Here is a 57,159-nt window from a genome sequence, read left to right as displayed (position 1 = left end):
CTGCGGTAGCGCCGCATGGCGCGGAAGTCGTGTTCGTCGGTGAGCAGTCCGATGGTGCCGGCGATTTCCCGGCGCAGGACGCGTCGCGTGGTCTGGTCGGTGTGCGCCATGTTTCCCCCTGTGCGCAGTCGATCAATGCTCACTCACAGTAACCGGCGGCACTGACAACGGCGTCGGGGTAGGCGCGCGGGCCGGCCGCCGTCGGGGGGGCGGCCGGCCCGTAGAGGGCCTGGTCAGGTGCGTTTGCGGGCCAGGTCCTCGTAGAAGTGGAGGAGGTCGAGGTTGTCGATGGAGCCGGGGTTGACGGCCTTCTCCAGCGGGGTGCCCTGGAGGAGTCGCTTGACCGGGACCTCGATGCGTTTGCCGGTCAGGGTGTGCGGGATGCCGGGTACTTCGATGACCTCGTCGGGGACGTGGCGCGGGGAGAGCTGTTCGCGGATGGTCCCCTTGATGCTGGACAGGAGGGCGTCGTCGAGGACGGCTCCGGGGGCCAGGTGCACGAACAGGGGCATCCAGTAGCCGCCGTCCGGCTGCTCGACGCCGATGACGAGGGATTCCCTGATCTCCGGCAACCGCTCGACGGCCTCGTAGATGTCGGCCGAGCCCATGCGGACGCCCTGCCGGTTGAGGGTGGAGTCGGAGCGGCCGTGGATGACGACGGAGCCGCGGGAGGTGACGGTGATCCAGTCGCCGTGCCGCCAGACGCCGGGGTAGGTGTCGAAGTAGCTGTCGTGGTAGCGGCTGCCGTCGGGGTCGTTCCAGAAACGGATCGGCATCGAGGGCATGGGGTTGGTGACGACGAGTTCGCCGACCTCGTCGGTCAGTGGGGTGCCGCTGGGGTCCCAGGACTGGAGGTCGGTGCCGAGGCCGGGGGCCTGGAGTTCGCCGATGTACACCGGGAGGGTGGGGACGGCGCCCGCGAAGCAGGAGCACACGTCGGTGCCGCCGCTGACGGAGGCGATCCACAGGTCCGCCCCGCTCTCCGCGAACTCGTCGTGCAGCCAGCGGAAGCCGTCGGGCGGGAGCGGGGAGCCCGTGGTGGCCACGCACTGGACCTGGGACAGGTCGTGGTCGCGGGCGGGGTGCACGCCGGCCTTGCGGCAGGCCATGACGTAGGCGGCCGAGGTGCCGAAGAGGGTGGCCCCGGTGCGTTCGGCGATGCGCCACTGGGCTCCGGTGTCCGGGTAGCCGGGGCTGCCGTCGTAGAGGACGATCGTGGTGCCGGTGAGCAGGCCGGAGACAAGGAAGTTCCACATCATCCAGCCGGTGGACGTGTACCAGAAGAAGCGGTCCTCGGGGCCGAGGTCGCAGTGCAGCCCGAGCTGTTTGAGGTGTTCGACCAGGATGCCGCCCTGGGACTGGACGATGGCCTTGGGCAGGCCGGTGGTGCCGGAGGAGTAGAGCACCCACAGGGGGTGGTCGAAGGGCACCTGCTCGAAGACGGGGTCCGTGTCGGCGGACGTCAGCGTCGCCCATTCCAGCGCGCCCTCGGGGGTCTCGGTGCCGAGGAGGGGGATGTGGACGACGGCGCGCAGGGTGGGCAGTTCGCGGCGGAGTTCGGCGACGGTGTCGCGGCGGTCGTGTTCCTTGCCGCCGTAGCGGTAGCCGTCGACGGTGAACAGGACGACGGGTTCCACCTGCTGGAAGCGGTCGAGGACGCTGCGGGCGCCGAAGTCGGGGGCGCAGGACGTCCAGACACCGCCCACGGCGGCGGTGGCGAGGAAGGCGACCACGGCCTGGGGGATGTTCGGGAGGTAGCCGCTGACGCGGTCGCCGGGGCGGACGCCGAGGGCGCGTAGTTCGGCGGCGAGGGAGCCGACCTGGCGGCGCAGCTCGGCCCAGGTGACGGGGCTCGGTTCGTGGGTCTCGTCGACGTACAGGAGGGCCGGTTCGTCCGCGCGGGTGGCCGCCGCGCGCAGGGCGTGTTCGGCGTAGTTCAGGGTGCCGCCGGGGAACCACTGGGCGCCGGGCATGGTGCGGTCGCCCAGCACGCGCGCGTAAGGGGTCGAGAAACGTACGTCGAACCATTCCGTGACGGCTTGCCAGAAGGTGGTCGGCTCGTCGACGGACCAGCGGTGCAGTGCGGCGTATCCGCCCTCGGCGGGGGCGCCGTGGTGCTCGGCTGCCCAGGTCTGGAACCTGGTGATCCGGGCCTGGGCGATGCGCTGGGGATCTGGCTGCCAGAGCGGCTGGGGGTTCTCGGTCGACATGGGGCGGCTCCCGGACTGTGCGCGTCGTGTGCGTCCTCCGCGCACGGGCTGGGGTGTGCGCGTGACGCGGCTGACACGGACGATGCCACGTGATCGACTTCTACACCAGGGCGCGCCCCACATAGTCGCTGTCGTGAAGATGTGGTCCCGTCACGGGTGAACGGCAGTTGAACGACGCCCGCGCGGGAGGTGGTCGGTGGCAGGGTGAGCAGCATGGACGGTCGTGACCTGGTGCGTTCGATGAAGGCGGTCGGTTCTGCGGGGGCGGCGCAGGGGTTGCGTACCGTACGGGCGGCGTGGCGCAGGCGGCAGGCCGACGCCGCGGGGCTGCCGCCGCGGGGTGCGGAGCGTGCGCGGGTGCCGGGTCCGATGCAGGAGGTGGAGCCGGGGCCCGGGGGCGGTGTCGTCCGGTTCAGCCGTTCGGAGCTGCGCGTCCTCGTCGCTGTGAACGGGGCCGTGTTCTGGGGCTGGGACGGAGCCGGGCCGGAGCCGTCGTACGCGTTGGCGGGCCGCTGTCCGGAGCCGGATCCGCGGGCGGTGCTGGAGCCGGACAAGGACGGCGGCTGGCGGGTGGTGGCCGAGCGGGCGACGGTGGCCGTCTCCCGGCACGGCGCGATCGAGGTCCGTACGCCCGGGGGCGTGGTGCTGCGCCGTGAGCTGCCGCCCCGCTGGTGGGAGCCGGTCGGCGGCGGTCCGGCGCGGTGGACGCAGCGGTCGGAGGTCGCGGCGGACGCCCGGTTCTTCGGGCTCGGCGGGCGGGCCGCGGGTCCTCGGCTGCGCGAGGGCACGTACCGGCTGTGGAACACCGGTCCCGGCCTGCCGTTCGCTCCGGGTGAGGACCCGTTGTCCGTCACGATGCCGGTGCAGCTGGTGGTGGCCGACGCGGGGACGCATCTGGTGTTCCACGACAGTTCGTGGGACGGCACGGTGGTGTTGCGGGAGGGCGAGGAGGGCGCGGGGTCCGGTCATGACCGGCCCGGGCGGAGTGTGCTGCGGATGGACGGCGGTCCGCTGCGGTGCTGGGTGACGGTGGGCACCCCCGCGCGCGTGCTGCTCGCCTGGGCCTCGCTGACCGGGGCGCCCGCGCTGCCGCCCGCGTGGGCGCTCGGTCACCATCACGCGCGGTCGGGTCCAGGCGACGAACAGGAGGTGCGGCGGATCGTCGCCGGCCATCAGGAGCGTGGTCTGCCGCTCGACGCCGTTCACCTGGACGTCGACCATCTCGACGGCCGGCAGGTGTTCAGCGTGGACGAGGAGCGGTTCCCGAAGCTGCCCGTCCTTGCCGAGGAGCTGCGGCGCGACGGCGTCCGGCTGGTGTCGGTCGTGGGTCCTGCCGTCCCGGCCGCGCCCGGCAACGCCGTGTACGACGGCGGGACGAGCGAGGACGTGTTCGTGCGGGACGCCTCCGGGCGGGTCGTCCGGGGTGTGGGGTGGCCCGGGGACGTGGTCTTTCCGGACTTCACACGCGCGCGTGTGCGTGAGTGGTGGGGCGGGCTCTACGAGGAGCGGCTCGGGCAGGGGTTCGCGGGATTCTGGCACGACCTGGACGAACCCACCTCGTTCGCCGCGTTCGGGGAGGCGACGCTGCCGCGTTCGGCCCGGCACTACTTGGAGGGGCGGGGCGGTGACCACAGGGAGGCGCACAACGTGTACGCCTTGGGTATGGCCCGCGCCGGTTACGAGGGGGTGCGGACGCTCGCGCCCGAGGAGCGGCCGTTCGTCTTCTCGCGCTCCGGGTGGGCCGGGATGCAGCGCTACGGCGGCGCGTGGTCCGGGAACGTGGCCACGGGGTGGCCGGGGCTGCGGGCGTCGTTGTCGCTGGTGATGGGGCTCGGGTTGTGCGGGGTGCCGTATGCGGGGCCGGATGTGGGCGGGGCCGGCGGGAGTCCGTCTTCGGAGCTGTATCTGCGGTGGTTGCAACTGGCTGCCCACCTTCCGCTGTTCCGCACGCGCGGGGCGCCGTGGGAGTTCGGTGCCGAGGTGCTGGAACACGCGCGCGTGGCGCTCGTCGAGCGGCGGCGGCTGCTGCCGTACTTCGTGACGCTGGCGCATCTGGCCCGGCGCACGGGTGCGCCGTATGTGCGGCCGCTGTGGTGGTCGACGCCGGAGGAGCGGGCGTTGCGGGACTGCGAGGACGCCTTCCTGCTGGGCGACTGTCTGCTGGTGGCTCCGGTGCTGGATCCGGGGGCGGACCGGCGGGCGGTGCAACTGCCGCGCGGACGCTGGTACGACGTGGTGACGGAGCGGGCGTACGAGGGACCGGCGCAGGTTCTCGTCGATGCCCCTCTGGCGCGGATTCCGGTGTTCGCGCGCGCGGGAGCCGTGCTTCCGGTGCGCGGGGAGGACGGCGGGCCGGTGCTGGAGGTGTGGGCGCCCGCGCGGGGGCGGACCGGCGGTGGTCTGGTCGTGCCGGACGCGGGCGACGGCTGGGCGGAACCGGAGATCGAGCGGTACGTCTCGCGTTGGGAGGGGGGTCGGGTGGTCGTGGAGCGGGAGGGCGAGGACGGCGTGGGCGAGCCGTCCCGCCCGGTCCGTGTCCGTGGGCTCGTGGAGCGCTCGGCTCAGATGTAGCGGCCCTCGAACCAGGCCCGCACGGCTCGGGTGTGAAGGGGGAAGGCGAGTTCCTCGGCCCTGCGCAGCGGGTGCCATCCCTCGGTCTCGTGCGTGGCGGCGGACAGCGGGAGGCCTTCGGCCGACCGCTCGGGGAGCAGCCCGAAGAGCAGGAGGTGGCCGTCGGGCGAGCTCATGGCGTCGACGAGGCGTACGTCGCGGCTCGCCGCGTCGATGCCCGTCTCCTCCTTGAGTTCCCGGACGACGGCCTGCCGCCAGTCCTCCCGGTCGTCGACGTAGCCGCCGGGCAGTGCGACGCCGCCGCGCGCGGGGGCCACGGTGCGGGTGATGACCACCAGGGCGGTGCCCTGCGTGTCGTACACGGGCTGGAGGGCGACCGCGACCGGCAGCGGGTTGCGGTAGGCCACGGTGCCGCACGCGGGGCAGGTGCGGGGCCAGCCGGAGACGCCCTCTCCGTAGAGCGTTCCGCAGCTCGAACAGTGGGAGCCGGGCCCGGAGTCGGGAGCGGAGGTTTCAGTATCGAACACGCGGCGGACTGTATCCGATTCTGGAGGGGGCGGCTCCGGCCGGCGGCTCAGCGGCGGCCGGCGAGCGACTTCGCGGAGACCGGGAAGTCGAAGTAGGTGTCCGGGTAGGGCTCGGGCTTGTAGGTGAAGTGCCACCACTCCTCGGGGAGGTTCACGAGGCCGACGTCCTCAAGGGTGTTCTTGAGCAGCAGCCGGTTGGCGCGCTGGGCGCCCTGGATACGGGGGTCGAGGGTGTGTGAGCGGGTGTCGAAGCAGTCGTAGCCGGTGCCCATGTCGACGGAGTTGTCGGGGAAGCGCTCGTCCTGGGGCGCGAAGCAGGGCACCAGGGGCTGCCCGGGGCGGTGGGGCCGGGTCGGCTTCGCCGGGAGCTTCACGAGGGTGAGGTCCACGGTCGAGCCGCGGCTGTGGCCGGACTTCTCGGCGATGTAGCCGTCCGCGAAGAGGCGCGTCTTGTCGACCTCCGGGTAGAACTCGGCCTTCATCCTCTGGTCGTCGAGGTCCTCGGCCCAGCGGACGAAGTGGTCGACGGCGCGCTGCGGCCGGTAGCAGTCGTACACCTTGAGGGAGTAGCCCTGGCGCAGCAGCCGGGTCTGGGCCCGGTGGAGGGCTTCGGCGGCGGGGCGGGTCAGGATGCACAGGGGCTGCCGGTATCCGTCGACGCGCTCGCCGACGAAGTTGTGCGCGGTGGTGTAGCGCATGTCCTGGATGATCGTGGGGGCGACGCTTCTCAGAGCCACGAAGTCCGCCGGGGCCTTCGGCTCCGGTTCGGCCTGGGCGGTGGCGGGGGCGGCCGTTACGGCGAGCAGGGCGGCGAAGGTGGTGGCCAGGCCGCGGAGCGTGGTGGAGAGTCGTGTCATGTTCCCTGCATCTATCAGGAGTGGGCTCCGCGGGGGAAGTGGGCGGGTCGGCGACTCGGCGTCCGTACGCTCCGGGAGCGCGTCGGAATCCTGCGTGAACGTCGCGTGAACTGGGCCCGGGCGGGTGCCCGTGGCGCCATTCTGCTCCCGTGCGCTCCTGGACGGACACTCTCCGCTTCGCCTTCCAACCGGTGGTCAATCTGCTGACCGGCGGGGTCGCGGCGCTGGAGATACTCGCCCGCCCGGAGACCGGCGACATCCTGGCCGAGGCGCGCCGCGACCCCGAACTCGACGGCCGGCTGGTGGTGGCGGCGTTCCGCGCGGCGGTGCGCAAGGAGACGCTGCTGCCGTTGCACGTCAACGTGTTCGCGGGCACGCTCGCCGACCTCGGTGGCCTGCAAGGACTGCACGACGCGGTGCGGGAGGCGGGGCGGATGCCGTGGGAGGTGACGGTCGACGTCTGTCCGCCGTACACGCATGTGCCGCGGCAGGCCCTGCTGGAGGCGGTGAGCGCGTTGCGGGGCCAGGGGTTCCGGGTCTGTGCGGACGGGGTCGGTGACGGGGACGCGCCGCTGCGGCTGCTGACGGATCTGGCGCCGGAGCTGGTGAAGCTCGACGCGTCGTTGCTGGCCCGGCCGGCGGCCGTACGGGCGATGCGGGTGCTGTGCGACGAGTTGGGCGCGCTGCTGTCCGTCGAGGGCGTCGAGACGGAGTCGCAGTGCGCTGCCGCGCGGGCGGCCGGGGCGCAGTTGGCGCAGGGGGAGTTGTTCGCGCCGCCCGCGCGGCTGCCGTCGGCGGACGTGTACGTTCCGCCCGGCTCCCCCGTCGTCGTGCCGGCACCGCGTTCGGGGCCCTCGGTACGGCAGTTCGTACGGCCGGCCGCGTTGCTGCCCGCGACCGCCTCGGCGGGGCAGGTGCGGGCGCTGCTGACCGGGGCGCCGGACGTGTCCGGGGTGCTGCTCGTGGACCGGAACGGCGTCCCTGTGCGGTCGGTGCACCGCTCCCGCTTCCTGCTGTCGATGTCGGGGCGCTACGGGCACGCCCTGTACGCCGACCGGCCCGCCGCGAAGCTCGGCGACCCGCCGCGGACGGTGGGTGTCGACGCGACGGCCTGGGAGGTGCTGGACGTGGTCGCCGTCGGCGGCCGGGGCCGCACGTCGGACGACGTGGCCGTGGTCGACGTGTCCGGGCGGTGTGTCGGCGTCGTGCGGCTCGCGGACCTCGTGCGGGCGCTGGCCGAGAACCGGGTGGAGGAGGCGGCCGGGCTCAATCCGCTGACCCGGCTGCCCGGTTCGGACGCGATCACGGGAGAGGTGGACCGGCGGATCGCGGACGGGCGGGCGTTCGCGCTGAGCTGGCTCGATGTGGACCACTTCAAGCAGGTCAACGACGGGGCCGGGTTCGCGGCGGGCGACGAGCTGATCCGGGCGGTCGGGCGGGCGCTGGCACAGACGGCGGCGGGGTCCGCGCGCGTGGGGCACATCGGCGGTGACGACTTCCTGGTGCTCACCGACCCGGAAGGGCTGGATCCGCTGGCCGCCTCCGTGCTGGACGTGCCGTGGTCGGCCGGCGGGCGGCCCGTGACGCTGTCGTTGGCGACGGTCCTGTGCCCACCGGGCAGTGTGCCGGACCACCGGCAGGCGGCGGCCTGGCTGGCTCCGCTGAAGAAGGCCGCGAAGGGGCTGCGCGGGGCGAGTTGGGTGCTGGGCCGGGCGGGCGCGCCGGGGCACGAGGTCCGACGCGGCTCGGACCGGGCGACGGCGACGGCGGGGTGACGCGGGCGGCTTCGGCAACGACGCGGGGGCGCCCTCGGCGGCACGGACGCGGGGGCGCCCTCGGCGGCACGGACGCGGGGGCGCCCTCGGCGGCGCCGATGCGGGGGCGCCCTCGGCGGCACGGACGCGGGGGCGCCCTCGGCGGCGCCGATGCGGGGGCGCCCTCGGCGGCACGGACGCGTGGGCGCCGGGAGGGGCGGCGCCCTGGGTGGTGAGGGGCGGCGTCGACGAGTCCGAGGTGCAGGGGGCTTGTTCGCCGGCACGCGCGCGTGCGGAGGCTGTTCGTCGGCACGCGCGCGTGCATGCGGTGTTCACCGGCACGCGTGGCACCGACCGCTAAGGCGCCACGAGCGCCCGGGGTGCGGGACGCTGTCCGCCCGCACCCGCGCGCACGCGTAATTCACCGACACGCGTGCGCACCGATCGCTGCGGCGCTACGAGCGCCCGTCGGCAACCACCATCCAGGGACGCCCGCGCGCACCCGTGCCGTGCGTGTTGTCCGGCAGGGTCCCGAAACGTTGCGGTCGGCCACCTTGACGCTCCCTGGGTGCCGGTGAACACTTCCGGTGTCAGTCGACATCGCCATACATCTCGGCGTATTCCGGCACTGCGTCGCGCGGGCACTCCTGTGCTTCGAGGCCCACTCCCCCACGGGCGGTTCGGCTGCTACGGCACGCTCGTCACTCACGCCCCGCGGCGGAGGCCGCCGGGGGAGACGTACCCCGCACAGGAGGACCGGGGCCGATCGCCCCGGGCCAGGGCCTAGGAGCCGCCATGAGCAACGGAGACATCTTCGTCGGCGAGATCATCGGTACCGCGATCCTCATCCTCTTCGGCGCGGGTGTCTGCGCCGCCGTGACTCTGAGGTACAGCAAGGCGCGGGCGTCGGGGTGGGTGGTGATCGCGTTCGGCTGGGGGTTCGGTGTGCTGGCGGGCGCCTACACCGCCGCCCCGCTCTCCGGCGGGCATCTCAATCCCGCCGTCACCCTCGGGATCGCCGTCGACACCGGCGAGTGGGGCAAGGTCTGGGTCTACGTGCTGGGGCAGTTCGTCGGCGCGATGATCGGTGCCGTTCTGTGCTACCTCACGTACTTCGCCCAGTTCCAGGCCAACGTCCGCAAGACCGGCACCACCGAGGGCACGGCGGACGAGCCGGTTCCGACGCTCGGCATCTTCTCCACCGTCCCGGAGATCCGGCACCCGGTCGCCAACCTGGTCACCGAGATCATCGCGACCGTCGGGCTCGTCCTGCCGATCCTCGCCTTCGGACTGACCGAGGGCCTCGGCGAGTCGGGGACGCTGGTGCTGATCGTGTCGCTGCTCGTCGTCGGGATCGGCCTCTCCCTCGGGGGGCCGACCGGCTACGCCATCAACCCCACCCGTGACCTCGGCCCGCGCATCGTGCACACCTTCCTGCCGATCCCGAACAAGGGCACCTCCGACTGGGGTTACGCCTGGATCCCGGTGGCCGGCCCGCTGATCGGCGGGGCGCTCGCCGGGCTCGTCTACAACCTGGCCTTCTGAACGGCCCACCAGAGCCGTCGCCTCCGCGTCGTCTCCGCAGTCCTCTGAATCCAGCCCAAGGGGTAGCCATGACGGACCACTCCACGAAGTACGTCGCCGCGATCGACCAGGGCACCACCTCGAGCCGCTGCATCATCTTCGACCAGGACGGCGCGATCGTCGCCGTCGACCAGCGCGAGCACCGCCAGATCTTCCCCAAGCCCGGCTGGGTGGAGCACGACGCCACCGAGATCTGGTCCAAGGTCCAGGCCGTGGTCGCCGGGGCGCTCGCGGGCGCCGGGCTGCGCGCCGACCGGCTCAGCGCGCTGGGCATCACCAACCAGCGCGAGACGACGGTCCTGTGGGACCGCGCGACCGGCAAGCCGGTGCACAACGCCATCGTGTGGCAGGACACCCGTACCTCCGCGCTGTGCCGCCAGTTGGGCGGCACGGACGGGCAGGACCGTTTCCGCGAACAGACCGGCCTGCCACTGGCCAGCTACTTCTCCGGGCCCAAGGCGGCCTGGCTGCTCGACAACGTGCCCGGTCTGCGGGCCCGTGCCGAGCGCGGTGAGATCGCCTTCGGCACCATCGACTCCTGGCTGATCTGGAACCTGACCGGCGGCACCGACGGCGGGCGGCACGTCACCGACGTGACCAACGCCGGGCGCACCATGCTGATGGATCTCCGGTCCCTTCAGTGGGACCCCTCCATTCTCTCGGCGATGAACATCCCCGAGGCCGTACTGCCCGAGATCAGGTCCTCCGCCGAGGTGTACGGCACCGCGGTCGGCCACTTGGCCGGCGTTCCCGTGGCGTCCGCCCTGGGCGACCAGCAGGCAGCCGTGTTCGGGCAGGCCTGCTACGACGTCGGCACGGCGAAGAACACGTACGGCACGGGCAGCTTCCTGCTGCTCAACACCGGTGACCGGCCCGTACCGTCGAAGAGCGGGCTGCTGACCACCATGGGGTACAAGATCGGTGACGAGGCGCCCGTCTACTGCCTGGAAGGGTCGATCGCCATCACCGGGGCCCTGGTCCAGTGGTTCCGCGACCAGCTCGGCATCATCCGCAGCGCCGACGAGATCGAACCGCTGGCGGCGAGCGTCGCGGACAACGGGGGCGCGTACATCGTGCCCGCCTTCTCCGGACTGTTCGCGCCGTACTGGCGCTCGGACGCGCGCGGGGTCGTCACCGGGCTCACCCGGTACGTCACGAAGGCGCATCTGGCGCGCGCGGTGCTGGAGGCGACGAGCTGGCAGACGCGCGAGGTCGTGGACGCCATGTACCAGGACTCGGGGGTGCGCATCACGACGCTGAAGGTCGACGGCGGCATGACGAAGAACAATCTGCTGATGCAGCACCAGGCGGACGTGCTGGGTGTGCCGGTGATCCGGCCCCGGGTGTCCGAGACGACCTGTCTGGGTGCCGCGTACGCGGCCGGACTGGCCACCGGTGTGTGGAACGGCCTCGACGAACTCAAGACGCACTGGCAGCGGGACGTCGAGTGGGCGCCCGCCATGGAGGCGTCGGTGCGGGACCGCGAGTACCGCAACTGGCGCAGGGCCGTGGAGAAGAGCTTCGGCTGGATGGAGGACGGCGACGGGGACGCCTAGGCGCCGGGCAGGCTCGGGGGGCACGCGCGCGTGGGTGTCGTCGCCGTGCCCCGAGCCGTCAGGTGGTGACGACCCTGCGGCGGTCCGCCGCCTGGGCCATGGCGTGCTGGACCACGCCGATGAGGACCTCCTTGACCGACTCCCGGTCACGCGCGTCGCACATCACCAGGGGTACGTCGGCGTCGAGATCGAGGGCCTGGCGGACGGTCTCGGCCGGATAGCGGGCCGATCCCTCGAAGCGGTTGACGCCGACGACGAACGGGATGGAGCGGCGTTCGAAGTAGTCGACGGCGGCGAAGCAGTCCTCCAGGCGGCGGGTGTCGGCCAGGACGACGGCGCCGAGCGCGCCCTCGGAGAGCTCGTCCCACATGAACCAGAACCGCTCCTGGCCGGGCGTGCCGAAGAGGTAGAGGACCAGGTCCTCACGCAGGGTGATCCGTCCGAAGTCCATGGCGACGGTGGTGGTGTGCTTGCCCTCCACACCGCTGACGTCGTCCACGGGCCGCCCGGCCTCGGTGAGCAGTTCCTCGGTGCGCAGCGGTCTGATCTCGCTGACCGCGCCGACGAGCGTGGTCTTGCCGACGCCGAAGCCGCCGGCCACCAGGATCTTGAGCGTGACGGGCTCGACCGGCGGCTTGCCGCGCTGAGAACGCCCGAAGATCATCGATCTCTTCTCCTTAACGCACCACTTGCAGTGCCGCTTGCCGTGCCGCTTGACGTGCCGCTTGACGTGCCGCTTGACGTGCCGGTCGTAGTACCCGGAGGCCGCTTCACAGTGCCCTCAGTCCACTGATCACATCGCGCAGAATGTCCTCGTCCGGCAGTTCGGCCGGGGGCACGGGCCGGTTCACGTGGACGAGTTCGATGTCCACGAGGTCTCCGACCAGGACCCGTACGACCCCGATGGGCAGGTCGAGTTCGGCGGCGAGTTCGGCGACCGACTGCGGGGTGTCCCGGCACAGCCCGACGATGTCCACGTGCTCCGGGGAGAGCGTGACGTCCGCCTCCGGGTCGTCCGCGTGGGGTTCCGTGACGACCACCGCGATGAGGTCGAGGCGGTGCTGGGCCGCGCTGCTGGTGCGGCCACGCGTCATGGCGTACGGACGGACGACGGGTCCGGCCTCGTCGTCGAACCAGTGGTTTCTTCCCTGACCGTCTGCGCTCATGTCATCCCACTTACCCGCCCGAGGGCAGATCGGTGCGCGGAGCGGTGCCCAGGTGCACGCCGACCCGCTTGACGAGGAGGGTCATCTCGTAGGCGACCTGGCCGACGTCGGAGTCGGCGTCCGACAGGACGGCCAGGCAGCTGCCGTCGCCGGCGGCCGTGACGAACAGGAAGGCGTCGTCGAGTTCGACGACCGTCTGCCGGACGCTGCCCGCCTCGAAGTGACGGCCCACGCCCTTGGCGAGGCTGTGGAAACCGGACGCCACGGCGGCCAGGTGTTCGCTGTCCTCCCGGGTCAGGTCCTTGGAGGCCCCGGTCGCCAGACCGTCGCCGGACAGGACGACGGCTTTGCGGATGCTCGCGACACGGTCCACCAGGTCGTCGAGGAGCCAGTTGAGCTCCCCGGACCTGGTCGAGGTGTGGCCGGTCGCCTTCGGTGCGGTCATCGACCGTCCCCCTTATTCGTTCCTTGTGGTGCTTGTGGTGCTGTGCCGCCGGGGACGTCGTCCCCCTCGGCGTTCTCCTCGCGGCCGCGCTGCCAGCCGCGCTGGAGCGAGGCCATACGGCTGCGTACTTCCTCGGCGTCACGGTCGGCGGGATCGGAGCGGTCCTCGGCGGGCGGTTCGGGGCTCTGCCTGAGCTGGGGGGCCAGGTTGGCCTGCCGTACGCGCCGGGGCAGCGCGCCCGTGCCGGGCCCGGCGGCGTCCGGGGTACTCCCCGGGGCCCCCGGGACGCCGGGTGTGCGGCCGGCGCGGCGCGCGCGGTCCTCGCCGTCGTCGGACGTGAAGCCCCCGCGCTCGGGAGACGCGCCGCGACGGCGGGCCGGGAGCGACGGCAGTCCCTCGTCAGGGGCATCGCCACGGCCGTCGGCGCCGTCGTCGATTCGTTCCGGGCGACGGCGGCGGGTGGGCAGGGCGGGCGGCTCGGCCGGTCGTGAGCGCGGGTCGGTCCTGCCTTCCGCGCGCTCGGCTCCTGCCGGGGGCGCCTCGTCCGAGGTGTCCCGGGCGGCCCGTTCCGGTACCGGACGCCCGTGCGAGCTGACCAGCTTGGGGGTCCGGCGACGGGGCAGCGCGACCGGCGCGTTCACCTCGTCCTCCTCCTCGCGCTGGAGCGCATCGCCCGTGTGGCCGAGGTCCTGACGTCGCCGTTCGCCGCGGCGGGCCTCCTGGTCGTCGTCAGCCGCCACGAGGGAGCGGCGCGGGCGGAACAGGCCACCCCGTTCGCTGTCCTCGTCGCCGAGCCCGCCCGGCAGGTCGTCCAGGGCGTCCAGGTCGACCGGCGCCTCGAGTTCGACCGGCCCGTCCAGCAGCGTGGCCGGGCGGCCCGGCAGCCGTGCGGGCACGTGGGCAAGGGCGGAACGGCGGCTCTCCTCCCGCTCCTTCTCCTTGACGTGCTGGGGACGGTCCAGGCGGAAGCCGACGCCGTTGGTGTCCGGGGCGTCGTCCGTGAGCAGCGCGTCGGGGACGAAGACGACCGCGGTGGTGCCGCCGTACGGGGAAGGCTGGAGGGACACCCGGACGTTCTGCCGCTGAGCGAGCCGGCTGACGACGAACAGGCCGAGCCGGTCGGTGTCGGACAGCTCGAACTCCGGTGTCTCGGCGAGCCGCAGGTTGGCGTCGAGGAGGGCGTCGGCCGCCATGCCGAGGCCGCGGTCGTGGATCTCCAGGGTGAAACCGTTGGCGACGCGCTCGCCCATGACCTGCACGGCGGTGTGCGGCGGCGAGAACACCGTGGCGTTCTCCAGGAGTTCGGCCACGAGGTGGGTGAGGTCGGCGACGGCCGGTCCGGTGACGGCGATGCGGGGCAGCCGGCGGACCTCGATGCGCTCGTAGTCCTCGACCTCGGCGACGGCGGCCCGGACCACGTCCATGAGCTGGACGGGCTTGCGCCACTGCCTGGACGGGGCGGCGCCGGAGAGGATGACCAGGCCCTCCGCGTGCCGGCGCATGCGGGTGGTCAGATGGTCGAGGCGGAAGAGGTCGGCCAGTTCCTCGGTGTCCTCGGTGCGGCGCTCCATGGTGTCGAGCAGGGTGAGCTGCTTGTGCAGCAGCACCTGGCTGCGGCGGGCGAGGTTGACGAACACCTCGGAGACGCCGGCCCGGAGTTCGGCCTGCTTGACGGCGGCTTCCACGGCGGCACGCTGGAGGGTGTTCAGCGCCTGGCCGACCTCGCCCATCTCGTTCTTGTCGTACTCCAGGCGCGGCACCTCGGTCTCCACGTCCACCTGTTCGCCCGCCGAGAGGCGGCGCATCACGCTGGGCAGGCGGACACCGGACGCCTCGTGGGCGTCCAGGCGCAGTTGCCTGAGATCGCGGATGAGGGAGCGGCCGACGCGTACGGACAGGAAGAGCGAGAACAGCAGGGCGATCAGGCCGAGGGCGCCGGCGACGACCACCTTGGCGATGGTGTTCATGGCGACCGGGTCGACCCGGTCCTGGTAGCGGTCGGCGGCGTGGTCGTCCAGCGCGCCGAGTTCGTCGAGCACGCCGCCGGCGGCGGTGTCCCAGCTCTTGGCGGTGACGCCGCGGGGCGGGCCGGCCGCACCGGCGACGGCCGCCTCCTCGGCGACGCGCAGGGGCGCGGAGGCGGCGTTCTTCCAGAAGCGCTGGTACCGCCCGCGTTCGGCGGCGGGCAGCAGCGGGAGGTTGATGTCGTACATCATGGTGCGCTGGGCCACGAGGTCGGAGACGTCGCGTATCTCGCCGCGGGTGAGCCGGCCGGTGACCAGGGCGGAGCCGAGGAGGGCGTCCTCGCGGGAGAGCAGCTCGCGGGCGCGGGAGACGTTGACGAGGGCGCGGTACTGCTTGTCCAGGCTCACGTCGTCGACGACGTGGAGGTTGGCGAGCAGTTCGTGACAGGGGTCGACCAGGCGGTTGTAGAGGCCGAGCGCCTGCGCGCGGTCGACGGTGCCGTCCTCGACGCTGCGGCGCAGCGAGCCGATGCCGTCGAAGGCGTCCAGGACGGCGGTGAGCCGCTCCTCCTCGGCCTGGCCCAGCGCGTCGCGTACATCGGCGTTCGCGGCGTTGCCGCGGATCTCGGCAATGGCCTCGTCGGTGGCGGTGCGGCTGCGCTCGAGGGCGGAGAGCCCGTCGGAGGCGCGCGGGTCGGCGAGGTGGACGAGGGTCTGGCGGCGTTCCTGCTGGAGGACACGGACGGTGTCCTCGACCGGGTAGCCGATCTCCTCGACGACCGTCGAGACGCTGAACAGCCGGCCCGCCTCGCGTCCCGTCAGGACCGTGGCGAAGGCCCAGATCGCGGTCAGCGACACCAGCGGCACGAGGAGCAGCGCCACGATCTTCCGGCGGATCGACTTCCCGCGAAAGCGCATGGCCTCCCCCAGCTCGACCCCCACTGGCAGGGGGTACACATGTACGTCAACAAACGGCGCGAGCCTACTACCGACGGACAGGTAACTCGAAGACCCGTCCGGAGGCCGAACCTTCGCACCGGGGTCCGGCGATGGCCAGTTGTCCGGTCATTGGGGGAGATTCCCTCCCGGGATCCGGCGGCGGCCGGGACGGAGCACCCTTCCGGTCTGGCGGGCGGATTGGCCGAAATTTTTCGACTGTGCCGGATTCCCGGGAATCTTGAGGGCTGGTCGTTCGTCATTCACTACGGGAAATGGAGGCGGAATCGGCCACAGGAGCCGCATCCCGCCCCCGGGCGGCGTAAAGCAGCGCAAGCCGGGCAGCCAGAGGGGAGCCGTGTCTTCCGGCACGGACGAGCTGTCTGCTGGCGGTGGGGAGTGACATGTTGATGGGCACGGCGGAGCGGCGCAGGGCGCCCGAGGACGGCGGTGCGGCCGAATCGACGGCCCGTTCGGTTGCCGAGGCGCCGGATCGCGACATTCCGGCGGCCGGGCCGGACACGCCGGCACGTAAGCGTCCGGAGCGGTCGGAGGGGCGGGAGGCGCGGGAAACGCCGGAAGCGCGGGAGCAGTCGGCCTACCGGCCGTTGTGGACGGAGGAGCCCGCGCGGCGACGCCGTCTGCCGGATCCGGTGCGTACGGCGGCCGTGCGCGCGGTGCTCGTCGTCGCCGTGACGCTGATAATGGCGATGGTGGCCTTCCTGTGCACGATGGCGGGGTCCTGGCTGGCGTTCCCCATGGTGATCGGCAGCGTGGCGGGCACGGTTGTGGCCACGTGGGGCGTGCTGGACGTCTGGGTGACGCGGCAGGTCTGGAATCAGCGGCACGGCGTGGTGTCGATGCCGAGCAGCACCGCGCGGGCCATGCGCCGCGAGCGCCGGCGGGCCAGGCGGCGGGCCCGGTCCGCGGAGCGGGTCCAGGAGCGGATACGCCGGCGGGGCGGCGCGGGGCAGTTGTCGCACCCCTGAGCGGCCGGGTGAAGGGCCGGGCTCCGACAGTGGCCACCCTTCACAGCGCCGCCGACCGAACTCGGCCACCCGTCGGCTGCTCCCGCTCGGCGCGGACCAGTTCGCGTCGGGCCCGCATGAAGGGGCGTGGGCGGTCCACGGAGAGCACCGCGGTCGTACGGCCGTCTCGTTCGTACAGGGCGAGGAAGCCGTCGTCGGCCGGGGCGCCGTCGGCGACCACGCCCTCGACGATGCGGACGGTGTCTCCCTCCCGGCGCCGGCCGGCGAACTGGAGGCGGGCTCCGTACTGGTCGGACCAGAAGTACGGCACCGCCGTCGCGCATTCCACGGTGCGTCCGGCGAGCAGGTTGGCCACGGCCACCCGGGGCTGCTCCGTGGCGGAGGTCCAGTGTTCCGCGCGCGTGCCCCCGACACGGGCCACGTCGCCGACGGCGACCACCCGCGGCAGCGACGTCACACAGCCGTCGTCGCAGAGGACGCCGTCGTTCAGCACCAGCGCCGAACCCGCCAGCCAGGCGGTGTTGGGTGTGGCGCCGATGCCGACGATCACGATGTCGGCGGGCAGATTCCGGCCGTCGGAGAGTGCCACCGAGGTCACCGCGACCGTGCCGCGCAGTGCGGCCACGGACGCGCCGGTGACGAGTTCGACACCCCCGCGGCGGTGCAGCGTGGCACACACGGCGGCCATCTCGGCGCCGAGTTGGGGCACCAGCGGGAGCGGGGCGGCCTCGACGACGGTGACGGTGTGACCGAGGACGGCACACGAGGAGGCGGTCTCCGCGCCGATGAAGCCGCCGCCGATCACGACGACCCTGCGCGGGCCGCGGGTGAGTTCCGCACGCAGGGCGCGGGCGTCGTCCAGGGTACGCAGGGTGTGGACGCCGGCGAGGCCGTCCCCCGGAAGACGCCGGGCCGAGGCACCGGTGGCGACGACGACGCCGTCGGTGGACACAGTGCGGCCGTCATCGAGCAGCACGGTTCGGCCGCGGGCGTCCAGGCCGCGGGCACGGACCCCGAGCAGCCACTCGGCGTCCAGCTCGGCGGTCTCCTCGGCGTCGGTGAGCGCGAGTTGGTCCTCGTCGGCCCGCCCGGTGAGGAAGTCTTTGGAGAGGGGCGGCCGGTCGTAGGGGCGGTGGGGTTCGTCGCCGACGATCACCAGCCGGCCGTCGAACCCCTGGGCGCGCAGTTCCCGGGCGGCATGGAGGCCGGCCAGCGAGGCGCCGACGACGGTCACGGTCCTCATGCGGCGCTCCCCTCCTCCGCGGCAAGATCGACGTGCACGACACCCTCGTGGATGGTGACCCGGTGGGTCCGGACGGGCCTGCGGGCCGGGAGGCAGGTCGGCCGGCCGGTGCGGAGATCGAAGGACGCGGCGTGCAGCGGGCATTCGATCAGGCAGCCCTCCAGCCAGCCCTCGGAGAGGGAGGCGTCCTGGTGGCTGCACGTGTCGTCGATGGCGTAGAGATCACCGTCGTCGGTGTGGAAGACGGCGATCGGCGGACTCGTCCCGACCCGGGCGGACTCGCCCTTGGGGAGGTCTTCGAGGCGGCAGACGGGAATCATGGGCTCCCCTCTCGGTCCGGAACCCGTGTACCGACGGGTGCGGGGACGCGTACCCTTCCGGGATCCGGACGCTTCGGTAACATGATGTTTCACATGGCGCACTGGAGAGCGCTATGCGCAACAGAATCCGGGGCGGGCGCCCGTGGCGTCAAGGGCTTCCCGCAGATGCGGTCCGGACGGGGCCGCCAGGTGGTGAGAGTTGAGCCATGACCCGCACACAGAAGCAGCCCGACCATGGTGAGGACCGCGTGGAGAACAAGCAGGTGGGCAGAGGGGCGGCGAGCAGCGTGCAGTCGGTGGACCGCGCCGTGAGCGTGCTGGAGATCCTCGCCCGGCACGGCGAGGCGGGCGTCACGGAGATCGCCGACGAGCTGGACGTGCACAAGTCCACCGCCTTCCGGCTGCTCGGCGTGCTGGAGAACCGCGGCCTGGTGGCCCAGGAGAAGGAGCGGGGCAAGTACTACCTGGGTGCCGGCGTACTGCGCCTCGCGGGGGCGGCGGCAGTGCGCCTGGACATCTCGCAGGAGGGCGTGCCCGTCTGCCGCGAACTCGCCGACGAACTCGGCGAGACGTCGAACATCGCCGTGCTGGACGACGACGCGGCGGTCAACGTCATGCAGGCCCGCGGCACCGCCTCCGTGACGGCACAGAACTGGCTCGGTCGGCGCACCCCGCTGCACGCCACCGCCAGCGGCAAGGTGCTCCTCGCCCACCTGCCGACCACGCTGCGCGAGGGCCTGCTGGCCCGCCCGCTGCACCGGTTCACCGAGCACACGGTCACCGGCGCGGCGGTGCTGCGCGGCGAGTTGGACACCGTGACCGAGCAGGGTTACGCGATCACGCAGGAGGAGCTGGAGATCGGGCTCGCGGCCGTGGCGGCGCCCGTCCGTTCCCACGACGGCAAGGTGATCGCCTCGATCAGCGTCTCGGGTCCGGTGTACCGGCTGACGCCGGAGCGGCTGCCCGACCTGGCGAAGCGCACGCTGGCGGCGGGCGTCGAGCTGTCCCGCCGTATGGGCTACGGCTGCTGACCCGGACCGGACGCGCGACGGCGCGGGACCGGAGGAATCCGACTGGATTCCTCCGGTCCCGCGCCGTCGCGCGTCGGGCGGATTTCGGCCCCCGCGCCTCCCCTCGCTCCTTTTGCCAAGGGTTGGCCCGTACCTCTTGACGGCCGCTCGGCGGCGTTCTCACTATGTTCCTCATAGCGCAACCCATCGTGCAATGCGCAACAGCAGAGGAGCTTGTCGTGCCACACGAGGTCCGTGCCGTAGTCGCTGTGAAGAAGGGCGCACCGGTCGAGGTGCAGACGATCGCCGTCCCGGACCCGGGGCCGGGCGAGGTGCTCGTCGCGGTACAGGCCTGCGGGGTCTGCCACACGGATCTGCACTACCGCGAGGGCGCGATCACGGACGACTTCCCTTTCGTGCTCGGCCATGAGGCGGCCGGCACCATCGAGGCGGTCGGCGAGGGAGTCACCGATCTTCAGCAGAGCGACTACGTGGTGCTGGCCTGGCGGGCGCCCTGTGGCGGCTGCCGTTCCTGCCGACGCGGCCGCCCCTGGTACTGCTTCGACTCCCGCAACGCCGCACAGCCGATGACACTGCTGGACGGCACCCCGCTGACCAGCGCGCTCGGTATCGGCGCCTTCGCCGAGAAGACGCTGGTCGCGGCGGGCCAGGCGGTGAAGGTCGATCCGGCCGCGCGCCCCGAGGCGGCCGGCCTGATCGGCTGCGGCGTGATGGCCGGTTACGGCGCCGCCGTCAACACCGGGAATGTGGGCCGTGGCGACTCGGTCGCCGTCATCGGCTGCGGCGGCGTCGGCAACGCGGCGATCGCGGGCGCCGCCCTCAACGGCGCCATGAAGATCATCGCGGTCGACGTGGACGGCCGGAAACTGGACCGGGCGGAGCGGTTCGGCGCCACGCACACCGTCGACTCCCGTGGCACGGACCCCGTCGAGGCGGTCCGCGCCCTCACCGACGGCCACGGCGTGGACATCGCGATCGACGCGGTGGGGCACCCGGAGACCTTCCGCCAGGCCTTCTACATGCGCGACCACGCGGGCGTGCTGGTCCAGGTCGGCGTGCCCACGCCGGAGACGGCGGTCGAACTGCCGCTCATCGACGTGTTCTCGCGCGGCGGCGCGATCAAGTCCTCCTGGTACGGCGACTGCCTGCCGAGCCGCGACTTCCCGTTCCTCATCGACCAGTACCTGTACGGGCTGCTGGACCTGGGCGCCTTCGTCTCGGAGACGACCTCGCTGGACCGGGTGGAGGAGGCGTTCGCCAAGATGCACCGCGGCGAGGTACTGCGCTCGGTGGTGGTCCTGTGAGCGCCCCCGGCAGCCGCCCCTCCCCCCGCGTGGTCGTCATCGGCGCCGGCATCGTCGGCTGCTCGCTCGCCGACGAACTGACCGCCCGCGGCTGGAACGACGTCACCGTCCTCGAACAGGGCCCGCTGCCCGCCCCCGGCGGCTCGACCTCGCACGCGCCCGGCCTCGTCTTCCGGACCAGCCCGTCCAAGACGCTCACGGCGTTCGCCCAGTACACCGTCGAGAAGTTCACCTCCCTCGAATCGGACGGCCTGCCCTGCTTCCAGCCGGTCGGCGGCCTGGAGCTGGCCACCACCCCGGAACGCCTCGCCGACCTGCACCGCAGGGCCGGTTACGCCGCGGCATGGGGTGTGCGCGGCGAGATCGTCGACGCCGCCCGGTGCCAGGAACTCTGGCCGCTTCTCGACGCCTCGGTGGTGCTCGGCGGCTTCCACACCCCCGGGGACGGCCTGGCCCGCGCCCTGCACGCGTCCCGCGCCCAGTTGGACCGCGCCACCGCACGGGGCGCCCGCTTCCTGGACCGGCACACGGTCACCGACATCGAGCGGCGGGACGGCAGGGTCACGGGGGTCGTCACGGACCGAGGCGTCTTCCCCGCCGACCACGTGGTCTCCGCGGCCGGATTCTGGGGCCCGGTCGTCGGCCGCATGGCCGGTGTCGACGTCCCCCTGCAACCGCTCGCCCACCAGTACGCGCGGACCGGACCACTCCCGGATCTGAGCGGCGCCACCGCGGAGGCCTCGAAGCCGATCCTCCGCTTCCAGGACCGCGACCTGTACTTCCGGGAGCACACCGACCGCCTGGGCATCGGCTCCTACGCCCACCGTCCGCTGCCCGTGGACCCGTTCGCCGTCCCCGCCTACGACGAGGCCCGCGACCGGAACATGGAGATGCCCTCGTCCTACCCCTTCACCCCGGACGACTGGGCGCCGAGCTGGGAGGACTGCCGTCGGCTGATGCCCGCCCTGCGCGAGGCGGAGATCGAGTCGGGCTTCAACGGGGTCTTCTCCTTCACCCCGGACGGCATGCCCGTCCTCGGCGAGTCCCGCGCGCTGCGGGGCTTCTGGCTGGCGGAGGCCGTCTGGGTCACCCACTCGGCCGGGGTCGCCAAGGCCGTCGCCGAGTGGATGGTCAACGGGCGGCCGACGCTCGACGTGCACGAGTGCGACCTCACGCGTTTCGAGGAGGCGCAGCGTTCACCGGCGTACATCCGTGAGCGCGGCTCTCAGCAGTTCGTCGAGGTGTACGACGTCCTCCACCCCCTTCAGCCGATGGAGCGCCCCCGCCCGCTCAGGGTCAGCCCCTTCCACTCACGGCAGGAGCGGCTCGGCGCGTACTTCCTGGAGGGCGGCGGCTGGGAACGCCCGCACTGGTACGAGGCCAACGCCGAACTCGTCGAAGGCATCACGCTTCCCGACCGCGACGCCTGGTCGGCCCGCCACTGGTCCCCGATCGCGGCCGCCGAGGCGCGGGCGACGCGCGAGAAGGTCGCCCTGTACGACATGACCCCGCTGCGCCGCCTGGAGGTCACCGGCCCCGCAGCCCTCGACTTCCTCGACCGCATGACCACCAACAACCTCCGCAAGAAGCCGGGCGCGGTCACCTACACGCTCCTCCTCGACGACACCGGAGGCATCCGCTCCGACCTCACCGTCGCCCGCCTCGCCCCCGACCGCTTCCAGGTCGGCGCCAACTCCCCCGCGGACCTCGACCACCTCCTGCGCCACGCGCCCGACGGAGTGCACGTCCGGGACATCACCTCCGGCACCTGCTGCGTCGGCGTCTGGGGCCCGCTCGCCCGCGACCTCGTCCAGCCGCTGACCCCGGACGACTTCTCGCACGAGGCGTTCGGCTACTTCCGCGCCAGGGAGACGTACGTCGGCCATGTCCCGGTCACGGCCCTGCGCCTGAGCTACGTCGGTGAACTCGGCTGGGAGCTGTACACCACCGCCGACCTGGGGCTGAGGCTCTGGGACACGCTCTGGGAGGCGGGCCGGGAACTCGGCGTGGTCGCGGCCGGGCGTTCCGCCTTCAACTCCCTGCGCCTGGAGAAGGGTTACCGGGCCTGGGGCACCGACATGACCGACGAGCACGGCCCGTACGAGGCGGGCGTCGGCTTCGCGGTCCGCATGGACAAGGCGGACTTCGTCGGCAGGGCCGCGCTGGAACGCGCGGGCGAACCGGCCCGGCGCCTCACACCCCTCCTCCTCGACGACCCGGCCGCCGTGGTCCTCGGCAAGGAACCGGTCCACGTGGACGGCACACCCGCCGGTTACGTGACCAGCGCCGCGTACGGCTACACGCTCGGCCGCTGCGTCGCGTACGCCTGGCTCCCGGCCGGTCTGACCGCCGGCACCGGCGTGCACGTGGAGTACTTCGGCGAGAAGGTGCCCGCCACGGTCGCCGACGAGCCGCTGTTCGACCCGAAGATGACCCGCATCCGCCGCTAGGACGGCCCCAGGAGGCTCCCGATGTCCCCCACCTACGACGTGATCGTCATCGGCCTCGGCGGCATGGGCAGCGCCGCCGCGCACCACCTCTCCGCGCGGGGCGCCCGTGTGCTGGGCCTGGAGAAGTTCGGCCCGGTGCACAACCGGGGCTCCAGCCACGGCGGTTCCCGGGTCACCCGGCAGTCGTACTTCGAGGATCCGGCGTACGTCCCCCTCCTCCTGCGCGCCTACGAGCTGTACGAGGACCTGGAGCGGGCCACCGGCCGGGACATCGCCGTGCTGTGCGGCGGGGTGATGGTGGGCCGGCCCGACTCGTGGACCGTCTCGGGCTCGCTGCGCTCGGCACGCGAGTGGGACCTGCCGCACGAGATGCTGGACGCCCGGGAGATCCGCCGCCGTTTCCCGACACTCTCCCCGGCGGACGACGAGGTCGCGCTGTACGAGGCCAAGGCCGGTCTCCTGCGCCCCGAGAACACCGTCGCCGCCCACCTCCAGCTAGCCACCCGGCAGGGCGCCGACCTGCACTTCGACGAGCCGATGACGCGCTGGGAACCGTACCGGGACGGCGTCCGGGTGCACACCGCAGAGAACACCTACACCGCCTCCCGGCTGGTGCTCTGCCCGGGCGCCTGGGCACCGCGACTGCTGGCGGACCTGGGCGTGCCTTTCACGGTCGAGCGGCAGGTCATGTACTGGTTCCAGCCGAAGCACGGCATCCGCCCCTTCCTCCCCGCCAACCAGCCGATCTACGTCTGGGAGGACGCGGCCGGCGTCCAGGTGTACGGCTTCCCGGCCATCGACGGCCCCGACATGGGTGCCAAGGTCGCCTTCTTCCGCAAGGGGCGGGCCACCACCCCGGAGACCATCGACCGGACGGTGTACGACCACGAGGTCGAGGCGATGGCCGACCACATGTCCGGCCGCATCCCGGATCTGCCCGGGACCTTCCTCAAGGCCGCGACCTGCATGTACACCACCACAGCGGACGAACACTTCGTCATCGCCCGGCACCCCGCGCACCCCGACTCGGTCACTGTGGCCTGCGGTTTCTCCGGGCACGGTTTCAAGTTCGTGCCCGTCGTCGGCGAGATCCTCGCCGACCTGGCCCTGACCGGCAGCACCGCCCACCCCATCGGTCTCTTCGACCCCGCCCGTCTCGCCGCCGCCGCGCCCGTCTCAGGAGCACTCACGTGACGACGACTCCCCTGTCCCCCTCGTCCCCCAGCCTCATCGCGACCCTGCCGGGCCACTACTACACCGACCCGGGGGTCTTCCGTCAGGAGCAGCGGCACGTCTTCGAGGCGATGTGGTTCTGCGCCGTCCGCGGCGCCGACCTGGACCGGCCCGGCGCCTTCCGCACCGTTCAGATCGGCCGGGAGAGCGTCCTCGTCACCCGTACCCGCGCGGGCGAGCTGCGGGCCTTCCTCAACATCTGCCGGCATCGCGGGGCCCGGCTGTGCACGCAGGAGTCCGGGCAGGTGCGCCGCGGCCTCCAGTGTCCGTACCACGCGTGGACGTACGACCTCGACGGCAGGCTGGTCGCCGCGCCCAACCTGACGAAGATGCCGGACGTCGACCGTTCCGCGTACGGCCTGGTCGCGGTCGCCCTGCGCGAGTGGCTCGGCTACGCCTGGGTGTGCCTGGCCGACACGCCGCCCTCCTTCGAGGAGACCGTGATGGGGGCGGCCGTCGAACGGCTCGGCGACGCGGCCGCGATCGAGCGGTACGGGACGGAGCGGCTGGCGCTGGGCCGGCGAATGACCTATGACGTGCGCGCCAACTGGAAGCTGATCGTCGAGAACTTCATGGAGTGCTACCACTGCGCGACCATCCACCCCGAACTCACGGACGTGCTGCCGGAGTTCGCCGACGGCTACGCCGCCCAGTACTACGTGGGCCACGGCGCCGAGTTCGGCGAGGAGGTGAAGGGCTTCACGGTCGACGGCAGCGAGGGCTTCGGCAGGCTGCCCGAAGTGGCGAACGACCAGGACCGCCGCTACTACGCCGTCACCGTCAAGCCGACGGTCTTCGTCAACCTCGTACCGGACCATGTGATCCTGCACCGCATGTTCCCGCTCGCCGAGGACCGCACGGTCGTCGAGTGCGACTGGCTGTACGCCCCCGAGGTCGTGGCGTCCGGGGCCGATGTGTCGAAGTCGGTCGAGCTGTTCCACCGGGTGAACACGCAGGACTTCGAGGCCTGCGAGCGCACCCAGCCGGCGATGGCGTCGCGCGCCTACCGCTCGGGCGGCGTGCTGGTACCGACCGAGCACCACATCGGGATCTTCCACGAGTGGCTGCTGGAGCGGCTCGGCGGCCGGGACGACCGGGACCTGTCCCCCTAGGCGGGTGTCTGCGCGGGGCGCTTGTACATGCGCGTCGCCGTGATCTCGCTGTGCACCGCCTCTCCTTCGCCCTCACCGGCCGGGACCGGCTGGGGCAGTCCCGGCCGCAGGTGTTCCTCCACGCTGATGTACTTGAGGCCGGCCCTGAGATCGGCGTCATTGCGCAGCCGGATGACCAGCGGGAACTCGGCGAGCGCGGTCGTGTCGAACAGGCCGGTGGTGTACAGCAGCTGGACGCCGAGCGCGTGGGACACGGCCCGCTGGAGCTCCAGCAGATAGGTGGCGTTCGCGCGCCCGATGGGGTTGTCGAGGAACAGGGTGCCGGCGTGGCGGTGCCGGTCGCGGCCCCGGTCGTTGCTGCGGAGCGCGGCCATCGTGCAGTACAGGGCGATGGCCGCGGTGAGCAGCTGGCCGCCGGAGAAGACGTCGCCCATCTGGCCGACGGGGACGCGCTCGGCGCGCAGTACGGCGTCGGGCTTGAGGATCTCGACGGCGACGCCCTTGGGCGTCAGGGCGGCGGCGACGCCGCGAAGCAGCAGGGACATGCCGTCGCGGCGCAGGTCGGAGTTCTTCTTGACGGCCGCCCGGGTGGCCTCGTCGACGACCTCGCCGAGCCGCTCGGTGAGCGTGGCCTGGTCGGGTTCCTCGAAGCGGATGCGCAGGAACTCCTGCCCGGACCACTCGCCGAGTCCCTCCGGGAGCCGGGAGAGCCGCTGGGCGGAGCGGAGCGTGGCGAGGGCCGACTCGACGAGGCCGCGCAGGCGGTCCACGATCGAGTCGCGGTTGCGCTCCAGCTGGGCCAGTTCGTCGGTCAGAACGCGCAGGCGGGGCGCGAAGGCGTCCGCCCACTTGCCCGCGTGCTCGGGCAGCGCGGAGGCGGGCAGCTCGCGGATCTGCTGGCGGGCGGGGGTGCGGACCTGCTCGTAGCGGGTGGAGTTGGCGTGCCGGACGAGGATGTCGCTCGCCTCGCGCACGGCGGCCTCGGCGGCGGACAGGTCGGCGGCGCAGCCGCGCAGGGAGCGGCGGGCCTCGGCGGCGGACTGGCGGGCCTCCTCCAGACCGCCCGGGTAGGGCTCGGGCTCCTCCTGCTCGTCCTCGGGGGCGTGCTCGCGCAGCAGGTCGCGGAGCATGGCGGCGATCTCGTCGAAGCCGCCGGCCGCGTCCTCGGCGGCGCGGTGCGTGTCGAGCAGTTCGGCGTGGGCCTCGCGGGCCTGGGTCAGTGCCTCGGTGCGCGAGGCGAGTTCGGCGGTCGCCGTGCGCAGCAGGGTCTGGGCGTGTTCGGCGTCGCGCGGGATGAGTTCCTCGGGGAGTTCGGTGTGGGCGTCGCCGTCCTCGGGGGCGAGCCGTTCGGCCTCGCCGCGCAGCCGGCCGAGCTGTTCGCTCGCGCTCGACATGCGGGTCTCCAGGAGCTGCACCAGTTCCTCGGCGCGGGCGGTGGCGGCCTGCCGGGACGGCCCGTCGGAGCCGTCGGGGGACTCCAGCAGCTGCCCGGCCCGAGTGCGGACCTTGTTGCTGAGCCGGTCCAGGTCGGCGCGGGCCGCGCTCTCGTCGCTCTCCGCGCGGGCCTGCTCGGCGCGCAGGTCGGCGCCGACGCCGACCTTCTCGTAGAGCTGGGAGGCGGCGCGGTAGGCCTCGCGGAGGGCGGGCAGGGACGCCTTCGGCGCGTCCGTGCCGTCGTCCGGCGCGTCCTGCGATGCCTCCCCCGGTACGTCGTCGGGGGCACCGGCGATCTCGGAGCGCTCGGCGCGCAGCGTGCGGGCGGTGCGGCGGGCGTCGTCGGCGGCCCGCTGAGCGGCGCGGCGGTCCTCGTCGGCGGCGCGGGCGCGCTCCAGGCAGGCCTGGGCGCGGGCCTCGGCCTCGGCGCCCTCGTCGGCCAGTTCGCGGAGCCTGACCTGCCAGCCGGCGCGCTCGCGTAGCCGGAAGGCGAGTCCGGCGAGGGCGTCGGCGGCGCGGCGGGCCTTCTGCGCGGCCTCCTGCCGCTCGTCCCGCATCCGTACGGCTTCGGCGGCGCTCTCGTCGGCCTCGGCCCGCGCGGTTCGCGCCTCGGTCAGCTCGGCCTCGGTCTCCTCGGCGAAGGCACGCGCCTCCTCGGCGGTCCGTGCCAGCTCGGCGAGGCGTCCGGCGGGGCAGCCGGTGCGCCAGGAGGCGAGCCGGGCCGCCAGCTCCCGGTCCTTGCCGAGCCGGGCGGCGAGGGAGCGGATCTCCTCGTCCCGCTCCGTCGCCCGTGCGCGCAGCGCGTGCCGCTCCTCGTCGGCGGCGTGCTCGTCGTGCATGGCGGGGTTCGGCGGTACGAGGAATACATCGCCGGTGTCGGTGTCGGAGTCCGGCGCCGGGGTGGGCGCGAGCAGGGCGGCGGCCGTGCCGACGGCGACGGCGGAGCGCGGCAGCAGGGCCGCGTCGCCGAGGACGTCCCGGGCGCGGGTGTGCGAGTCGGGGTCGGTGATGATCACGCCGTCGACCAGTTCGGGACGGGCGGCCAGCACGCGCGCGTGGTCGGCGGGGTCGACGGCCTGCGCGAGGTAGCGCCAGCCGGGCAGGGCGGGGATGCCGTGCTCGCCGAGGAACTCCACGGTGGCCAGTACGTCCGGGCCGGGCGGCAGCAGCCCGCCGTCGCCGAGGGCGCCGAGGATGCGGGAGTCGTCGGCGGCGGCGGTGCGCAGCTCGAACAGCTGGCGTTCGGCGGAGGAGACGGTGCCGTCGAGCAGCTCGCGCAGCTCGTCGGCGAAGCGGTCGAGCTCCTCGGGCGTCAGCGCTCCTTCCGTGGCCCTGGGGGCGGTGGTCCGATCGTCACCGTCCGCGTCCTGGCGGGGCTGGGGGATGCCCGGGCGGGTCTCGCCGGCCAGGCCGAGCAGTTCGGCGAGCCGTTCCTCGGCAGTCAGGGCCTCGGCCGTGCGGTGCTCGGCCGCGTGGGCGCGCTCGGCCGCGGTGGCCGCGTCCGCCGCGCGGGCCGCCGTCAGTTCGGCGCGGCTCTCCGCGGCGGCGGCCTCGCGCGCGTGCTCCGTGGTCCGGCGGGCCGCCTCACGGGCGGTGTCCCAGGCCGCGACGGTCGTCTTCTCGGCGTCGCTGGCCGCGAGGGCGGCGCGGGCGGGGTCGGCGTCGGGCGTGCTGTCGTCGAGCCAGCCGGCGCGGACCGCCTCGGCGGTCTCCTGCTCGACCTCGGTGAGGCGCTGGCGCAGGTGCCCGGCCTCGCTGCGGGCGCGCTGCGCCTCGGTGGCGGCGGTGGTGGAGTCCCGGTGGGCGGCGTCGCTGACCTCCTGGAGGGAGGCGGACCGCTCCTCCTCCTCGTTGGCGTGGTGCTCGGCCTTCCCGGCCGCCGCGTGCAGGGCGCGGACGAGTTCGACGGCGGCCTTGGCGCGGGCGGCGAGCGCGGGGGCCGCGTCCCGCTCGGCCTCCTGGATGGCGGCGGACACGCGGGCGACGCGGTCGGCGGCGGCGCGGTGGCGCAGCACGGCCTCGGCGGCCTGCCAGGCGGAGTGCAGGGTGCGCGCGTCGGCGAGTTCACGCTTCTGCGCGGCGGCCGACTTCTCCGCTCCGGTCAGGGCCAGTGAGGCGTGCCGGTAGGCGAGTTCGGCGGCGATGAGGGAGCTGCGGTCCCGGGCCGACTCGGCGTGCGTGACGGCGTAGGCGGCGGCGGTGACCCGCTGGGCGAGGTCGCCGGCCCGGACCCGCTCCCGGGTGCCGCGGGCGGAGAGCCGGCGGGCCAGGGTCCTGGTCCGGCGTTCGGCGGCGGTGTGGATGTCCCGCGCGCGGGTGCGGGCGTCGGCGGCCTCGACGATCCGGCCGAGGAGGTCGACGGACCCGGCGGTGAAGTCGCGTTCGGCGATCAGCTCGGCGCGCCGGCCGAGCTTGTTGCCGAACCCGCTGACCAGGTCGGCGAGTCCGTCGGTGTCGCGGGTGTCGGTGACGGCGCGCAGCAGCAGGTCGGTGAAGTCGGAGTCCTTCTTGACCGCGAAGAGGCCGGCTGCCTCGCCCTCGTCGGCGTTCATCTCGCGCTGGTAGCGGAAGAGTTCGGGGTCGAGACCGAGGTCGCCGAGGTGCTCGATCCAGCGGTCGTGGATCTCCTCCCAGTGCACCTCCAGGTGCGGGTAGGCCTTGCCGGCCTCGGTGATCGCGTCCCGGAAGCCCTTCATGGTGCGGCGTCGGCCCTGCGCGCCGGAGACGCCCTCGACGGGCGGGCGTACCGCGGTGGCCTCGGCGACGGGCAGGTTGTCCAGGGTCATTCCGGGACCCGGGCGGAAGGAGTACCAGGCCTCGGCGAACTTCCGCGGGTCGCCCGAGACCTGGCGACCGCGCCACTCGCTGGCCTTGCCGACGACGACGCACTCGCCGGTCTGCACGTGCTGCCACTCCAGCGCCACGTGTCCGCAGTCGTCGGCGAGCAGGAACTTGCGCAGCACGCCGGAGCTGGCGCCGCCCAGGGTGTTGCGGTGGCCCGGAAGCATCACCGAGAAGATCAGCTTGAGCAGGACGGACTTGCCGCCGCCGTTCTCCAGGAAGAGCACGCCGGCCGGCGCGGGCCGGCGTGGCGGGCCGACGGGCTCCTCCTCGAAGAACTCCGCCTGCGCGGGCGCGGGATCGGGCACGGGCTCGCCCACACCGCGCAGGTCAAGCACGGTGTCGGCGTAGCGCGCACCGGCGGGTCCGATGGAGTAGAGGCGGACCCGGGACAGCTCGTACATGGCGGACTCTCGTAAGTCTTCGTGAAAGTGGGGGTGCGGGGGGCGTGAGCGGTGTCAGGAGGAGTGGAACGGCAGGCCGGCGTCGGCGACCAGTTCCAGGTCCTCCGTCTCGTCGGCGGGCAGCAGGGTCGCCGTGCCGTCGGTCACCGGGACGACGCCCAGGTCCAGCAGCTCGGCCATGGCGGCGCTGCCCGCCATGTCGCGCACCTGGAGCTGGTAGCGGGCCGTCGTGCGGTAGGTGCCGCCGTTGTCGTCGCCGGTGCGCTGGAGGAAGCCGGACTCGGTGAGGAAGGCGGCGGCCTTGCCGACGATGCCGGTGGTGGAGCCGGGGAGTCTGCGCGCGTCCTTGGTGGCGCCGGTCGCACTGCGTCTGACCCAGATCCGCCAGGCCGACTCCAGGCCCGGGGCGTCGGTGGCCGGGTCGGTGTTCTCGCCCTGTTCCTCGGCCCGCTCCTCCAGTCGTCGGCAGGCCTGGCGGACGAAGGCGTCCACTCCGTTGACGGTGACGCGGCCGATGTAGCCGTCGTCGGCGAGGTCCTCGGGGCGCGGGTAGGCCATGGCGGCTACGGCGAGGTGGGCCAGTCCGTGCAGGAAGCGGTCGCCGGCGTCGGTGGCGGCACGGCGCGCGTAGTCGCCCATGCGGACGGCGAACACCGAGTCCTCGGCGGCGGTCACGGCCATCCCCGCGCGCGGGGACACTTCAAGGACGATCAGCCCGAGGCCGGCCGCCACGGCGTCGGCGAGGCGGGCGAAGGGCGGGTCCTCGCGGTAGCGGCGCAGCAGGTCGGCGTACTCCTGGTCGCGCGCGGGCAGCAGCTTGGGCTGGAGGCCGAAGGCGACGAGCCGCGCCGCGTCGGCGGCGTCGGCGGGCGTGACGGCCGCGGTGGCCGGTGCGGCACCCGCCTCCGGTTCGCTCCGGTCGACGTGCTCGGTCACGGTCGGTACTCCTTGCTGTGCTGGTGCTGGTGCTGGTGCTCGGGGGTGAGGTCGTGGGAGCCGGTCATGCCGCCTCCGTGCGGTCCGCTGCCATCCCGGCCGCGTCCAGCAGTGCCGTGCCGACGATGAGGTCGGCGCCGCCGAACTCGGGGTCGTCCAGTTCGGTGCCGTCGTCCACGGCGAACAGGAGCTTCGGTTCGCCCTGGCGGTATGCCGTGCCGACGGGCGGGCTGGCCGCGTGGACGGCGAGCAGCGCGACGAGGTACGGCAGCTCGGGGTCCTGGGCGCGGGCGTCGGCCAGCAGCCCGGACAGCCGGCGCGGGACGTCGTGCGGCAGGTCGAGCAGCTCCATGGCCGCCGCGAGCTGCTCCTCGCTGAAGCGGCTGTCGTCCGGGGTGGCGATCAGGTCGGGTTCCGGCATCTCGGCGCCCAGGTGCTCCCGCTCCACGGGCGGGGTCAGGAGTATGTCGACGAGGTCGCCGACCCGGACGGAGACGGGCGTGCGCATCCCGGTGCCGCGGGCGAAGAAGGCGTCGGTGACGCGGAGCGCCCGCTCCAGGGGCAACGGCAGGACGGGGGCGACGAGATGGCCGTACAGGTCCAGGCCCGAGGTGGTCAGGGGAGTGGCGAAGGCCTGCCGGTCCTGTTCGGCGCGGAAGAGCGGGCCTGCCTCCAGGAGGCGGGACTGGAGCTGGGTGTGGCGGCGGATGCAGTCCTTGACGATGTCGACGAGCTCGGCCGCGCGGCGCTTGTGCTCGGGGTCCTCGGACTCGTCGCGCGCCTTGCGGATGTTGGTGAGGATCGCGTTCTCGTGGCGGTACCGGTCGGCGACGTGGTCGAGGGCCTCGGCGATCATGTCGGGGACGGCGCTCAGCCAGTCCACCGCGCGGACGTTGCGCCGGGTGGCGTCGAGGGCCCTGCGGAGGGTCTCCGAGTACTGCACGGTCCGGTACCGGGCCTGCTCGGCGGCGAGCTGGGCGTCGGCGAGCCGGCCGCGGCTGATCAGCACCTCCAGCTTGACCTCGGCGGCGATCTGGGCGCTGGTGACGTCGGTGTCCAGGGCGCCGACGAGGACGTTGACCGCCTCGTCGGTGGTGCGGAGGTAGACGGTGCCGCCGGGGCCCGGGACCTCCTCCAGGAGCTTGAAGTCGTAGTCGCGGCGCACATAGGTGCCGTCCGGCCCGAAGGTGCCGTACACCGCGCGGAAGCCGCGGTCGACGCTGCCGACGTTGATCAGGTTCTCCAGGACCCAGCGGGCCACCCGCTCGTGCTCGGCGGCGGGCCGCGCCGGGGCCTGGGCGGCGACGCGTGGGATCAGCCGGGCGACTATCTGGTCGTGGTCGGCGCCCGTGTCGAAGTCCATGTTCAGCGTGACGAGGTCGATGGCGGAGAGGGCGACCTCCGCCATGCCGTACACCGAGTACTCGCCCGCGAGGTTGGCCTTGCGTGCGTCGAGGTCGTGCAGCGGCGCCGTGCAGGCGAGCGCGCGCAGCCGCCGCGCCAGCCCCTCGTCGGCGGCCGGGCCCGGGGCGGGGCGCGGCCCCGCGCTGAGCTGGGGCGGAACGCTGTCCGTCGATGCAGGCGAAGTCACGGTGCACAGACTAGGTCCTCGGTCTGACAACGACCCAAACGACGCAGATGGGCCCCGACGCGACAGGCTTCGCAGGCGGCCCGCCCCGGCTCGCGGTCCCGCCCCCGGTGGTCTACCCCTCGTCGCCGACCCGCCGCAGGTAGACCTCCACGACACGCTTCAGCGAGTTCTCGAGGTAGATCGCGAGCAGCCGCTCGGCCGTCTCCCGCTCGCCGGTCTCCAGGGCCGCGAGGATCTCCGCGTTCCGTGCGATGTACGGCTCGTGCAGGCGCCTCGGGTCGTCCACGACGTGGAAGGCGAGGCGCAGTTCGGCGAAGACGCTGCGCATCAGCTCGTCGGTGCGTTCGCTGCCGGCGAGGGCCACCAGTTCCCGGTGGAAGTGGATGTTGGCCGTACCCACAGCTTTCCAGTCACCTTCGCGGGCCGCCCGGCGCCCGTCCTCGACGGCCCCGGCGAGTCCCTCCAGGCCGTACGGCGGCTCCCCGAGGCCCCGGACGACGGCGCATTCGACGAGGGCGCGGGTGCGGTAGATGTCCTCGACGTCCTCGACGGTCAGGACCCGGACGAAGACGCCGCGGTTCAGCTCGTGGACGAGCAGGCGTTCGTGGGTGAGCAGCCGGAACGACTCGCGCAGCGTGTTCCGGGAGACGCCGAGCGCGCCGCCGATGCTGTCCTCCGACAGGCGGGTCCCGGGCGGGAAGTAACCCTCGGCGATCCGGCTCCTGAGAATGTCCGAGACCCGCTCGGCGGTGCTGGTCCGCCCGAGGAGGGCGCGGTCGTCGGCCAGTCCCGTCAACTGCTCTGCCATGCCCGGAATTCAATCGCAGATGCCAGAACGAAACAACATGGGTATTGAGGGATCGTTGAACGATCCTCTACGGTGCCATGAAGTGAAGACACGGCGCCCGCTCCCCCCACCCGCGCCGCCGCACCGACCGGCTCACTCTCGACAAGCACCCTCCGTCCTCCCACTGCGAGGTGCCCATGAGCACAACCCCTCCACCGCAGGCCCTGTCCGCCGAGACCCGTCCCACCGACGCGGGTGAACAGACCTCGGACAACGGCCCGTTCGGCTGGCTGCGCGCCCTCGGCCCGCGGGGCCGCCGCGCCTTCGGCGGCGCGTTCGGCGGCTACGCGCTCGACTCGTACGACTACTTCACGCTGCCGCTGACCATGGTCGCGCTGGCCGCGTACTTCGGCCTGGACAGCGGTCAGACCGGCCTGCTCACGACGGTCACGCTGGTCGTCTCGGCGATCGGCGGCGCCCTCGCGGGCGTCCTGGCGGACCGCGTCGGCCGGGTCAAGGCCCTGCTGCTCACCGTGATCACCTACGCCGTCTTCACGGTGGCCTGCGGTTTCGCGCCCAACTACGAGACGCTGCTGGTCTTCCGCGCCCTCCAGGGCCTGGGCTTCGGCGGCGAGTGGGCGGTCGGCGCGATCCTGGTCGCCGAGTACGCGAGCGCCAAGCACCGGGGCCGTACCCTCGGCGCGATCCAGAGCTCCTGGGCCGTGGGCTGGGCGCTCGCCGTGGTCGTGTACACGCTGGTGTTCTCGCTGGTCGGCGATGATCTGGCGTGGCGCGTGATGTTCTGGACCGGCGCGCTGCCCGCGCTGCTCGTGGTCTGGGTGCGGCGCAGTGTCCACGACGCGCCCAAGGCCGCCGAGGCCCGCGGAAAGGGCGCGGGGAAGGGCTCGTTCGCGGCGATCTTCAAGCCGGGTACGGCCGACTCGCCGGGCCTGCTGCGCGTCACGCTCTGGGCGAGCCTGCTCTCCACCGGCGTCCAGGGCGGCTACTACACCCTCGCCACCTGGGTGCCGACGTATCTGAAGGACGAGCGCGACCTGTCAGTCGTCGGCACCGGCGGCTACCTGACCTTCCTCATCTCGGGCGCCTTCATCGGCTATCTCACCGGCGGCTACCTCACCGACCGGCTGGGCCGCAAGCGCAACATCTGGCTCTTCGCGCTGCTGTCGGCGCTGTGCATCCTGGCGTACGCGAACATCCCCAGCGGCGCCAACACCCTGCTCCTGGTGCTCGGTTTCCCGCTCGGCTTCTGCATGTCGGCGATCTTCAGCGGCTTCGGTTCGTACCTGAGCGAGCTGTACCCGACGGCCGTACGCGGCGCCGGCCAGGGCTTCACCTACAACACCGGGCGCGCCGTGGGCGCCGTCTTCCCGACCACGGTCGGCTTCCTGGCCGACAGCTGGGGCGTGGGCGGCGCGCTGGTCTTCGGCGCCATCGGCTACGGCATCGCGGCGCTGGCTCTGCTGGGGCTGCCCGAGACGCGCGGAAGGGAACTGGCATGAAGCACTCGCACCACGTGTCCGGGGACCGGCCGGTCGCCCTCGTCGACGAGCACGCGCGCGCGTGGAGCCCGAAAACGGCCCGCTCCCGCTTCCGGGAAGGGCTCACCGGCCCCACGGCCGGAGTCGCGGCCGGCCACACCCAGGCCAACCTGATCTCGGTGCCCGCCGACTGGGCGTACGACATGCTGCTGTTCTGCACCCGCAACCCGAAGCCCTGTCCGGTGCTCGACGTCACGGACGCCGGGTCCTGGACCACCGCGCTCGCCGACGGCGCCGACCTGCGCACCGATCTGCCGCGCTACCGGGTGTGGCGGGACGGCGAGCTGGTGGACGAGCCGACGGACGTACGCGCGCACTGGCGGGACGACCTGGTGTCGTTCCTGATCGGTTGCAGCTTCACCTTCGAGTGGGCGCTGACCGCGGCCGGCGTCCCGATCCGCCATGTCGAGCAGGGGCGCAACGTCCCGATGTACGTCACCACGCGGCAGTGCCGGTCGGCCGGGCGGCTGCGCGGGCCGATGGTGGTGTCCATGCGCCCGGTGCCGCCCGCTCACCTGTCGGCGGCGATCCGCGAGACCAGCCTGCTCCCTGCCGTGCACGGCAGCCCGGTGCACTGCGGGGACCCGTCGGCGCTCGGCATCGACGACCTGGGCCGGCCGGACTTCGGCGACCCGGTGGACGCCGGGCCGGACGACATCCCGGTGTTCTGGGCGTGCGGGGTGACCCCGCAGGCGGCGGTCATGGCCTCGCGTCCGCCCTTCGCCCTCACCCACGCGCCGGGGCAGATGTTCCTCACCGACGCACGGGACGATCAGTACCGCGTGGCCTGATCCGGGGATGTCCCGACACAGGCCGGAAACCGGAGACACTGGAGACATGACCTCGATCGACCTCAACGCCGACCTCGGCGAGGGTTTCGGCCGCTGGCGGCTCACCGACGACGCGGGCCTGCTCTCGGTCGTCACCAGCGCCAACGTGGCCTGCGGCTTCCACGCCGGGGATCCGGTCACCATGCGGCGGGTGTGCGAGCTGGCGGCCGAGCGGGGCGTGACGATCGGCGCCCAGGTCTCCTACCGGGACCTGGCCGGTTTCGGGCGGCGCGCGATGGACGTGCCGCCCGCCGAGCTGGCGGCCGAGGTCGCCTACCAGGTCGGCGCCCTGGAGGTGTTCGCACGCGCGGCCGGCACCCGCGTGGCGTACGTCAAGCCGCACGGTGCGCTGTACAACCGGGTGGTGCGGGACGCGGAGCAGGCCGCGGCGGTCGTCGACGGCGTGCTCCTCGCGGGCGGCGCGCTGCCCGTGCTCGGGCTGCCCGGCTCACGCGTGCTGGAGCTGGCCGGCCGGGCCGGGCTGCCGGTCGTCACGGAGGCGTTCGCCGACCGCGCGTACACCGACGAGGGCACGCTCGTGCCGCGCGGGCAGGAGGGCGCCGTGGTCACCGATCCGGACGCCGTCGTGGAGCGCTCGGTGGGCCTGGCCGTCTCCGGCACGGTCACCGCCCGCTCCGGGGCACGTGTCGAGGTCCGGGCCCGCTCCCTGTGCGTGCACGGCGACACGCCCGGCGCGGTGGAACTGGCCCGCCGGGTCCGGCAGCGGCTGGAGGCCTCGGGCGTCCGCGTGGAGGCCTTCGCGTGAACGTCCTGCCGGTCGGCGACGACGCCCTGCTCGTCGAGGTCTCCTCGGGCGAGGAGGCGGAGGCGCTGCACGCGGAGCTGCTGCGGCGCCGCGCGGAGGGCACTCTCGCGGCCCGGGAGATCGTCCCCGCGGCCCGCACCGTCCTCCTCGACGGCCTCACCGACCCGGCCCGGCTGGCGTCCGAACTGGCCGCCGCCGAAGTCCCGTCCGCTCCCCCGCGCGCGGGGCACGTGGTCGAGATCCCGGTCCGCTACGACGGTCCGGACCTGGCCGACGTCGCCGCGCACTGGGGTGTGGCGGAGGAGGAGGTGGGCCGCATCCACGCGGGTACCGAGTTCCACGTCGCCTTCTGCGGGTTCGCGCCCGGGTTCGGCTACCTCACCGGTCTGCCCGCGCGCTACGACGTCCCGCGCCGCGACACTCCGCGCACGGCCGTCCCGGCCGGTTCGGTGGCGCTGGCGGGTCCGTACACCGGCGTGTATCCGCGTTCGTCGCCGGGCGGCTGGCAGTTGATCGGCACCACGGACGCCGTGCTGTGGGACCACACGCGCGTGCCCGCGGCGCTGCTGTCGCCGGGCACGCGCGTGCGGTTCGTCACCCGTGGACACCTGCCCGAGCGTCAGGGGGGTTCATGACGGACCGTGCGCTCGCCGTCGTCCGGGCCGGGGCCCTGACCACCGTGCAGGACCGGGGCCGCCCCGGACACGCGCACCTCGGCGTCCCCCGCTCCGGGGCGCTCGACGCGCCCGCGGCTGCGCTGGTGCTCCGGCTGGTCGGCTGCCCGCCCGACGCCGCCGTCCTGGAGACCACGCTCACCGGCTGTGCCGTGCGTCCGCGTTGCGCGGTGACGGTGGCGGTCGGCGGCGCCCCCTGCCCGGTGACGGTGGACGGACGGCCGGTGCCCTGGGGTGCGCCGGTCGACGTGCCGGCCGGTGCGCTGCTGAACGTCGGAGCGGCCGACTCCGGCGTCCGCAGCTATGTGGCCGTCTCCGGCGGCGTCCTGGTCGAGCCGGTCCTCGGCAGCCGCTCCACCGACCTGCTGTCCGGCCTCGGGCCGCCGCCCCTCACGGACGGCACGGTGCTGCCCCTGGGGCGGCCGCGCGGGCAGCACGCGCGCGTGGACGTCGCCCCGCAGCCGGCGCCCCCCTCGGAGCTGGTCCTGCGGGTGACGCCGGGCCCGCGCGCCGACTGGTTCACGCCGGAGGCGGTACGGACGTTCACCTCGCGCGCGTACCGGGTGTCGCCCGCGAGCAACCGCATCGGACTGCGCATGGACGGACCGGCACTGCAACGCGCCCGCCCGGGCGAACTCCCCAGTGAGGGCATGGTGCTGGGCGCGGTCCAGGTGCCGCCCGACGGCAGGCCGGTCGTGTTCCTGGCCGACCATCCGACGACCGGCGGCTACCCGGTGATCGGCGTCGTCCGCACCGCCGACCTCCCGGCGGCGGCCCAGACGCCACCGGGGACTCCGGTGCGCTTCGTCGCCGTCCACCGACACTGACACGGCGACACCACGGCACCACGGCACCGCGACACCGCGACACCGCCCTCGGGCGCTCCGGGGCCCGACGCCGGTGCTGCCGGTCCGCGTGCCGCCGTGCGCGGGTACCCACGCCGTACGACGACGGCGAGGCGCCCGCGCGGGGGTACGTCTGTGGTCCGCGTTCCGGGCCGCTTCCGTGGTCCGCGTTCCGGGCCACTTCTGTGGTCCGCGCTCCGGGGCCCGCTGTGGTCCGCGCTCCGTCCGCGGCGCCGCGGACGGTACCGGCAGGCGCCGGGGCGCCGCCGGTCACGCCGCCTCCGGCCGCTCCGTCGTCGACAGCGCCGCGAGCGCGGCGGAGACCGCGGCGGACGTGCGCAGGTCGAGCCGGGCGCTCGTCCCGCGCGCGTGGTGGCGCAGGTCATCGGCGGCCAGCGTCAGCAGTTGGGGCAGCAGGTCCGTACAGCGCCGGGCCACCCAGCCGGTGCCGGCCGTGGCCAGCCACCACAGGCTCGCCGACCTGGTGGGAGCGGGGAACTCGTTCTCGGGCGAGGGCGCGGGCCCGGTGGCGTGACCGCGCTCGGCGAGCAGGGCGTGGAAGCGCAGGGCCAGCTGCCGGTGGCCCCGCTCGCCGGGGTGCAGCCGGTCCGCGCTCCACATCGCGCGGTCCGTGGTCCAGTCGCCCTCGCTCGCGTGCAGGTGAACGGCCCCGTACCGGTCGGACAGGGCGTGCACGACGGCGTTGACCGCCCGTTGCCGCCGGGCCAGCGGGCGGGCCAGCGCTCCCGGCAGCCCGAGCATCGCCCCTGGGTCCGGCAGGCACGCCGTGAGCAGCAGCGCGCCCTGTCCGGTGAAGGCGGCGTACACCGTGTCGAGCCGGGCGGCGACGGCTCCGAGGTCGAAGGAGCAGCGCAGGGTGTCGTTGACGCCGACGACGACGGACGCGACGTCGGGGCGCAGGGCGAGGCCCGCGGGCAGTTGCCGCTCGGCGACGTCCCGGGCCTGCGCCCCGCTGAGGGCGAGGTTGGTGAACTCCGCGGGCTCCTCGCCGAGCCCGGCGGCGAGCAGCGCGGCCCAGCCGCGCCACCCGTCGCGCACCGGGTCCCCCACGCCCTCGGTCAGCGAGTCCCCGAGGGCCACGAACCGGACGCGTCTCATGACACGGCCTCCGGCAGCACGGGAAGCGCGGGGGCCGTCGCGTCGTGCGCGGCCAGGAACGCCCCGACCGCCGCGTCCCAGCCGAAACACTCCGCACGCGCGCGTGCCGTCTCCCGCCGGTCCGCCTCCCGGCGTCCGAGGAGCAGCTCCACGGCGTCCGCGAAGGCCTCCCCGCGGTCGGCGGCGACGGCGCCGGCGGAGCCGATCACCTCCGGCAGCGCCGAGGACGCGCTGGCCACCACGGGCGTGCCGCACGCCATCGCCTCCAGCGCGGCGAGTCCGAAGGTCTCGGCCGGTCCGGGAGCCAGGCACACGTCGGCGGACGCCTGGAGCGCGCCGAGCAGCCCGCGGTCGGCGACGTGGCCGAGGAAGGTCACCGGCAACCCGCGCTCCCGCGCCCGCTGTTCGAGCCGCGGGCGCAACGGCCCGTCCCCGGCGACCACGAGCACCGCCCGCTCGCCGCGCCGAAGCAGCGCCGCCAGCGCGTCGAGCGCCGTGCCCGGCCGCTTCTCCACGGACAGCCGGGAGCACATCACCAGCAGCGTCTCGTCCACGCGCGCGTGCCGGGCGCGCAGCCCGGGATCGCGCAGCGCCGGGTGCCGCCCGGCCAGGTCGACGCCCAGCGGAGCCCGTACGACGTTGCGGGCCCCGATGCGGACGAACTCCCGCTCGGCGAACTCCGTGGTGCACACCACGCGCGCGTAGGTGTGCGCCGTGCGGATGTTCAGGGCGTCAGCCGTGCGCCGGGCCGCCTCTTCGGGCAGGCCCCAGGTGCGCAGCACACCGTCGGTGGTCTCGTGGGAGACCATCACGGCGGGGACCCTGGCCCGCCGTGCCCACTTGCCGGTCCAGCGCAGCGTGGTCCGGTCGGAGACCTCCAGCCGGTCGGGTGCCAGTTCCTCCAGCAGCGCGGCCACACGCCGCCTGCCGGTCAGGACGCGGTAGCCGCCGGTGCCCGGCAGCAGCGGTCCCGGGAGGGTGATCACCCGGCCCTGTTCGGTCTCCCGGTCGTCGGCGTGCTCGCCGGGGACGACGAGGACGGGGTCGTGTCCGGCCGCGCGGAAGCCCTTGCCCAGCTCGCGCAGCGCGGTGCGCAGGCCGCCGGACGCGGGCGCGACGAAGTTGGCGAGCCGGACGATCCGCAGTGCGCCGCTCATGCCGCCAACACCGCCTTCCGCGTGGCGAGTACGTCCGTGTAGTGGCCGATCAGCCGGTCGCCGACGGCCGCCCAGGTACGCCCCTCGACGGCAGCCCGCCCGGCCGCCCCGTACACGGTCCGCAGCGCGGGGTCGGCGGCGAGCGACCACACCGCGTCCCGCACGGCTGCCGCGTCGCGCGGCGGCACGAGCAGTCCGGTGCGCCCATGGGCGACGAGGTCCAGCGGCCCGCCCGCGGCGGGCGCGACGACGGGCACGCCGCTCGCCATGGCCTCCTGCACGGTCTGGCAGAACGTCTCGAAGGGACCGGTGTGCGCGAAGACGTCCAGCGAGGCGAAGAGCCGGGCGAGGTCGTCGCCGGTACGGCGGCCGAGGAAGAGCGCGCCCGGCAGCGCCTGCTCCAGGCCGGGCCGGCTGGGCCCGTCGCCGACGACCACGACGCGCACGCCGTCCAGGCCGCAGACACCGGCCAGCAGCTCCACCTGCTTCTCGGGGGCGAGCCGGCCGACGTAGCCGACGATCAACTCACCGTTGGGGGCCAGTTCGCGGCGGAGCGCCTCGTCGCGCCGGTCCGGCCGGAAGCGGACGGTGTCCACCCCGCGTGGCCAGAGCGAGACCCGGGGCACACCGTGCGCCCGGAGGTCGCGCAGTGCCGCGCCGGACGGGGCGAGGGTGAGGTCGGCGGCGGAGTGCACGGAGCGGATGCGCCGCCAGGCGGCCGCCTCGCCCGCCCCCATGTACGTACGGGCGTATCCGGCGAGGTCGGTCTGGTAGACGGCCACGGCCGGGACACCGAGCCGGGCGGCTGCGGCCATGCCCCGGACGCCGAGGACGAAGGGGCTGGCCAGATGGACGAGGTCGGCGCGGTGCTCGGCGATCGCGGCGGCCACGCGCCGGCTGGGGAGGGCGACGCGGACCTGGGGGTAGCCGGGGAGCGGGAGGGAGGGGATCCGGACGAGGGGGCACGCGGCGGAGGTGTCCGCCTCGGTGCCCGGAGCGGTGGCCGGGGCGACGACGACGCAGTCGTGGCCGCGGTCGACGAGGTGCCGGGCGGTCTGGAGCGCGCAGTGGGCGACGCCGTTCACATCGGGGGGAAAGGATTCGGTCACGATGACGACACGCATACCGGTGTTGTCGCCGGACTGGACGTGCTCGCGTCAACGTCGATCTTTCCGGCCGAGGAACGTCCCATGAGCGTTGCCCTGCTCACCCGGGCAGGCCAGCCCGCGGCCACACCCGACGTACCCGCGGGCCATCCGTCGTTCACACGGAGGGGCTGCCGCCTGGCGGCACGCGGGGTGACGCCCGGTGGCACGTGGGGTGGCGCCCGGTGGCACGCGGGCTGCGACCCGGTGGCATGCGGGGTCGATCCCCGCCGGAACATGGGGCTGCCGCCCGACGGCATGCGGGGCCGATGCCCGCCGAAACGTGGGGCTGCCGCCCGACGGCACGCGGGGGGGGACACCCGGCGGCACGCGGGGCCGCAGCCCGCCAGAACATGGGGCTGCCGCCCGGCGGCACGCGGGGGCGATACCCGCCGAAACGTGGGGCTGCCGCCCGACGGCACGCGGGGCGACGCGCGACGGCACGCGGGGGCGACTCCCGACGGGCCGCGTCAGTGCGGAAGGACGGCCGCAGGCCAGGCCCGCGCAGGCCGATCCGTCCGCTCACGCCGAGCCGCCTCGGGCCGGCGCGCCCGCTCACACGGCCGGCGCGTCCGGTCCGAAGCGGCTGCGTACGGCCGTCTGGACCTCGTCCTCCTCGGCCGGATCGGCGGCGAGCCTGCGCAGCCGTTCGACGACGCGGTTGTCGCCGGTCTCGGCGTGGCGGGCGGCGATTTCGCGGGTGGTCTCCTCGCAGTCCCACAGGCACTCGATGGCGAACCCGGCGGCGAAGGACGGGTCGGTGGCGGCCAGCGCTCGGGCGGCCCGACCGCGCAGGTGGGAAGAGGCGGTCTCGCGGTAGATGTGGCGCAGCACGGGCGCGGCGCAGGCGATGCCGAGCCGTCCGGTGCCGTCGACGAGGGTCCACAGGGTCGGCGCGTCGGGGCCTTCGCCGCGTACCGCCTCACGCAGTGCGGCGAGGACGAGGTCGCGGTCCTGGGCTCCGCCCCGGCAGGCGAGTACCCGCCCGGCGGCGGCGCCCAGGGCGTCGGGTCGGTGCACCCAGCGGCGCGCCAGGTCGACGGCGGCGAGGCTGCGCATGCGCTCGAAGGCGGCGACGGCGGCCTCCACGACCGGCGTCGAGCCGTTGGTCACGGCACCCTCGATCAGGTCGAGGGCGTCCGGATCGTTGCCGTCGGCGAGATAGCGCAGGGCGGTGCAGCGGGCGCCCTCGTCGCCGGACCGCGCGGCCTCGACGATCTCGGGCCGGTCCTCGGGACCGGCGACGGCCGTGAGACACCGGGCGGCCGGCACATGGAGCGCGGCGCCGCGCTCGACGCCCTGCTGGGCCCACTCGAAGACGGCCCGCACGCTCCAGCCCGGACGCGGTCCGGTGGGGCTCATCTGCCGCTGCCATCGGTCGAAACAGCCGGTCTCGTGGGCGGCACGCACACGCGTGGCGATCGACTCGCGCGGATCGTCGGCCCACAGCCGCCAGGGCCGGGGTTCGAAGGCGTCCCGCACGGCGACGGCCAGCTCGGCGTCGCCCTCGGCATCGTGCGGGAAGCGGGCCAGCACGGGCGCGGCGAGCGAGCGCAGACCGGCGTCGTCGTCGCGCAGCGCCAGTTCGTCCAGGGCCCACGCCCAGTTGACGCCGTGGGCGGCGTACCTGCGCAACAGCTGGAGCGCGTCGAGCCTGCCGTAGGAGGCCAGGTGCCCGAGGACCGCGAGGGCCAGCCCGGTGCGTGACTCGTCGGCCTCGAGGATGTCCTCGGGATCGAAGAGGTGGGCCTCGATCGCGTCCAGCTCGCCGTTGAGGTCGAGGTAGAGGCGGGCGTAGTAGAGGGAGCGGTTCTCGACCTGCCAGTCGTGGCGGGGGTCGTGCAGCACGCAGTGGTTCAGTGCCGCGAGCGCTTCGGCGCGCGGAGCGGTGAGCGCATGCAGCGTGCCGTCGCCGCGACCCCGCTGAAGCAGGCCGAGCAGCGTACCGCTGGGCGCTATGACCGGATCGAACATGGGAAACAGCCTCACATCAAGCGTCGACGCAACCGGGGAGCACGCGTTACCTGGCCGTGCGCCAACACGTCGGAGCGCCCGCCGTCTCTTGCTTGCTGAAGACCATGTTCCTCTGCCTCTCGTCGGTGGCCCTTGCGGGCCGTGTCACGGCCCGCGCGGTGCGGCAACATCTGCCCAGCCATCACGTCCGTGAACCACGTCGTCATGATGACCCGGCGGTCACATCTGCCGCGACCGAAATTTCGGCGGCCCGGTACCGCCTCCCCCGTTATTCGTATTTTCCCTGGTCAGAAAGAGTGGAGCAGACCCGGAGCAGTACCGGATCGGCTTCCGGTCACTGAGCGCCGAACAGCTCCAGCAGCTCTGTCCGGGCGAACATGCGCGCCGTGTCGACGGCCGACGGAGTGCCCGCGGACGGATCCGCGCCGGCCTCCAGAAGCGCCCTGGTCACTTCCGTCTCACCCTTGAAGGCGGCACCGGCGAGCGGGGTCTGACCCCGGTCGTTGACGCGGTCGGCCTCGGCGCCACGGCCCAGCAGCGCGCGCACCGCGTCGGCGTGGCCGTGATAAGCGGCGAGCATGACGAGGGAGTCGCCGCGGTCGTTGGTGAGATTGGCGGGAACGCCGGCGTCCACATAGGCCACCAGTTCCTCGGTCCGGCCCTGCCGGGCCAGATCGAAGATCTTCGTCGCCAGCTCCACGACCTCCGGGTCGGGGGCTTCACTCATCGGCCGGACCACCTCTCACTGCGCATGCCGGGGACTGAGCGCACGGCCGCGAGCGGTGCGGCCGTGCGAGTGAATCGCCAGGGTACTGGCTCGCGCCGCACATGAGCCGAAGTGCCCGAGGTAAAGATCAGCACGGACCCGGCAGGGCGCAACAGCCCTGCTCAACCGGCCCAAGGACTACTCCGCCACCTGGGGCAATTTCGGAAAATTTCCCCCATTTGCACCTTTTATCGTATGGATACATGCTGTGAGCCTGGAAGTACTCATGGTGACTGTCCCCGCGAACCAGGAGAACTCACATGATCCTCTCGATCTCAGGCGTGGTCCTGCTCGGCATCGTCGTCTTCATCTTCTTCCGCAAGGACGGCCTCAAGGCCTCGCACGCGCTGGTCGCGGTCCTGTTCGGGTTCTACCTGGCGAGTACGGCCATCGCCCCGAGCATCAAGGCAGGCGGCGAGAGCCTGGCGGGCCTCCTCGGCGGAATCAAGTTCTGACGCCCCTCTCCCCCGCCCGACATCCGCACGTACGCACTTCCAGGAGGCAGCAGTGGCCCGGCGGCCCCTCCCCCGCATTCTGAGCAACGGCGGCGCACAGCTCGCCCGGAGCCGGGAGCTGGCCCGGACGGCGGCCGACAGCGCCACCGACGTCCTCCAGCCGCTGATCACGATCGCCCGCGGTCTGCGCCGCCTGGCCGCGGCCGCGCGGCGCAGATGGACCGAGACCCCCAAGGACCGGCGCGGCGCGCTGCTGTTCCTGGTGGCCTCGGTGGTCCTGGTCGTGGCACTGGTCCCGTACGGCCCGCTACTGGCCGTCATCGCCCTGATGGCGGCGGCGGCCTGGCAGGGCAGGGACCGCACCCCGTCGGAGCCGGACGGCCCCGACGACTCCCAGACCAAGCGCCTCCAGTCGCTCTACGAGGCGCTCGTCCCGTACTTCTCCCTCGCCGAGGACCCCGATCCCCTGTACTCCCACGGGGGCGCGTGGGAGAAGGCGTTCCCCGCGTTCGAGTTCGACGACACCGGCCGCTTCGCCCACCTGGTGATCCGCTACCCCGCGTACTTCACCGACGGCGAGGCCGAGGCCCGCGCCCGGATCGAGCACCTGCTCACCGCCAAGTCCGGGCGGGGCCGGGAGTACCGCTTCACGTGGGACGAGGAGGCCAACCACCTCTCCGTCGACGTACTCGCGGCGCTGCCCACCGACATCGCAGCCCAGCGCTTCGTGACGGCGCCCGGCGAGACCGTCCTCGGCTTCACCGACCCGACCGGGGTCCAGCGCACCCTCCCGCTCACCCACGGCGAGGAGCGGCGCGACGTGCCCCCGGTCGTCTGGCGCACCGGCATCCGCTCGACCGAGCCCCACCTGCTGGTCCTGGGGCAGCCCGGTACCGGCACGTCCACCCTGCTGCGCTCGGTCGCGCTGCAGGCCCTGCACCACGGCGACCTGCTGATCGTCGACGGCGGCGGCACCGGCGAGTACGCCTGCCTGGTCGGCCGGGACGGCGTCCTGGCCGTCGAGTGCGGCCTCACCGGAGCGCTGACGAGCCTGGAGTGGGCCGCCTCCGAGACGGAACGCCGGCTGATCTCCCTCAACCGGGCCCGTCAGGAGGGCCGCCCCGCACCCGACGACACCAAGCGGCCGCTGTGGGTCTTCATGGACCGGCCGAGCGCGTTCCCGCACCTGGCCGCCGCGGACGGCCGCAAGGACCCGCAGTCCCTGCTCCAGGTCCCCCTGCGGCACGGCCGCGCCGCGAACGTGACGGTGGTCGTCGCCGACCAGCTGGACTCCCTGGACAGCCTCAGCGACGCCGTACGGCAGCACACGCGCGCGCGTGTCGTCCTCGGCCCGGCTACGCCGGACGAGCTGGCGACGGTGCTCGGCGCTCCCCCGCACACCACGCCCGTGGACCAGGTTCCGCCCGGCCGGGGATACGCCCGCCTGGGCACCGGACCGGTACACCGCCTCCAGGTCCCGGCCACGCCGGACCCCTACGACGACGCGACGAGCGATGCCCACCGGCAGGCGGTGCTCGACCTGCTGCCCCCGCGCACGACCCCGGCGGACGGTGAGCAGGTGCCCGTGGACGAGGACGCGGCCGAGAAGAAGATCTCCATCGAGAAGAAGACCGTCACGGGGAAGGCCGTCACGGACGAACCCGAACCCGAGAGGCCGGGGAGGCCGGAGGCCGACGCCGAGCCGGCGTCGGTCGCCGAGCCGACGCCCGTCGCGGTGGAGGCGGCGGCCCAGGAGGTCACCGCGGTCGAGCCGGCCACGCCGGAGCCGGTTCCCGCCAAGGCGGTGGCGGCCGAGACCTCCTGACGGACGCCGGGGCCGACCACGGCTCCGGCGCGCGTCCCCTGCCCACCGGCGCCGAGACGGCCCGGGCCCGCCACGATCCGGCGCCCGGGCCGCCTTCCGTGTCCGAAGCCGCTCGCCACCGAGACGTCGAGCTTCAGGACGCCGCCCTTGGGGATCGGAAGGGCCGCCCCCCTACGTCTACGCCACGAACGTCCGCGGCGCCTCACCGCCCCCGACGCCTCCGTTCTCCACCAGCCGGGCAGCCGCGGCCAGTCGCACCGCCGCCTCCTCGGCCACCGCGCCGCCGACGGTGAACGGCAGTCGGACGTAGCCCTCGAAGGCCCCGTCGACCCCGAAGCGCGGGCCGGACGGGACCCGGACGCCCACGCGCTCCCCCGCCTCGGCGAGCCGAGAGCCCGAGAGGCCCCCGGTCCGCACCCACAGCGTCAGCCCGCCCCGCGGCACCTCGAACTCCCAGTCGGGCAGTTCCCGGCGCACCGCGGCCACCAGCTCGTCCCGGTTCCGGCGGGCCTGCTCGCGCCGCACCTGGACGGCCTGCTCCCAGCCGCCGGTGCTGAACAGCCAGTGCACGGCCAGCTGCTCCAGTACCGGCGTGCCCAGGTCGGCGTACGCGCGCGCGGCGACCAGGCTGCGGATCACGTCGGGCGCGGCGCGGACCCAGCCGATGCGCATTCCGGCCCAGAAGGCCTTGCTCGCGGAGCCGACGGTGACGACCGTGGAACCGGCCGGGTCGAAGGCGCACACGGGGCGCGGCATCTCGACCCCGTCGTCCAGCCACAGCTCGCTCATCGTCTCGTCGGCCACGAGCACCGTCCCCGCCGACCGGGCGGCCTCCACCAGCCGCCGCCGCTGGTCGTCGTCGGCGAGCGCGCCGGTGGGGTTGTGGAAGTCGGCGACGACGTAGGCGATGCGGGGCGCGGCCTCGCGCAGCACCTGGCGCCAGCGGTCCACGTCCCAGCCGGTGAGCCCCTCGGCCATCGCGACCGGGACCAGCCGGGCCCCGGCCTCGCGCATCAGCTGGAGGATGTTGGCGTACGAGGGCGACTCCACGGCGATGCGCTCGCCGCGCCCCCCGAAGAGGTGGCAGATGGCGTCGATGGCGCCCATCGCCCCCGTGGTCACCATGATCTGTTCGGGCATGGTCGGGATCCCGCGCGCGGTGTAGCGCTCGGCGATCATCGCGCGCAGCGCGGGCAGCCCGGCCGGATAGTCGCCATGGGTGTGCGCGTAGGGGGGAAGCTCCTCCAGGGCGCCCTGCACGGCCCGGGTGAGCCAGGGCTCGGGCGCGGGGAGCGCCGCGCAGCCCAGGTCGATCAGCGAGCCGAGGGCCTCGGGCGGCAGCGGCTCCAGGCCGCGCGCCGGCAAGGGGTTCCCGGCCGGTACGGCGGTCCAGCTGCCCGCGCCGCGCCGGGACTCCAGGAAGCCCTCGGCGCGCAGCGCCTCGTAGGCGGCGGCGACGGTGGTGCGGCTGACGGTCAGGGCCATGGCCAGCTCTCGTTCGGCGGGCAGCCGGGCGGCGACCGGGACGCGCCCTTCGAGGACCAGCAGCCGGATGCCGTCGGCGAGCGCGCGGTAGGCGGGCGGGCGGCGGGTGCCGGGCCCGGCCGGGCGGTCCTGCTGGGAGCCGAGCAGCCGGGCGAGCTGCCCCGCCCCCACGGCCGAGGTCCACTGCGCCATGGAAATCAGTCCACCTTCCCCGAATTGGCCATGGTTGGCTCACCTTCTCAAGCCACAGGGTGTCATGCAGCAGGCCACTACCACCACACAGGGGGCACCTCTTGTCCAGGCAGCGATCCGGGCAGCGGCATCTCGCACGGCGACTGACCCAGCTCTACGGCGGTCTCGTGCTGTACGGCGCGAGTTCGGCACTCCTGGTCAGGTCGGGCCTCGGCCTGGAACCCTGGAACGTGCTGCACCAGGGCCTCGCGTGGCGCACCGGCCTGTCCATGGGCGTGGTGCTGACCCTCCTGGGCGCGGCGGTGCTGCTGCTGTGGATCCCGCTGCGCCAGCGACCGGGCCTCGGCACGGTCTCCAACGTGCTGGTGATCGGCGCCGCGATGGACGCCACGCTGGCCGTCGTGCCCGTCGCCCACGGCTGGACGCCGCGCGTCGCCATGATGGTGGCGGGGATCGTCCTGAACGGCGCGGCGACCGGGCTGTACATCGCCGCTCGGTTCGGCCCCGGCCCACGGGACGGCCTGATGACCGGGCTGAACCAGCGCACGGGACTCTCGGTGCGCCTGGTGCGCACGGCCGTCGAGATCACCGTCGTGGTGACGGGTTTCGCCCTCGGCGGCACGGTCGGTGCCGGCACCCTGCTGTACGCCGTGACGATCGGCCCGCTCGCCCAGGTGTTCCTGCGCGTGTTCGCCGTCCCGTCGGCATCCGACGGCAGCACGGTGGTTGCCACCGGTCAACCCCGGCGCGCGATACTGCGTCGGTGACCACCCCGATACGCCACCCCCGCCACCCCTACCTGGACCACCCCGGCCCGATCGCGTTCGCCCACCGGGGCGGTGCGGCGGACGGTCTGGAGAACACGCTGCGGCAGTTCCGGCGCGCGGTCGAGGCGGGTTACCGGTACATCGAGACCGACGTCCACGCCACGCGGGACGGGAAGCTCGTCGCCTTCCACGACGCGACGCTGGACCGGGTGACGGACGGGGCCGGCCGGATCGCCGACCTCTCGTGGGAGAAGGTGCGCCGCGCGCGCGTGGCGGGCGAGGAACCGGTGCCGCTCTTCGAGGAGCTGCTGGAGACCTTCCCTGAGGTGCGCTGGAACATCGACGTGAAGGCGGAGCCCGCGCTGCTGCCGCTCCTGGAGCTGATCGAGCGGACGAACACCTGGGACCGCGTCTGCGTCGGCTCGTTCTCCGAGGCACGGGTGGTCCGCGCCCAGCGCCTGGCCGGCCCCCGCCTGGCCACCTCGTACGGCACCCGGGGCGTCCTCAACCTGCGGCTGCGCTCCTGGGGCGTGCCGGCCGCGCTGCGCCGCTCGGCGGTGGCCGCACAGGTGCCCGAGGTCCAGTCGGGCATCCAGGTGGTCGACCACCGCTTCGTGCACGCCGCCCACGCGCGCGGGCTGCAGGTGCACGTCTGGACGGTCAACGACCCCGACCGCATGCACCGGCTCCTGGACCTGGGAGTGGATGGCATCATGACCGATCACATCGACACACTGCGCAAGGTCATGGAGGACCGCGGCGTCTGGGTCTGAGACGGTCCGGGACCGTCCGAGGTCCGCGGCCGAACCCTCGGGACGTCGCGCGTTCACGGGGAAGCGAGGGCACGGGTGGGCACCGACACCCTGCGGACGGACGCGGCCGACGGGGCCGCCGACCGGCGGCGCGAGCAGCGCGGCTGGTACTTCTACGACTGGGCGTGCTCCGTCTACTCGACGAGCGTGCTCACCGTGTTCCTGGGCCCCTATCTGACGTCGGTCGCCGAGTCGGCGGCCGGCGCGGACGGATACGTCCATCCGCTCGGCATACCCGTGCGGGCCGGTTCGTTCTTCGCGTACTCGGTGTCGCTGTCGGTGATCGTGGCGGTGCTCGTGATGCCCCTGGTGGGCGCCGCCGCCGACCGCTCGGGCCGCAAGAAGCCGCTGCTGGCCGCCGCCGCGTACACCGGGGCCGCGGCAACGACCTGCATGTTCTTCCTCGACGGCGACCGCTATCTGCTGGGCGGACTGCTCCTGGTCGTCGCCAACGCCGCGCAGTCCGTGGCGATGATGCTCTACAACTCCTACCTGCCCCAGATCGCCCCGCCCGAGGAACGCGACGCGGTCTCCTCGCGCGGCTGGGCGTTCGGCTACGCGGCCGGGGCGCTGGTCCTGGTCGCGAACCTGATCCTCTACACGGCCCACGACTCCTTCGGGCTGAGCGAGAGCGCGGCGGTCCGCGTCTGCCTGGCGTCGGCCGGCCTGTGGTGGGGCGCCTTCGCGCTCATCCCGCTGAGGCGGCTGCGCGACCGCCGCACACCCGCGCGGGGGCACGAGAGCGCGCGGAAGGCCACCCTGCCCGGGTTCCGGCAGCTCGCGGCGACCGTCCGCGACATGCGGCGCCACCCGCTGACCCTGGCCTTCCTGCTGGCGTACCTCGTCTACAACGACGGCATCCAGACGGTGATCTCCCAGGCCTCGGTCTACGGCTCCGAGGAACTGGGTCTCGGACAGTCCACGCTCATCGTGGCCGTCCTGCTGGTCCAGCTGCTGGCGGTGGCGGGCGCGCTGGCGCTGGGCAGGCTGGCCCGGACGTACGGGGCGAAGCGCACGATCCTCGGGTCGCTGGTCGCGTGGACGGTCACGCTCGCGGCCGGGTACTTCCTGCCGGCCGGGGAGCCGGTGTGGTTCTTCGTGCTGGCCGCCGGGATCGGACTCGTCCTGGGCGGCAGCCAGGCGCTGTCCCGCTCCCTGTTCTCCCATCTGGTCCCGCCCGGCAAGGAGGCCGAGTACTTCTCGGCGTACGAGCTGAGCGACCGCGGGATGAGCTGGCTCGGGCCGCTGCTGTTCGGGCTCACCTACCAGCTGACCGGAAGCTACCGGGACGCGATCATCTCGCTGGTGGCGTTCTTCGTCCTCGGTTTCCTGCTGCTCGCGCGGGTCCCGGTGCGGCGGGCGATCGGCGACGCGGGCAACCCCGTACCCGAAAGGATTTAGCACTCGGCGCGAAAGGGCTGTAGTGTACGCGTTTGGCCTGCCAGGCGTACCGTTACTGCGCGTCAAAGGTGCCGAAACGCTATGCCACATCTGCTAGCAGAGGTGACAAACCGGACGTCGGCGGGTACTGCACTGGTTGCAAGGCTGCGACTGCGACGGCGACGCAGACGCCCGGAACGGGAGTCGGGACGGGAATCTTTACCGCCGCCCGGACGTTGACCGGATGACGACGACAGCGACACCTGTCCTGTGGGCGACAAGCCCGGGAGGCACGATTCATGAGTGAGCGAGCTCTTCGCGGCACGCGCCTCGTGGTGACCAGCTACGAGACGGACCGCGGCATCGACCTGGCCCCGCGCCAGGCCGTGGAGTACGCATGCGAGAAGGGGCATCGATTCGAGATGCCCTTCTCGGTCGAGGCGGAGATCCCGCCGGAGTGGGAGTGCAAGGTCTGCGGGGCCCAGGCACTCCTTGTGGACGGCGACGGCCCGGAGGAAAAGAAGGCCAAGCCCGCGCGTACGCACTGGGACATGCTGATGGAGCGACGCACCCGCGAGGAACTCGAAGAGGTCCTCGAGGAGCGGCTGGCAGTTCTGCGCTCCGGCGCGATGAACATCGCGGTGCACCCGCGAGACAGCCGCAAGAGTGCGTAGCGGGAAACCGTAAGCAGCAAACCGAACACCGCGGGTGCCGTACGTGAGCTTCACGTACGGCACCCGCGGTTTTGGTGTGTCCCCCTTGTCCGGGGCCGGGCCCTGTCCGGTGCCGGGCCTGCTGACCGCTCAGTGCGTCAGCGGAGGACGCGGGCCCTGCGGTGCGTCGTCGGGGTCGTCCCGTATGACCTCGCCCTGCACGACCTTGCCGTCCGGCTGGTGCATGCGGGCCTGACGGAAGGCGTCGCCCAGGGTGCCCGGGCCGGCCTCCCGGAGCTTGCGCTCCACCGTCCGCTCCGCGTAGCGGCTCACGGCTTTCTGGACCGGGGGCAGCAGCATGAGCAGGCCCAGCGCGTCCGAGATCAGGCCGGGGAGGATCAGGAGCAGTCCGCCCAGCATCATCAGGCCGTTGCCCTCGCTGTTCGGGCGGGCCTCGGGCATGACGCCGGCCTGCTGCTGTTGCAGCGTCTCCGTGAGGTTGCGGAAGGCCCGGCGGCCCGCACTCTTGATCACCACGGATCCGAGGACGATGCCGGCCACCAGCAGCAGGAAGACCACGAAACCGCTGGAGGCGCCCGCGACCACGGTCAGCAGCCAGATCTCCAGCACGAGCCACGCGGCGATGCCCAGCGGCAGGAACGTGCGCAGCCTGGAGCGCGGCGGCCGGGCGGGGGAACTGGGGGTCTGAGCGCCAGTCGTCATACCCCCAGTGTGCCTGGCCCCGGCTCAGCGCGGCATAAGGGGACGATCAGGCGTTCTTGTCGGTCGCCTGTGTCGACTTGTCAACCGACTCGGGCGACTGCTTGTCACCCGACTCGGCCGGCTGCGCGGTCGGCTCGGCGTCCGCCCGCTTCGCGACCGGCCCGTCCACCGCCCTGTCGGGCTGCCTGTCGGGCTGCCTGTCGCGGCCCAGGACCTTGCCGACCCGCTCCCCCACACCCCACGTGGTGACCCGCCACAGCGCCTCCACGAGGATGTCGCGGCTCATCTTGGAGTCGCCGAGTTCACGCTCGACGAACGTGATCGGCACCTCGACGACGTGGTAGCCCGCCTTGATCGCGCGGCGGGCGAGGTCGACCTGGAAGCAGTAGCCCTGGGAGGAGACCTCTTCCAGGCCGAGGCCCTCCAGGGTCTCGCGGCGGAAGGCGCGGTAGCCGCCCGTGATGTCGCGCAGCGGCAGGTCCAGCGCGAGGCGCGAGTACATGCTGCCCCCGCGGGAGATGAACTCGCGGGACTTGGGCCAGTTCACCACCCTGCCGCCGGGCACCCAGCGGGAGCCGAGCACCAGGTCGGCGCCCTTGAGGGCGGTCAGCAGGCGGGGCAGTTCCTCGGGCTGGTGGGAGCCGTCGGCGTCCATCTCGATCAGCACGCCGTAGCCGTGCTCCAGGCCCCAGCGGAAGCCCGCGAGGTAGGCGGCGCCCAGGCCCTCCTTGCCCTTGCGGTGCAGGACCTGGACGTGGTCGTCCTCGGCGGCCAGCTCGTCGGCGAGCTTGCCGGTGCCGTCGGGGCTGTTGTCGTCGGCGACCAGAACGTGCGCCTCGGGGACCGCCTCGCGCACGCGCGCGACGATCGCCTTGATGTTCTCCACCTCGTTGTAGGTCGGAATGATCACCAAGGCCGTGCCCAGGGGGCCGAACCGCCTCCCCTGCCCCGCTACCGCGGGCGTCCCGTCGCCGTCGTTCACCGCTGCCCCTTCATGTCCGTACGCAGAGGACCACCATAATGGCCGCGGCCTGCGGCGACGTGACAGGACGCCCGTACGGTGGTGTCGTTTCCCCGGGACCGGGGTATGGATGGCCGATTAGGACCGTTTGCACGGCGGATGGGGGCCCGGCGCCCTTCGGGCCGACCTGGGACCCGCCGGCTGCGGGTCGACCTAAGCCGTTGTCTACTGAGCGCCCGGGCCCCACCCGGGTCACACCTCCCGACCGGCCGGAACGTTCCCTCGTCGCGGCGCGAGCGCTGAGCCTGGCTCCCAGTGGCGGTGCCCCGGTGCGGCACACCGTCCCTGACCCAGCGGCGCCGCGACGCGTGCGCGGAAGATTCCCCGGTCGGACGTCCGGTGGTGGACTCGGCCGAACCTACCGGCCCCCCGCCGTCGCCTGTCAACAGTCGTTCGACCTGCGGCTTCAGCCTCAAAGCCCAGGTCAGCGCGGAGGACGCGCAGGTCGTACCCGGGAGAAGATCATCGCCCCGTCGGCCGTGTGGATCACTCGCCCGGCCGTACGAAGACCGTGCGGCCGCCCACCACGGTGCGCAGGCAGACGGGCAGGTCCCGGCCCGGAGTCAGATCGGGCAGGCCGGGGGTGCCGGAGCGCGGGTCGGTCGACCAGCGCGCCACCCGGTCGTCGGGGGCCTGGACCACGAGCTCGCCGGTACGCCACACGGCGTAGTCCGCGGGCGCGCCCGGCACCAGGACGCCCGCGTCGTCGCGTCCGATCGCCCGCCAGCCGCCGCGCGTGTGCGCCGTGAACGCCGCGCGGACGGAGACGCGGTGTTCGGCCGTGCGGTGGAAGGCGGCGGCCCGGACGGTGCCCCACGGGTCGAGGGGCGTGACCGGGCTGTCGGAGCCGAAGGCGAGCGGGACACCGGCGCGCAGCAGGGCGGCGAAGGGGTTGAGGGCGCGGGCCCGCTCGGCGCCCAGGCGCTGGGCGTACATCCCGTCCTCGCCGCCCCACAGCGCGTCGAAGGCGGGCTGGACGGAGGCGGTCAGCCCCAGTTCGGCGAAGGCCGCCACGGTCTCGGGGGTGAGCATCTCGGCGTGCTCGACGCGGTGCCGGGCGGCGCGGATCCGGGCGAGGCCGACCTTCTCGGCGGCGGCGCGCACGCCCTCCACGACGGCGGTCACGGCGGCGTCGCCGATGGCGTGGAAGCCCGCCTGGAGGCCGGCCTCGGTGCAGGCGACGACGTGGGCGGCGACCGCGGCGGCGTCCAGGTAGGCGGCGCCGGTGTGGCCGGCGTCGGCGTACGGCTGGTGCAGGCAGGCGGTGTGGGAGCCGAGGGCGCCGTCCACGAAGAGGTCGCCGGCGGCGCCGATCGCGCCCAGCTCGCGCGCCTTGTCGACGTCCTGTTCGGCCCAGTAGCCGATCACCCGCGGGCCGGGCTCCTCTGCCGACAGGCGCAGCAGTCCGGTGAGGTCGTCCTCGGAGGAGATCTCCGGTCCTGCGCACTCGTGAACGGTTCCGATGCCGAGGGAGACGGCGTGCGCGAGGGCGGCGCGCTGGGCCTCGGCGCGCTGGGCGGGGGCGACGGCCCCGAGGGCGGCGGCGCGTACGGCGTGGTGGGCGTCGGCGGTGAGCGGGCCGTCCGCGCGGGCCACGTCACCGGGGACGAGGTCGAGCAGGGCGGTGGTGACGACGGCCGAGTGGACGTCGATACGGCTGAGGTAGAGGGGCCGCCCGCCGGTGGCCGCGTCCAGCTCGGCGCGCGTCGGCGGCAGTCCGTCGGGCCAGCGGGAGGCGTCCCAGCCGTGGCCGAGGAGGACCCGGTCGTCCGGTCGGGCCGCGGCGAAGTCCCGTACGAGGGCGAGGGCCGCCTCACGGGTGGGGGCGCCGGAGAGGTCGAGGCCGGTGAGGGCGAGGCCGGTGGACGTGGTGTGCACGTGTGCGTCGGTGAAGGCCGGGGTGACCAGGGCGCCGTCCAGGTCGACCACCTCGTCCACGCCGTCCGCGAAGGCGTCCGCGGCGCCCTCGGAGCCGACCCAGGCGACCTGGCCGCGTTCGACGACCATCGCCGTCGCGAAGGGGTCGGCGGGACTGTGGACCTCGCCGCGGCGCAGCAGGACGGTCGTGGACGGGGTGGTGGACTCACTCATGAGCACCAGTCTCGCCCCTCGCGCGTACGGCTCCGCACGCAGGTCGCCGCCGCGCGGGGCGTGGGCGCCCCGGACGTCCGGATCCGCGAGGGCAGGGCCGCGCGGCCGCCGGTCAGATCCGCGGCGGCCGGGCCTCGTACGGCGTCGACAGCACCACGGTGGTCCGCGTCGACACCCCTGCCAGGGAACGCACCCGGGCGAGCAGTTCCTCCAGTCCGTGCGGGGTCGACACGCGCACCTTGAGGATGTAGTTCTCGTCGCCCGCAACGCTGTGGCAGGCCTCGAGTTCGGGGACGCCGGCCAGACGGTCCGCGATGTCGTCGGGGGCGCTGGGGTCGAACGGTTTCACCGAGATGAAGGCGGTGATCGGCAGCCCGACGGCCTCCGGGTCGACGACCGCGGCGTAACCGCGGATGACGCCACGCTGTTCCAGCCGCCGCACCCGCTGGTGCACGGCCGACGTGGACAGGCCCGTGGCCTTGCCCAGGTCTGTGTAGCTCATCCGCCCGTCCTTGACGAGCAGCTGCACGATCTGTCGGTCCAGCTCCTCCATGGCGCAAGAACCTACAGTGCGGTTGATCTCCTCGGATACCTGAGCAACCCAGGTCATGCCCGGTTCGTGATGTGACGGGGAGTCGGCCGGCGGGCCGAGTGGGGACAAACCCGCCGCACGGGGCACCTGCGAGCGGCATGTGACGAAGACCACACCCTCCGAACAGTCTCCGTGATGCTCTCGTGATTACCCCGTAGAGGGGACGGGAAGTGCTTGCTGTGGTCGAGGCCGCAGTGCCGTCACGGCCCAGCCCGAGGGGGAGAATCCCATGCAGAGTCTTAAGCGCCCTGGTCGTACCGCGCCCAAGCGGCAGCAGCCGGTCGTCGAGCCCGTATCGGAGGGCGTCGAACCCGACGCCTTCGACGACGAGGAACTCGACACCTACGACACCTTCGAGATGTACCGGGTGATCTGCCCGGACTGCGCCCAGCCCATCGCCCTGCTGGCGGACGAGGAGGTGCTGCCGGAGCACGCCCTGTGCGCCTCGCCGTGGAACCCGTTCGGGCTCTCGGTCTGCGCCGGCACCGGCCGCCGGGCCACCGAGGCCCGGCCCGCCGACGAGTCGTTCAAGCCCCACGAGCAGGACACCGCCCTGCTGTTGACGCTCCCCCAGGGCCTCGACTGGCGGACCCAGCCCTTCTCCCACGTCGGCGGCCCGGGCTCGCGCCCGATGCGGGTGCCGACGATGCGGCGCGAGGCGGCCTGAGCACCCACGGTCCGGGGGGACACCCGATTCCGCCGACCCACCCGCGCCACGGCTCACAGCAGGCCGCCGTGGTGCGGGCCGGTGCGTTCTTGGCCGGTCGGGCCGGTGCGGGGCGACGGTACGTCAGGTCCGTTTCGGCAACGGCGACCCGACGGCGGACGCCCGCGAACTCACGCTCGATTCAGCGGGCCGGTGACCTGTCCGCCTTTGCCGCGTTGCCCGGGTATGACCCCCACGTACTCGGCGACCGGACATCGGCGCCGTGTGTTCGTCCCGGTGCCCGCGGGACCGGTTCCGCCCGCTCCGCAACTCCCGGACCCGCCGATCTACCGTGAGCTGATGCGGACCTGGGCCGACCGTGGCCGCACCCTGCCGGGGCGCCACGACCCGGAGTGGGTCCGGCTCGCGGCGCCTCC

General features: G+C 73.4%; 47 protein-coding genes (2 of these 47 cut by a window edge). 23 read left to right on the top strand and 24 right to left on the bottom strand.

Annotated features, from left to right (window positions below):
- Together RI578_RS32615 and RI578_RS32610 are read right to left on the bottom strand one after the other, a co-directional pair.
- A protein-coding gene (locus RI578_RS32615; protein ID WP_310874399.1) for a hypothetical protein crosses the window boundary here: on the bottom strand, positions 1-110 show its start. 781 nt of this gene lie to the left of the window's left edge; 110 of the gene's 891 nt are visible here — the first part of the coding sequence; it begins with the start codon at positions 108-110; its stop codon lies off the left edge, out of view.
- Between the two features lie 123 nt (positions 111-233).
- Positions 234-2,210 (bottom strand): acetoacetate--CoA ligase, encoded by a 1,977-nt coding sequence (locus tag RI578_RS32610; protein WP_310874398.1) that lies wholly within the window; start codon positions 2,208-2,210, stop codon positions 234-236.
- A gap of 213 nt (positions 2,211-2,423) precedes the next feature.
- On the opposite strand from RI578_RS32610, the gene RI578_RS32605 reads away from it, so the two are divergent.
- Positions 2,424-4,781, top strand: a complete 2,358-nt coding sequence (locus RI578_RS32605) for a TIM-barrel domain-containing protein (protein ID WP_310874397.1) — start codon at positions 2,424-2,426, stop codon at positions 4,779-4,781.
- On the opposite strand, the gene RI578_RS32600 is transcribed toward RI578_RS32605, so the two are convergent.
- Positions 4,772-5,308: an NUDIX domain-containing protein gene (locus RI578_RS32600; protein ID WP_310874396.1), complete on the bottom strand. Its 537-nt coding sequence runs from the start codon at positions 5,306-5,308 to the stop codon at positions 4,772-4,774. The genes RI578_RS32605 and RI578_RS32600 overlap by 10 nt on opposite strands.
- 47 nt (positions 5,309-5,355) lie before the next feature.
- Positions 5,356-6,165: a M15 family metallopeptidase gene (locus RI578_RS32595; RefSeq protein WP_310874395.1), complete on the bottom strand. Its 810-nt coding sequence runs from the start codon at positions 6,163-6,165 to the stop codon at positions 5,356-5,358.
- Between the two features lie 149 nt (positions 6,166-6,314).
- Here RI578_RS32595 and RI578_RS32590 point away from each other — a divergent pair, with 149 nt between their 5' ends.
- From RI578_RS32590 to glpK, 3 genes are all read left to right on the top strand, one after another.
- Positions 6,315-7,940, top strand: a complete 1,626-nt coding sequence (locus RI578_RS32590; RefSeq protein ID WP_310874394.1) for a GGDEF domain-containing protein — start codon at positions 6,315-6,317, stop codon at positions 7,938-7,940.
- Positions 7,941-8,714: 774 nt separating this feature from the next.
- Positions 8,715-9,464: an MIP/aquaporin family protein gene (locus tag RI578_RS32585; protein WP_310874393.1), complete on the top strand. Its 750-nt coding sequence runs from the start codon at positions 8,715-8,717 to the stop codon at positions 9,462-9,464.
- A 68-nt stretch (positions 9,465-9,532) separates the two neighbouring features.
- Entirely contained in the window at positions 9,533-11,059 is a 1,527-nt protein-coding gene (glpK, locus tag RI578_RS32580) for a glycerol kinase GlpK (protein WP_310874392.1), read from the top strand.
- Positions 11,060-11,117: 58 nt separating this feature from the next.
- Here glpK and RI578_RS32575 read toward each other — a convergent pair whose 3' ends face one another.
- The 4 genes from RI578_RS32575 to RI578_RS32560 all read right to left on the bottom strand — a co-directional run bounded on the left by RI578_RS32575 (position 11,118) and on the right by RI578_RS32560 (position 15,552).
- Positions 11,118-11,723, bottom strand: a complete 606-nt coding sequence (locus RI578_RS32575) for an ATP/GTP-binding protein (RefSeq protein ID WP_121745828.1) — start codon at positions 11,721-11,723, stop codon at positions 11,118-11,120.
- A gap of 106 nt (positions 11,724-11,829) precedes the next feature.
- Complete coding sequence (locus tag RI578_RS32570) at positions 11,830-12,225, bottom strand: DUF742 domain-containing protein (protein WP_210961377.1); 396 nt, start codon at positions 12,223-12,225, stop codon at positions 11,830-11,832.
- A 10-nt stretch (positions 12,226-12,235) separates the two neighbouring features.
- Complete coding sequence (locus RI578_RS32565; protein ID WP_310874391.1) at positions 12,236-12,670, bottom strand: roadblock/LC7 domain-containing protein; 435 nt, start codon at positions 12,668-12,670, stop codon at positions 12,236-12,238.
- Positions 12,667-15,552 carry a nitrate- and nitrite sensing domain-containing protein gene (locus RI578_RS32560; RefSeq protein ID WP_310874390.1) on the bottom strand — a complete coding sequence of 962 codons (2,886 nt, stop codon included), beginning with the start codon at positions 15,550-15,552 and terminating at the stop codon, positions 12,667-12,669. Before RI578_RS32560 ends, RI578_RS32565 begins: the two co-directional genes overlap by 4 nt.
- Before the next feature lie 422 nt (positions 15,553-15,974).
- On the opposite strand from RI578_RS32560, the gene RI578_RS32555 reads away from it, so the two are divergent.
- A complete protein-coding gene (locus RI578_RS32555) occupies positions 15,975-16,559 on the top strand; it encodes a hypothetical protein (RefSeq protein WP_399062151.1) in 585 nt (194 codons plus the stop codon).
- A 40-nt stretch (positions 16,560-16,599) separates the two neighbouring features.
- On the opposite strand, the gene RI578_RS32550 is transcribed toward RI578_RS32555, so the two are convergent.
- Together RI578_RS32550 and RI578_RS32545 are read right to left on the bottom strand one after the other, a co-directional pair.
- On the bottom strand, positions 16,600-17,802 hold the full coding sequence (locus RI578_RS32550; RefSeq protein ID WP_310874389.1) for an FAD-dependent oxidoreductase: 1,203 nt from the start codon (positions 17,800-17,802) through the stop codon (positions 16,600-16,602).
- Entirely contained in the window at positions 17,799-18,122 is a 324-nt protein-coding gene (locus tag RI578_RS32545) for a bifunctional 3-phenylpropionate/cinnamic acid dioxygenase ferredoxin subunit (protein ID WP_310874388.1), read from the bottom strand. The genes RI578_RS32550 and RI578_RS32545 overlap by 4 nt, the downstream gene beginning before the upstream one ends.
- Before the next feature lie 287 nt (positions 18,123-18,409).
- Between RI578_RS32545 and RI578_RS32540 the strand changes: the two genes are divergently transcribed.
- The 5 genes from RI578_RS32540 (at position 18,410) to RI578_RS32520 (ending at position 25,252) form a co-directional block, all read left to right on the top strand.
- On the top strand, positions 18,410-19,153 hold the full coding sequence (locus RI578_RS32540; protein ID WP_310875914.1) for an IclR family transcriptional regulator: 744 nt from the start codon (positions 18,410-18,412) through the stop codon (positions 19,151-19,153).
- A gap of 218 nt (positions 19,154-19,371) precedes the next feature.
- A complete protein-coding gene (locus RI578_RS32535; protein ID WP_310874387.1) occupies positions 19,372-20,457 on the top strand; it encodes an S-(hydroxymethyl)mycothiol dehydrogenase in 1,086 nt (361 codons plus the stop codon).
- Positions 20,454-22,907, top strand: coding sequence for an FAD-dependent oxidoreductase (locus tag RI578_RS32530; protein WP_310874386.1), 2,454 nt, complete (start codon positions 20,454-20,456; stop codon positions 22,905-22,907). The genes RI578_RS32535 and RI578_RS32530 overlap by 4 nt, the downstream gene beginning before the upstream one ends.
- A gap of 21 nt (positions 22,908-22,928) precedes the next feature.
- Positions 22,929-24,101: an N-methyl-L-tryptophan oxidase gene (solA, locus tag RI578_RS32525; RefSeq protein ID WP_310874385.1), complete on the top strand. Its 1,173-nt coding sequence runs from the start codon at positions 22,929-22,931 to the stop codon at positions 24,099-24,101.
- Positions 24,098-25,252, top strand: a complete 1,155-nt coding sequence (locus RI578_RS32520) for an aromatic ring-hydroxylating dioxygenase subunit alpha (protein ID WP_310874384.1) — start codon at positions 24,098-24,100, stop codon at positions 25,250-25,252. The genes solA and RI578_RS32520 overlap by 4 nt, the downstream gene beginning before the upstream one ends.
- On the opposite strand, the gene RI578_RS32515 is transcribed toward RI578_RS32520, so the two are convergent.
- The 4 genes from RI578_RS32515 to RI578_RS32500 all read right to left on the bottom strand — a co-directional run bounded on the left by RI578_RS32515 (position 25,249) and on the right by RI578_RS32500 (position 33,266).
- A complete protein-coding gene (locus tag RI578_RS32515) occupies positions 25,249-29,931 on the bottom strand; it encodes a hypothetical protein (RefSeq protein ID WP_310874383.1) in 4,683 nt (1,560 codons plus the stop codon). The two genes, RI578_RS32520 and RI578_RS32515, sit on opposite strands and share 4 nt — an antisense overlap.
- Before the next feature lie 54 nt (positions 29,932-29,985).
- Positions 29,986-30,867 carry a hypothetical protein gene (locus tag RI578_RS32510; RefSeq protein WP_121745837.1) on the bottom strand — a complete coding sequence of 294 codons (882 nt, stop codon included), beginning with the start codon at positions 30,865-30,867 and terminating at the stop codon, positions 29,986-29,988.
- Positions 30,868-30,931: 64 nt separating this feature from the next.
- The gene (locus tag RI578_RS32505; protein ID WP_310874382.1) at positions 30,932-32,458 is read right to left on the bottom strand and encodes a hypothetical protein; all 1,527 of its coding nucleotides are present in this window, start codon (positions 32,456-32,458) and stop codon (positions 30,932-30,934) included.
- Positions 32,459-32,570: 112 nt separating this feature from the next.
- Complete coding sequence (locus tag RI578_RS32500; RefSeq protein WP_310874381.1) at positions 32,571-33,266, bottom strand: GntR family transcriptional regulator; 696 nt, start codon at positions 33,264-33,266, stop codon at positions 32,571-32,573.
- Between the two features lie 176 nt (positions 33,267-33,442).
- Here RI578_RS32500 and RI578_RS32495 point away from each other — a divergent pair, with 176 nt between their 5' ends.
- From RI578_RS32495 to RI578_RS32475, 5 genes are read left to right on the top strand one after another with little or no spacing between them, the layout of a single operon-like run.
- Positions 33,443-34,765, top strand: a complete 1,323-nt coding sequence (locus RI578_RS32495) for an MFS transporter (RefSeq protein WP_310874380.1) — start codon at positions 33,443-33,445, stop codon at positions 34,763-34,765.
- The gene (locus RI578_RS32490; RefSeq protein ID WP_310874379.1) at positions 34,762-35,595 is read left to right on the top strand and encodes a putative hydro-lyase; all 834 of its coding nucleotides are present in this window, start codon (positions 34,762-34,764) and stop codon (positions 35,593-35,595) included. The genes RI578_RS32495 and RI578_RS32490 overlap by 4 nt, the downstream gene beginning before the upstream one ends.
- Before the next feature lie 46 nt (positions 35,596-35,641).
- Positions 35,642-36,400 carry a 5-oxoprolinase subunit PxpA gene (locus RI578_RS32485; protein ID WP_310874378.1) on the top strand — a complete coding sequence of 253 codons (759 nt, stop codon included), beginning with the start codon at positions 35,642-35,644 and terminating at the stop codon, positions 36,398-36,400.
- Positions 36,397-37,035, top strand: a complete 639-nt coding sequence (locus RI578_RS32480; protein ID WP_310874377.1) for an allophanate hydrolase subunit 1 — start codon at positions 36,397-36,399, stop codon at positions 37,033-37,035. Before RI578_RS32485 ends, RI578_RS32480 begins: the two co-directional genes overlap by 4 nt.
- Entirely contained in the window at positions 37,032-37,901 is an 870-nt protein-coding gene (locus tag RI578_RS32475; protein ID WP_310874376.1) for a biotin-dependent carboxyltransferase family protein, read from the top strand. The genes RI578_RS32480 and RI578_RS32475 overlap by 4 nt, the downstream gene beginning before the upstream one ends.
- 288 nt (positions 37,902-38,189) lie before the next feature.
- Here RI578_RS32475 and RI578_RS32470 read toward each other — a convergent pair whose 3' ends face one another.
- From RI578_RS32470 to RI578_RS32450, 5 genes are all read right to left on the bottom strand, one after another.
- The gene (locus RI578_RS32470) at positions 38,190-39,038 is read right to left on the bottom strand and encodes an SGNH/GDSL hydrolase family protein (protein ID WP_310874375.1); all 849 of its coding nucleotides are present in this window, start codon (positions 39,036-39,038) and stop codon (positions 38,190-38,192) included.
- Positions 39,035-40,195 carry a glycosyltransferase gene (locus RI578_RS32465; RefSeq protein WP_310874374.1) on the bottom strand — a complete coding sequence of 387 codons (1,161 nt, stop codon included), beginning with the start codon at positions 40,193-40,195 and terminating at the stop codon, positions 39,035-39,037. The genes RI578_RS32470 and RI578_RS32465 overlap by 4 nt, the downstream gene beginning before the upstream one ends.
- Complete coding sequence (locus tag RI578_RS32460; protein ID WP_310874373.1) at positions 40,192-41,319, bottom strand: glycosyltransferase family 1 protein; 1,128 nt, start codon at positions 41,317-41,319, stop codon at positions 40,192-40,194. Before RI578_RS32460 ends, RI578_RS32465 begins: the two co-directional genes overlap by 4 nt.
- A 576-nt stretch (positions 41,320-41,895) precedes the next feature.
- Positions 41,896-43,314 carry a HEAT repeat domain-containing protein gene (locus RI578_RS32455; protein ID WP_310874372.1) on the bottom strand — a complete coding sequence of 473 codons (1,419 nt, stop codon included), beginning with the start codon at positions 43,312-43,314 and terminating at the stop codon, positions 41,896-41,898.
- A gap of 334 nt (positions 43,315-43,648) precedes the next feature.
- Positions 43,649-44,041, bottom strand: coding sequence for an ankyrin repeat domain-containing protein (locus RI578_RS32450; protein WP_310874371.1), 393 nt, complete (start codon positions 44,039-44,041; stop codon positions 43,649-43,651).
- Between the two features lie 299 nt (positions 44,042-44,340).
- Here RI578_RS32450 and RI578_RS32445 point away from each other — a divergent pair, with 299 nt between their 5' ends.
- Positions 44,341-44,535: a hypothetical protein gene (locus tag RI578_RS32445; protein ID WP_003977410.1), complete on the top strand. Its 195-nt coding sequence runs from the start codon at positions 44,341-44,343 to the stop codon at positions 44,533-44,535.
- Positions 44,536-44,587: 52 nt separating this feature from the next.
- Complete coding sequence (locus RI578_RS32440; protein WP_310874370.1) at positions 44,588-46,360, top strand: hypothetical protein; 1,773 nt, start codon at positions 44,588-44,590, stop codon at positions 46,358-46,360.
- Between the two features lie 177 nt (positions 46,361-46,537).
- Here RI578_RS32440 and RI578_RS32435 read toward each other — a convergent pair whose 3' ends face one another.
- Positions 46,538-48,037, bottom strand: coding sequence for a PLP-dependent aminotransferase family protein (locus RI578_RS32435; RefSeq protein WP_310874369.1), 1,500 nt, complete (start codon positions 48,035-48,037; stop codon positions 46,538-46,540).
- A 101-nt stretch (positions 48,038-48,138) separates the two neighbouring features.
- Between RI578_RS32435 and RI578_RS32430 the strand changes: the two genes are divergently transcribed.
- The 4 genes from RI578_RS32430 to RI578_RS32415 all read left to right on the top strand — a co-directional run bounded on the left by RI578_RS32430 (position 48,139) and on the right by RI578_RS32415 (position 51,670).
- On the top strand, positions 48,139-48,804 hold the full coding sequence (locus tag RI578_RS32430) for a hypothetical protein (protein ID WP_310874368.1): 666 nt from the start codon (positions 48,139-48,141) through the stop codon (positions 48,802-48,804).
- The gene (locus RI578_RS32425; RefSeq protein WP_310874367.1) at positions 48,801-49,577 is read left to right on the top strand and encodes a glycerophosphodiester phosphodiesterase; all 777 of its coding nucleotides are present in this window, start codon (positions 48,801-48,803) and stop codon (positions 49,575-49,577) included. Before RI578_RS32430 ends, RI578_RS32425 begins: the two co-directional genes overlap by 4 nt.
- Positions 49,578-49,652: 75 nt before the next feature.
- Positions 49,653-51,017, top strand: a complete 1,365-nt coding sequence (locus tag RI578_RS32420; RefSeq protein ID WP_310874366.1) for an MFS transporter — start codon at positions 49,653-49,655, stop codon at positions 51,015-51,017.
- 278 nt (positions 51,018-51,295) lie between these two features.
- The gene (locus RI578_RS32415; RefSeq protein WP_003977404.1) at positions 51,296-51,670 is read left to right on the top strand and encodes an RNA polymerase-binding protein RbpA; all 375 of its coding nucleotides are present in this window, start codon (positions 51,296-51,298) and stop codon (positions 51,668-51,670) included.
- A 129-nt stretch (positions 51,671-51,799) separates the two neighbouring features.
- Here RI578_RS32415 and fxsA read toward each other — a convergent pair whose 3' ends face one another.
- The 4 genes from fxsA to RI578_RS32395 all read right to left on the bottom strand — a co-directional run bounded on the left by fxsA (position 51,800) and on the right by RI578_RS32395 (position 56,037).
- A complete protein-coding gene (fxsA, locus tag RI578_RS32410) occupies positions 51,800-52,372 on the bottom strand; it encodes an FxsA family membrane protein (RefSeq protein WP_310874365.1) in 573 nt (190 codons plus the stop codon).
- A 46-nt stretch (positions 52,373-52,418) separates the two neighbouring features.
- Positions 52,419-53,354 carry a polyprenol monophosphomannose synthase gene (locus tag RI578_RS32405; RefSeq protein WP_310874364.1) on the bottom strand — a complete coding sequence of 312 codons (936 nt, stop codon included), beginning with the start codon at positions 53,352-53,354 and terminating at the stop codon, positions 52,419-52,421.
- Between the two features lie 525 nt (positions 53,355-53,879).
- Positions 53,880-55,484 carry an amidohydrolase gene (locus RI578_RS32400; protein WP_310874363.1) on the bottom strand — a complete coding sequence of 535 codons (1,605 nt, stop codon included), beginning with the start codon at positions 55,482-55,484 and terminating at the stop codon, positions 53,880-53,882.
- A 112-nt stretch (positions 55,485-55,596) separates the two neighbouring features.
- On the bottom strand, positions 55,597-56,037 hold the full coding sequence (locus RI578_RS32395) for an Lrp/AsnC family transcriptional regulator (protein ID WP_121745856.1): 441 nt from the start codon (positions 56,035-56,037) through the stop codon (positions 55,597-55,599).
- A gap of 268 nt (positions 56,038-56,305) precedes the next feature.
- On the opposite strand from RI578_RS32395, the gene RI578_RS32390 reads away from it, so the two are divergent.
- Entirely contained in the window at positions 56,306-56,743 is a 438-nt protein-coding gene (locus RI578_RS32390) for a hypothetical protein (protein ID WP_310874362.1), read from the top strand.
- 225 nt (positions 56,744-56,968) lie between these two features.
- On the top strand, positions 56,969-57,159 hold the 5' portion of the coding sequence (locus RI578_RS32385; RefSeq protein WP_210961409.1) for a hypothetical protein. The gene runs 109 nt beyond the window's last position; only the first 191 of its 300 coding nucleotides appear in the window; its start codon is at positions 56,969-56,971; its stop codon lies off the right edge, out of view.

It is taken from the genome of Streptomyces sp. BB1-1-1 (assembly GCF_031597775.1).
In the GTDB taxonomy this organism is placed as follows: Bacteria; Actinomycetota; Actinomycetes; order Streptomycetales; family Streptomycetaceae; genus Streptomyces; species Streptomyces thinghirensis.
This window is presented reverse-complemented; position numbering and strand designations above follow the sequence as displayed.

Bases quoted from the DNA above. Each gene is read 5' to 3' on its own strand.
- RI578_RS32610 (WP_310874398.1), bottom strand. From the start codon at position 2,210: ATGTCGACCGAGAACCCCCAGCCGCTCTGGCAGCCAGATCCCCAGCGC.
- RI578_RS32605 (WP_310874397.1), top strand. From the start codon at position 2,424: ATGGACGGTCGTGACCTGGTGCGTTCGATGAAGGCGGTCGGTTCTGCG.
- RI578_RS32595 (WP_310874395.1), bottom strand. From the start codon at position 6,165: ATGACACGACTCTCCACCACGCTCCGCGGCCTGGCCACCACCTTCGCC.
- RI578_RS32585 (WP_310874393.1), top strand. From the start codon at position 8,715: ATGAGCAACGGAGACATCTTCGTCGGCGAGATCATCGGTACCGCGATC.
- glpK (WP_310874392.1), top strand. From the start codon at position 9,533: ATGACGGACCACTCCACGAAGTACGTCGCCGCGATCGACCAGGGCACC.
- RI578_RS32575 (WP_121745828.1), bottom strand. From the start codon at position 11,723: ATGATCTTCGGGCGTTCTCAGCGCGGCAAGCCGCCGGTCGAGCCCGTC.
- RI578_RS32570 (WP_210961377.1), bottom strand. From the start codon at position 12,225: ATGAGCGCAGACGGTCAGGGAAGAAACCACTGGTTCGACGACGAGGCC.
- RI578_RS32565 (WP_310874391.1), bottom strand. From the start codon at position 12,670: ATGACCGCACCGAAGGCGACCGGCCACACCTCGACCAGGTCCGGGGAG.
- RI578_RS32560 (WP_310874390.1), bottom strand. From the start codon at position 15,552: ATGCGCTTTCGCGGGAAGTCGATCCGCCGGAAGATCGTGGCGCTGCTC.
- RI578_RS32555 (WP_399062151.1), top strand. From the start codon at position 15,975: ATGTTGATGGGCACGGCGGAGCGGCGCAGGGCGCCCGAGGACGGCGGT.
- RI578_RS32550 (WP_310874389.1), bottom strand. From the start codon at position 17,802: ATGAGGACCGTGACCGTCGTCGGCGCCTCGCTGGCCGGCCTCCATGCC.
- RI578_RS32545 (WP_310874388.1), bottom strand. From the start codon at position 18,122: ATGATTCCCGTCTGCCGCCTCGAAGACCTCCCCAAGGGCGAGTCCGCC.
- solA (WP_310874385.1), top strand. From the start codon at position 22,929: ATGTCCCCCACCTACGACGTGATCGTCATCGGCCTCGGCGGCATGGGC.
- RI578_RS32515 (WP_310874383.1), bottom strand. From the start codon at position 29,931: ATGTACGAGCTGTCCCGGGTCCGCCTCTACTCCATCGGACCCGCCGGT.
- RI578_RS32500 (WP_310874381.1), bottom strand. From the start codon at position 33,266: ATGGCAGAGCAGTTGACGGGACTGGCCGACGACCGCGCCCTCCTCGGG.
- RI578_RS32495 (WP_310874380.1), top strand. From the start codon at position 33,443: ATGAGCACAACCCCTCCACCGCAGGCCCTGTCCGCCGAGACCCGTCCC.
- RI578_RS32490 (WP_310874379.1), top strand. From the start codon at position 34,762: ATGAAGCACTCGCACCACGTGTCCGGGGACCGGCCGGTCGCCCTCGTC.
- RI578_RS32485 (WP_310874378.1), top strand. From the start codon at position 35,642: ATGACCTCGATCGACCTCAACGCCGACCTCGGCGAGGGTTTCGGCCGC.
- RI578_RS32475 (WP_310874376.1), top strand. From the start codon at position 37,032: ATGACGGACCGTGCGCTCGCCGTCGTCCGGGCCGGGGCCCTGACCACC.
- RI578_RS32470 (WP_310874375.1), bottom strand. From the start codon at position 39,038: ATGAGACGCGTCCGGTTCGTGGCCCTCGGGGACTCGCTGACCGAGGGC.
- RI578_RS32465 (WP_310874374.1), bottom strand. From the start codon at position 40,195: ATGAGCGGCGCACTGCGGATCGTCCGGCTCGCCAACTTCGTCGCGCCC.
- RI578_RS32460 (WP_310874373.1), bottom strand. From the start codon at position 41,319: ATGCGTGTCGTCATCGTGACCGAATCCTTTCCCCCCGATGTGAACGGC.
- RI578_RS32455 (WP_310874372.1), bottom strand. From the start codon at position 43,314: ATGTTCGATCCGGTCATAGCGCCCAGCGGTACGCTGCTCGGCCTGCTT.
- RI578_RS32450 (WP_310874371.1), bottom strand. From the start codon at position 44,041: ATGAGTGAAGCCCCCGACCCGGAGGTCGTGGAGCTGGCGACGAAGATC.
- RI578_RS32445 (WP_003977410.1), top strand. From the start codon at position 44,341: ATGATCCTCTCGATCTCAGGCGTGGTCCTGCTCGGCATCGTCGTCTTC.
- RI578_RS32435 (WP_310874369.1), bottom strand. From the start codon at position 48,037: ATGGCGCAGTGGACCTCGGCCGTGGGGGCGGGGCAGCTCGCCCGGCTG.
- RI578_RS32415 (WP_003977404.1), top strand. From the start codon at position 51,296: ATGAGTGAGCGAGCTCTTCGCGGCACGCGCCTCGTGGTGACCAGCTAC.
- fxsA (WP_310874365.1), bottom strand. From the start codon at position 52,372: ATGACGACTGGCGCTCAGACCCCCAGTTCCCCCGCCCGGCCGCCGCGC.
- RI578_RS32400 (WP_310874363.1), bottom strand. From the start codon at position 55,484: ATGAGTGAGTCCACCACCCCGTCCACGACCGTCCTGCTGCGCCGCGGC.
- RI578_RS32395 (WP_121745856.1), bottom strand. From the start codon at position 56,037: ATGGAGGAGCTGGACCGACAGATCGTGCAGCTGCTCGTCAAGGACGGG.
- RI578_RS32390 (WP_310874362.1), top strand. From the start codon at position 56,306: ATGCAGAGTCTTAAGCGCCCTGGTCGTACCGCGCCCAAGCGGCAGCAG.